This is a genomic window from Desulfovibrio sp. (genome assembly GCF_018379785.1).
Lineage (GTDB): Bacteria > Desulfobacterota > Desulfovibrionia > Desulfovibrionales > Desulfovibrionaceae > Desulfovibrio.
Map to the genome: position 1 here is coordinate 1 of NZ_JAGZUV010000018.1, position 47749 is coordinate 47749.

41 protein-coding genes, 2 tRNA genes and 1 riboswitch are annotated in these 47749 nt (G+C 61.9%); of the genes, 28 read left to right on the plus strand and 15 right to left on the minus strand.

Annotated features, from left to right (window positions below; genetic code table 11):
- A partial coding sequence (locus KH208_RS05425; protein WP_291434507.1) for a hypothetical protein occupies positions 1-325 on the plus strand: 325 nt, incomplete at its 5' end.
- Positions 326-336: 11 nt separating this feature from the next.
- Positions 337-2163, plus strand: a complete 1827-nt coding sequence (locus tag KH208_RS05430; RefSeq protein WP_291434509.1) for an ABC transporter ATP-binding protein — start codon at positions 337-339, stop codon at positions 2161-2163.
- Between the two features lie 85 nt (positions 2164-2248).
- On the opposite strand, the gene KH208_RS05435 is transcribed toward KH208_RS05430, so the two are convergent.
- The 4 genes from KH208_RS05435 to KH208_RS05450 all read right to left on the minus strand — a co-directional run bounded on the left by KH208_RS05435 (position 2249) and on the right by KH208_RS05450 (position 7931).
- Positions 2249-3631, minus strand: coding sequence for an aminopeptidase (locus KH208_RS05435; protein ID WP_291434511.1), 1383 nt, complete (start codon positions 3629-3631; stop codon positions 2249-2251).
- A gap of 129 nt (positions 3632-3760) precedes the next feature.
- A complete protein-coding gene (gene selA, locus KH208_RS05440; protein WP_291434513.1) occupies positions 3761-5191 on the minus strand; it encodes an L-seryl-tRNA(Sec) selenium transferase in 1431 nt (476 codons plus the stop codon).
- Positions 5188-6474 carry a cyanophycin synthetase gene (locus KH208_RS05445; protein ID WP_291434515.1) on the minus strand — a complete coding sequence of 429 codons (1287 nt, stop codon included), beginning with the start codon at positions 6472-6474 and terminating at the stop codon, positions 5188-5190. Before KH208_RS05445 ends, selA begins: the two co-directional genes overlap by 4 nt.
- Positions 6475-6506: 32 nt before the next feature.
- On the minus strand, positions 6507-7931 hold the full coding sequence (locus KH208_RS05450; protein WP_291434517.1) for an amino acid permease: 1425 nt from the start codon (positions 7929-7931) through the stop codon (positions 6507-6509).
- A 156-nt stretch (positions 7932-8087) separates the two neighbouring features.
- Between KH208_RS05450 and KH208_RS05455 the strand changes: the two genes are divergently transcribed.
- Together KH208_RS05455 and KH208_RS05465 are read left to right on the plus strand one after the other, a co-directional pair.
- Positions 8088-8164: transfer RNA gene (locus tag KH208_RS05455), tRNA-Arg, on the plus strand.
- Positions 8165-8761: 597 nt separating this feature from the next.
- Positions 8762-9778, plus strand: a complete 1017-nt coding sequence (locus tag KH208_RS05465) for an alpha-hydroxy-acid oxidizing protein (protein WP_291434519.1) — start codon at positions 8762-8764, stop codon at positions 9776-9778.
- 90 nt (positions 9779-9868) lie between these two features.
- Here the strand turns inward: KH208_RS05465 and KH208_RS05470 are convergent, their stop codons facing one another.
- Positions 9869-10981, minus strand: coding sequence for an alanine--glyoxylate aminotransferase family protein (locus KH208_RS05470; RefSeq protein WP_291434520.1), 1113 nt, complete (start codon positions 10979-10981; stop codon positions 9869-9871).
- A 518-nt stretch (positions 10982-11499) separates the two neighbouring features.
- On the minus strand, positions 11500-12930 hold the full coding sequence (locus tag KH208_RS05475) for a histidine-type phosphatase (RefSeq protein ID WP_291434522.1): 1431 nt from the start codon (positions 12928-12930) through the stop codon (positions 11500-11502).
- Between the two features lie 165 nt (positions 12931-13095).
- Between KH208_RS05475 and KH208_RS05480 the strand changes: the two genes are divergently transcribed.
- The 10 genes from KH208_RS05480 to KH208_RS05525 all read left to right on the plus strand — a co-directional run bounded on the left by KH208_RS05480 (position 13096) and on the right by KH208_RS05525 (position 25372).
- Positions 13096-15363: an EAL domain-containing protein gene (locus tag KH208_RS05480; RefSeq protein ID WP_291434524.1), complete on the plus strand. Its 2268-nt coding sequence runs from the start codon at positions 13096-13098 to the stop codon at positions 15361-15363.
- A 70-nt stretch (positions 15364-15433) separates the two neighbouring features.
- The gene (locus KH208_RS05485; RefSeq protein ID WP_291434526.1) at positions 15434-15982 is read left to right on the plus strand and encodes an N-acetyltransferase; all 549 of its coding nucleotides are present in this window, start codon (positions 15434-15436) and stop codon (positions 15980-15982) included.
- A gap of 111 nt (positions 15983-16093) precedes the next feature.
- Positions 16094-17116 (plus strand): ornithine carbamoyltransferase, encoded by a 1023-nt coding sequence (gene argF / locus KH208_RS05490; RefSeq protein WP_291434528.1) that lies wholly within the window; start codon positions 16094-16096, stop codon positions 17114-17116.
- A gap of 92 nt (positions 17117-17208) precedes the next feature.
- A complete protein-coding gene (locus tag KH208_RS05495) occupies positions 17209-19509 on the plus strand; it encodes an ATP-binding protein (RefSeq protein ID WP_291434530.1) in 2301 nt (766 codons plus the stop codon).
- A 328-nt stretch (positions 19510-19837) separates the two neighbouring features.
- Positions 19838-21790, plus strand: a complete 1953-nt coding sequence (locus KH208_RS05500) for a proton-conducting transporter membrane subunit (RefSeq protein WP_291434532.1) — start codon at positions 19838-19840, stop codon at positions 21788-21790.
- The gene (locus KH208_RS05505) at positions 21790-22641 is read left to right on the plus strand and encodes an NADH-quinone oxidoreductase subunit H (RefSeq protein WP_009302215.1); all 852 of its coding nucleotides are present in this window, start codon (positions 21790-21792) and stop codon (positions 22639-22641) included. The genes KH208_RS05500 and KH208_RS05505 overlap by 1 nt, the downstream gene beginning before the upstream one ends.
- A gap of 158 nt (positions 22642-22799) precedes the next feature.
- Positions 22800-23363, plus strand: a complete 564-nt coding sequence (locus tag KH208_RS05510; RefSeq protein WP_291434534.1) for an NADH-quinone oxidoreductase subunit B family protein — start codon at positions 22800-22802, stop codon at positions 23361-23363.
- Positions 23364-23384: 21 nt separating this feature from the next.
- Positions 23385-23873: an NADH-quinone oxidoreductase subunit C gene (locus KH208_RS05515; protein WP_291434536.1), complete on the plus strand. Its 489-nt coding sequence runs from the start codon at positions 23385-23387 to the stop codon at positions 23871-23873.
- On the plus strand, positions 23870-24952 hold the full coding sequence (locus tag KH208_RS05520; protein ID WP_291434538.1) for a nickel-dependent hydrogenase large subunit: 1083 nt from the start codon (positions 23870-23872) through the stop codon (positions 24950-24952). The genes KH208_RS05515 and KH208_RS05520 overlap by 4 nt, the downstream gene beginning before the upstream one ends.
- A 3-nt stretch (positions 24953-24955) precedes the next feature.
- Positions 24956-25372, plus strand: a complete 417-nt coding sequence (locus tag KH208_RS05525; protein WP_291434540.1) for a 4Fe-4S binding protein — start codon at positions 24956-24958, stop codon at positions 25370-25372.
- A gap of 337 nt (positions 25373-25709) precedes the next feature.
- Here the strand turns inward: KH208_RS05525 and KH208_RS05530 are convergent, their stop codons facing one another.
- Together KH208_RS05530 and KH208_RS05535 are read right to left on the minus strand one after the other, a co-directional pair.
- Positions 25710-26300 carry a lysozyme inhibitor LprI family protein gene (locus KH208_RS05530; protein WP_291434542.1) on the minus strand — a complete coding sequence of 197 codons (591 nt, stop codon included), beginning with the start codon at positions 26298-26300 and terminating at the stop codon, positions 25710-25712.
- Between the two features lie 209 nt (positions 26301-26509).
- Positions 26510-27202 carry a helix-turn-helix transcriptional regulator gene (locus KH208_RS05535; protein WP_291434544.1) on the minus strand — a complete coding sequence of 231 codons (693 nt, stop codon included), beginning with the start codon at positions 27200-27202 and terminating at the stop codon, positions 26510-26512.
- Positions 27203-27633: 431 nt separating this feature from the next.
- Between KH208_RS05535 and KH208_RS05540 the strand changes: the two genes are divergently transcribed.
- Positions 27634-27867 (plus strand): molecular chaperone DnaJ, encoded by a 234-nt coding sequence (locus KH208_RS05540; protein WP_291434546.1) that lies wholly within the window; start codon positions 27634-27636, stop codon positions 27865-27867.
- A gap of 86 nt (positions 27868-27953) precedes the next feature.
- Here the strand turns inward: KH208_RS05540 and KH208_RS05545 are convergent, their stop codons facing one another.
- The gene (locus KH208_RS05545) at positions 27954-28220 is read right to left on the minus strand and encodes an arginase family protein (protein WP_291434548.1); all 267 of its coding nucleotides are present in this window, start codon (positions 28218-28220) and stop codon (positions 27954-27956) included.
- 60 nt (positions 28221-28280) lie between these two features.
- A complete protein-coding gene (locus KH208_RS05550; protein ID WP_291434550.1) occupies positions 28281-29300 on the minus strand; it encodes an FUSC family protein in 1020 nt (339 codons plus the stop codon).
- Between the two features lie 184 nt (positions 29301-29484).
- Between KH208_RS05550 and KH208_RS05555 the strand changes: the two genes are divergently transcribed.
- The 6 genes from KH208_RS05555 (at position 29485) to KH208_RS05580 (ending at position 35369) form a co-directional block, all read left to right on the plus strand.
- Positions 29485-29967, plus strand: a complete 483-nt coding sequence (locus tag KH208_RS05555; protein ID WP_291434552.1) for a LexA family transcriptional regulator — start codon at positions 29485-29487, stop codon at positions 29965-29967.
- Positions 29948-31249 (plus strand): Y-family DNA polymerase, encoded by a 1302-nt coding sequence (locus tag KH208_RS05560; RefSeq protein WP_291434553.1) that lies wholly within the window; start codon positions 29948-29950, stop codon positions 31247-31249. The genes KH208_RS05555 and KH208_RS05560 overlap by 20 nt, the downstream gene beginning before the upstream one ends.
- 111 nt (positions 31250-31360) lie before the next feature.
- Positions 31361-32128, plus strand: a complete 768-nt coding sequence (locus KH208_RS05565; protein ID WP_291434555.1) for a GntR family transcriptional regulator — start codon at positions 31361-31363, stop codon at positions 32126-32128.
- 200 nt (positions 32129-32328) lie between these two features.
- Positions 32329-33585: an aconitase X catalytic domain-containing protein gene (locus KH208_RS05570; protein WP_291434558.1), complete on the plus strand. Its 1257-nt coding sequence runs from the start codon at positions 32329-32331 to the stop codon at positions 33583-33585.
- Positions 33582-33989 (plus strand): DUF126 domain-containing protein, encoded by a 408-nt coding sequence (locus KH208_RS05575; protein ID WP_291434560.1) that lies wholly within the window; start codon positions 33582-33584, stop codon positions 33987-33989. The genes KH208_RS05570 and KH208_RS05575 overlap by 4 nt, the downstream gene beginning before the upstream one ends.
- A 96-nt stretch (positions 33990-34085) precedes the next feature.
- Complete coding sequence (locus KH208_RS05580) at positions 34086-35369, plus strand: SLC13 family permease (RefSeq protein WP_291434562.1); 1284 nt, start codon at positions 34086-34088, stop codon at positions 35367-35369.
- A 118-nt stretch (positions 35370-35487) separates the two neighbouring features.
- Here KH208_RS05580 and KH208_RS05585 read toward each other — a convergent pair whose 3' ends face one another.
- Positions 35488-36429 carry a DUF1566 domain-containing protein gene (locus KH208_RS05585; RefSeq protein WP_291434564.1) on the minus strand — a complete coding sequence of 314 codons (942 nt, stop codon included), beginning with the start codon at positions 36427-36429 and terminating at the stop codon, positions 35488-35490.
- Positions 36430-37012: 583 nt separating this feature from the next.
- On the opposite strand from KH208_RS05585, the gene trpS reads away from it, so the two are divergent.
- Positions 37013-38107 carry a tryptophan--tRNA ligase gene (gene trpS, locus KH208_RS05590; protein WP_291434565.1) on the plus strand — a complete coding sequence of 365 codons (1095 nt, stop codon included), beginning with the start codon at positions 37013-37015 and terminating at the stop codon, positions 38105-38107.
- Positions 38108-38218: 111 nt separating this feature from the next.
- The gene (locus KH208_RS05595) at positions 38219-38518 is read left to right on the plus strand and encodes a hypothetical protein (RefSeq protein WP_291434567.1); all 300 of its coding nucleotides are present in this window, start codon (positions 38219-38221) and stop codon (positions 38516-38518) included.
- On the opposite strand, the gene KH208_RS05600 is transcribed toward KH208_RS05595, so the two are convergent.
- From KH208_RS05600 to KH208_RS05615, 4 genes are all read right to left on the minus strand, one after another.
- Positions 38484-38559 (minus strand) — tRNA-Asn (locus KH208_RS05600). The genes KH208_RS05595 and KH208_RS05600 overlap by 35 nt on opposite strands.
- 92 nt (positions 38560-38651) lie before the next feature.
- A complete protein-coding gene (locus KH208_RS05605; RefSeq protein ID WP_291434569.1) occupies positions 38652-39269 on the minus strand; it encodes an epoxyqueuosine reductase QueH in 618 nt (205 codons plus the stop codon).
- On the minus strand, positions 39242-41821 hold the full coding sequence (locus tag KH208_RS05610; protein WP_291434571.1) for an Rne/Rng family ribonuclease: 2580 nt from the start codon (positions 41819-41821) through the stop codon (positions 39242-39244). The genes KH208_RS05605 and KH208_RS05610 overlap by 28 nt, the downstream gene beginning before the upstream one ends.
- A 385-nt stretch (positions 41822-42206) precedes the next feature.
- Complete coding sequence (locus tag KH208_RS05615) at positions 42207-42896, minus strand: metallophosphoesterase (RefSeq protein WP_291434573.1); 690 nt, start codon at positions 42894-42896, stop codon at positions 42207-42209.
- Positions 42897-42968: 72 nt separating this feature from the next.
- On the opposite strand from KH208_RS05615, the gene KH208_RS05620 reads away from it, so the two are divergent.
- The 5 genes from KH208_RS05620 to KH208_RS05640 all read left to right on the plus strand — a co-directional run bounded on the left by KH208_RS05620 (position 42969) and on the right by KH208_RS05640 (position 47569).
- A complete protein-coding gene (locus tag KH208_RS05620; protein WP_291434575.1) occupies positions 42969-43598 on the plus strand; it encodes a 5-formyltetrahydrofolate cyclo-ligase in 630 nt (209 codons plus the stop codon).
- Positions 43589-44353, plus strand: a complete 765-nt coding sequence (locus tag KH208_RS05625; protein ID WP_291434577.1) for a polyphenol oxidase family protein — start codon at positions 43589-43591, stop codon at positions 44351-44353. The genes KH208_RS05620 and KH208_RS05625 overlap by 10 nt, the downstream gene beginning before the upstream one ends.
- A gap of 56 nt (positions 44354-44409) precedes the next feature.
- A riboswitch (cobalamin riboswitch) is annotated at positions 44410-44603 on the plus strand.
- A 143-nt stretch (positions 44604-44746) separates the two neighbouring features.
- The gene (locus KH208_RS05630) at positions 44747-45832 is read left to right on the plus strand and encodes an iron ABC transporter permease (RefSeq protein ID WP_291434579.1); all 1086 of its coding nucleotides are present in this window, start codon (positions 44747-44749) and stop codon (positions 45830-45832) included.
- 77 nt (positions 45833-45909) lie between these two features.
- Positions 45910-46770, plus strand: a complete 861-nt coding sequence (locus KH208_RS05635; RefSeq protein ID WP_291434586.1) for an ABC transporter ATP-binding protein — start codon at positions 45910-45912, stop codon at positions 46768-46770.
- A 1-nt stretch (position 46771) separates the two neighbouring features.
- Entirely contained in the window at positions 46772-47569 is a 798-nt protein-coding gene (locus tag KH208_RS05640; RefSeq protein WP_291434581.1) for an ABC transporter substrate-binding protein, read from the plus strand.
- Positions 47570-47749 lie beyond the last annotated feature (180 nt).

Consider the following 47749-nt stretch of genomic DNA (forward strand, 5'->3'; position numbering starts at 1 on the left):
GGCAAGGTATGTGACCCCTCGGCCTTTTTATGGTATTTTAACTGGTTCTACTTTGTTCAAGAAAGAAGTTTTCGATATTATCGGTGATTTTCGTGAGGATATTATCACCGGTGAGGTGATTGATTTGACATATCGTCTTGAGAAAGCCGGTATCAAAATTGCTAAAATAGACTTCGTTGCTTGTGACCGGCGGATACATAATAAAAATTATGGTATAACTAATTCCAATGACGAATATAAGGATTATGCGAAAATATTGCGCGAGCATATGCGTTATATGCATCCTCGGCATGTTCAAAAACAGCATTTGAAAGACTGCAGTTAGGCGGTCTGTGCATGTCTTTTCTTCAATCTTCCTTTGATGACTTCATACGAGTGCTCAAAACTCTCCCTATCAGTTTGCAACGCGCCACACGACGCGTGTTTGCCTGTGTGGTGCTGCAGGCCGTACTGGAAATCGGCTCCATTGCCGCCATCTCCTTTCTTGCTGTCAGCATCACGGCGCCGGAACGGATACTCTCTCATCCTATCGCCGCGCGCCTTTTGAGCCACTTCCCCCAATTACAAGGGCTTACTGCGGATCCGCGCCAGTTCGCCCTGCTTATTGCGGCGCTGGCGGCGGGTCTGATTGCAGCCAAAAATGCCATTTCAGCTTTCGTTAACTACAAAACTAACCAATTGGGCGAACGCATCTCCCTGTTTGCCGGTGAAACAGTTTTTCAGCATTTTTTATATAGCCCCTATATTCAGCACCTGGCAGGTGACAGCGGCGCCATGTTTCAGGCTTTGTCGTGGCGTGATCAACTGGGGCGCATGGTTATACATCTCATGTCGGTATACAGTTACGCCGCAATTGCGCTTGCAATGGCATTGGCTCTTGTTGTTGCCACGCCAGGTATCATTCTTTTGGTTATGGCCGTCATAATCGGTCTTGCCGTAGCTATATACAGACGTCTCAGAGGATCGATGGATCACGCCGGATTGGAGGCCGCCGAATGGGCACGGGAACAAAACAAGGTGACCATGAACGCCATGCACGGCGTACGCGAAATGCTCATATATCGTCAGCAAGACGTCTTTTTCAAAAATTTTGAAAAGTCCTGTAAAGAAGGCATACCATACAGAACTTTTTTGAGTATTGCTCCTTCCGCGCCGACATGGATACTGGAAACAGCCGGTTTTCTGTCTATTGTTGTGACGCTCTGGATTATGCTGACCTTTTTAGACAGTTCCATGGTGCATATCACAGCTGTGCTGACCATGATCATGCTGATAGCCTGGCGCGTGCTGCCATTGCTCAACCGCTCCCTTGGCGCTTTGGTGGTTGTACGCGGAACACGCCATGCCGCTCTCGACTGCCTGGACAAAGTGGAAGAAGCTCTGCAGCATCCTGTGTCCTCATTGCCGGACCCTTCTCCTACCTTCGTATTGCGACGCAGCATCTCGTTTGAGCATGTTTTTTTCCGTTATCCTACGGTTGAGGCTGATTGTCTGAGTAACATTTCGTTCTCCATTACATGCGGAAGTAAAGTCGGCATTATCGGCCAGTCCGGTGCGGGAAAAAGTTCCATTGCTTCCATTCTGAGTGGATTGATCGAGCCAACAGGGGGGGAAATGCTTGTGGACGGCAGGACTATGTCGCCTGCCGATCGGGCCGCTTACTGTGCACGTGTAGGCTATGTCCCGCAGAATCCCTACATTCTTCCGGGAACATTGGCGGAAAACGTGGCCTTCAGCCAATGGGGCAAGCCGTGGGATGAAGAGAAGGTTCTGCGAGCCTGCCGCATGGCCGAACTGGATATCGTGGAGCAGCGTGGCATCAACTTCACTTTGGGACAAGGAGGCGGCGGCCTGTCTGGAGGACAGGCGCAACGACTGTCCATTGCCCGCGCCTTGTACGCGGAACCGTCTGTGCTCATTCTTGATGAAGCTACAAGCGCACTGGATGGCGGCGTGGAATCCGCCATTATGAATACCATTTTTTCTCTTCCCCAGAGCATTACAACCATTACCATCGCGCATAGACTGACAACAGTGGAGCGGTGCGACACCTTGATCTGGATTGACGGGGGAAAGGTACAACGTATCGGATCACCGAAAAAAATTCTTGTGGACTATAAGCAATCTCTGGAGCAACGGGCCTTATTGCAGCATGAATTATAAATTGGGTGATGCGGTGTATTGAGTAAAAAACCGGCCACCCGCCGTATGACGGGTGGCCGGTTCAACAACTCGGGCCGAAAAAGGCTCAGGCTTCCAGAAAGGCTCTGTAGGCTTCCAAAGTGGCATGGAGATCCGCGCAACTGGCCAGCTCAAAGGGGCTGTGCATGGAGAGCACGGCCGGGCCCAGGTCGATGACCCGCATGCCGTAAGCCGCCAGGAAGAGGGCCACTGTGCCGCCGCCGCCCAGATCCACCTTGCCCAGTTCGGCGGTCTGCCAGGGAATGCCTTTGGCATTATACAGGCCGCGCAGTTCGCCGAAAAATTCGGCGTCAGCCTCGCTGGCCCCGTATTTGCCGCGCGAACCCGTGAACTTGGAGAAGCAGGGGCCGTAGCCCAGCTGGGCCGCGTTCTGCTTTTCGTGAACTTCCTGAAAATCCGGGTCCAGAGCGGCCTGCACGTCGGCGGAAAGGGCCCGGCTGTGCAGCAGCACGTGCGAGGCGGGCGTGCCCGGAGCCCAGGCCCGGGCCAGGTCTTCCACGCAGTACTGGAAAAAGCGCGAGGCCGCGCCCGTGGCGCCGTCCGAGCCGATTTCCTCTTTATCCCAGAAGATCACGGCCATGTTCCGCGTGCCGCTTTCGGCCGACAGCAGGGCTTCCAGGGCCGTGAACACGCAGATGCGGTCGTCCTGCCCGTAACCGCCCACCAGGGCCTTGTCAAAGCCCACAAAGCGCGCCGGTCCGGCGGGCACGGCCTGGAGTTCGGCGGTGATCAGGTCTTCTTCATTGATGCCGTATTTCTTGTGCAGAATCTCCAGCAGCTGTTCCTTGACCGGTTCCTTGGGCGCGTCCTTGTCCTTTCCTTTTTTCACTGCCTTGGGGCTGTGGGCCAGGATGATGTTCAGCTTTTCGGCCTCAAATGCCTCGCTGATGGTCTGGCTGCTCTGTTTCTGGGCCAGATGCGGCAGCAGGTCCGCGATGCAGAACACCGGCTCGCCCGGCTTTTCTCCGATGCTCACCGCAAGGCTTTCGCCGTTTTCGCGTATGACCACCCCGTGCAGGGCCAGGGGCCGCGCCAGCCACTGATATTTACGGATGCCGCCGTAATAGTGGGTCTTGGCCTGGGCCACGCCTGGCTGCTCAATGAGCGGGCGTTGCTTGAAGTCCAGACGCGGGGTGTCCGCGTGGGCCGCGATGAGCGCCAGCCCCTCTTCCAACGGTTCGGAGCCGCGCCGGGCCGCGAACAGGGCCTTGCCGCGCAGGGGACGCAGCACGCGCTCCTTGCTGAAATCCTCGCTGTAACCGGCCTGGCTGAGGCGCTCGCGCACATAGTCCACGGTTTCGCGCTCGGTTTTGCAGCGGGTCAGAAAGTCGATGTAACGGGCGGCCAGGGCTTCCATGCTTTTGCGCTGCTTGGCGTCGGCGTAAGTTTCCCAGGCGCTTTGCGGTTTGTAGGCCAGTGTTTTTTCCATGATTATATTCCTTGTTAGTTAGAGCAGATACGCTTGAGATTTCTACGTTGCGGCGGGCAAAGCCCACCTGCGGAAATCTCGCGGGCCTTGTTCCACAAGGCCGAGCATTTGAACAGTAACAGACTAATTTTAATGGCAAAATGCTCCATGATTGCTTTCCGCCGCATGCAGGGCCGTGTGCAGGGCGCGCAGCAGCAGAGGGTACTCGCTGTTTTCCAGGGTACGCGGGTCCAGACAGAAATGGTCGGCCTCCAGACGGCCCAGCAGGGGCGGGTCTGTAGCCAGCAGGGCGTTTTTCAGAGCCGTGGCGCTGATCCGCGCGGGTTTGAGGCAGACCAGGCTGGTAGGCAGGTCGTATTGGGGAAAGGCCCCGCCGCCCACACGGGAGACATCCGGGCGCACGCTCACGGCGCAGTCATCGCCCAGGGCTTTGCGCAGGCGGACGGCCAGGACGCGGGCGCGCCGGGCCAGTTCTTCGGGCCGCAGGCAGATGCGGCGCAGGGTGGGGATGCGCTCGCGGGCCTTGTCCGGGTCCAGGTAGAGGCGCAGGGTGGCTTCCAGGGCGGCCAGGCAGAGCTTGTCGCAACGCAGGGCGCGGGTCAGGGGATTGTTCTTGAGCCTGTCCACCAGCTCTTTGCGCCCGGCGATGATTCCGGCCTGGGGGCCGCCCAGCACCTTGTCTCCGGAAAAGGTCACCAGATCCGCGCCGCCCGCCAGCACCGAGGGCACGGTGGGCTCGTTGGGCAGGCCGTAGGGCGAAAAATCCATGAAGCTGCCGCTGCCCAGATCCTCAAACAGCGGCAGGCCGCGCTCGCGCGCCAGAGCCGCCAGCTCCGGCAGGGGCACGGAGGACTGGAAGCCCACGATGCGGTAATTGGAAGTGTGCACGCGCAGCAGGGCGCGGGTGTTTTCGTTGATGGCCGCCGCATAGTCGCGCAGATGGGTGCGGTTGGTGGCCCCCACTTCGCGCAGATGCGCGCCGCTTTTTTCCATGACCTCCGGAATGCGGAAGCTGCCGCCGATCTCCACCAGTTCGCCGCGCGAGACGATCACCTCGCCGTCCTTGCAGAAGCCGTCCAGCATCAGCAGCACGGCGGCGGCGTTGTTATTGACCACCAGCGCGGCCTCGGCCCCGCTCAGGCGGCAGATCAGATTCTCCACCAGTTCGTAGCGGCTACCGCGCCCGCCGGTGCGCAGGTTGAGCTCCAGATTGCAGTAGCCGTCGGCGGCCAGGGCCACGGCCTGCCGCGCCTCTTGAGCCAGCACGGAGCGGCCCAGATTGGTATGCACCACCACGCCAGTGGCGTTGAGCACGGGCCTGAGCCGGGGCCGCAGCCCGGCGCGGACGTGCGCCAGCAGGGCGGGCAGTTGGGCCTCCAGGTTCAGTTGGGCGGCCGCGCGGCAGCGCCCGGCGCGAATGTCCTCCCGCCGGGCGTCCCAGAACTGTGTGACCAGTTCGCGCAGCAGAGCGCGCGGAGCCGCTTCCAGATTTTGATCGGCAACAATCAGGGCATCCAGACAGAGATCCGTGGCCGGGATGGCGCGAAAAAGCTCGTTCATGGCAGGGCCTTTGGCGGTACGGCCGCCAGCAGATGGGGAAAGAGCGCAAAAAATTCGGCCAGCAGGTAGAGAGAGCCGGTCAGCAGCAGCGGGCGTTCAGGGGCCGCGCCTCCGAGACGGTGCGCTGCCGCCAGGGCGTCGGGCAGGGCGCGCGGGCCTTCAAAAACTGCGGCCGTGGCCGGGGGCAGGCCGTCGCAGGCCCGGGCCACCTCGCGCGGGTCGGCGGCGCGCGGATTGTCCAGAACCGGGATGAGCAGCGGGGCCGCGCCCAGCCAATGCTTGAGCATCAGGGCCGAGGTGCGCCAGTCTTTGTCCCCCAGGCAGGAAAAAACAGCTCCGGCGGGCCGGATGTCCGCCGCATCCAGAGCCAGCAGCAGGGCGCGCATGCCGTGGGGATTGTGCGCGCCGTCCAGCAGCATTGGCGGGTAGTCCTTTGTGCCGGGCACGGATTGGAAGCGGCCCGGCAGAAAGGCATGGGCCAGACCTTGCGCCTGCGCTAGGGCGTTGTCGGCGCTTTTATCCAGCAGCGGGGCCAGATTGCGCCAGGCCGTGAGGGCCAGCCCGGCGTTGACCAACTGGTGCGGCCCGGCCAGCCCAAGGCGGGGCGCGGAAGCGGCGGGCAGGGGCGTGGCCTGGAACAGCATGGCCTTGTGGGCGCGCGCGGCTTCTTCAAGGCAGCGCGCCGCCTCGGGAAATTGCGGGGCCGTGCAGACCGGGGCCGGGCCACGCACGGCGGCGGCCTTGTCCGTTGCGATAGCCGAGAGGGTGGGACCCAGCACGTCCCTGTGATCCAGGGCGATGGGCGCGTAGCAGAGCAGGTCGGCGGGCACGGCGGTGGTGGCGTCGTGCCGTCCCCCCAGGCCCGCTTCCAGCACGGCCACATCCATCTTTTCCTCCCGGAAGAGCAGCAGGGCCAGGACCGTGAGAAATTCAAAATAGGTCAGGTCCGGAGCCGCGGCCATGATCTCGTTGGCGTGCGGGGTCCAGCTTTCGTCCGGCCGGGGATGGCCGTCCACGCGGATGCGTTCCTCGGGCGAGACAAAGTGCGGCGAAGTGTACAGACCGGTTTTGCAGCCGTGGGCCATGCAGAGCGAGGCCAGAAAGGCCGCCGTGGAGCCCTTGCCGTTGGTGCCCAGAACCTGGACCACCGTGAAGGGGGGGCGGGTCAGATCCAGGGCCCTTAGGGCGCGGTGCATGCGGTTCAGGCTCAGATCCATGTGGAAGAGGCCCAGGCCGTCAAGATGGGCCAGTACTTCCCGAACATTTTGAAATGGCGTGCGCATGGCCGTCACACTACCTGAAAGCGGTCCGTCTGTCAGCGGGGCCGGTCCTCGGCGTCCCGCGCAGCGCCCCGGCGTTTTTCGCGCGCTTTTTTCAGTCGGAAGCCCGTATACAACATACCCAGCCAGAGAGGCAGCAGCAGGACCGCCGGGCGGGTGTCTTCCAGTTGGGTCATCAGCGCCAGCACCAGAGCCAGAAAGGCCAGACAGGCATAATTCAGCCAGGGACAGCCCGGCGCGCGGAACCCGCCGTCGCCACTGGAGGCGCGCGCGTCGCGGATGCGGCGGAAGCGGAGGTGGGTGAGGGCGATCATGCCCCAGGCCAGCAGGGCGGCGGCAGTGGCGATGGAGACCACATAGAGAAAGACCTTGCCGGGAAAAAGCCAGTTGAGCAGCACAATGACTGCCGTGCAGAGCGAGGAAAACAGCGTGCCCCGGTAGGGCGCGCCGTGGCGGTTGAGTCTGGCGAAAAAGGCCGGGGCGTTGCCCTGCAGGGCCAGACTGTAGAGCATGCGCGCATTGCTGTAAGCGCCGCTGTTGTACACCGACACGGCAGCGGACAGCACCACGAGATTGAGAATTCCGGCCGCCGCCGGAATGCCCAGGCCGGAAAAGATCAGCACAAAGGGGCTGCCGTCCATGCCCACCTTGTTCCAGGGGTAGATGATCATCATGACCGCCAGCGCGCCGATGTAGAACAGCAGAATGCGTCGCAGCACCAGGCGGATGGCTTTGGGCAGGCTTTTTTTCGGATTGTCGGCCTCCCCGGCGGTGACCGCGATGAGTTCCGTGCCGCCGAAGGAAAACATGACCAGCACCAGAGAGAGCAGCATGCCCCATACGCCGTGCGGAAAAAAGCCGCCGTGCCGCCAGAGATTGGCGAAGTCCGGCGCGTCCGCTCCACCGGGGCCCCGGCCCGCGTGCAGCACGATCAGCGCCACGCCCAGGCCGATCATGCCGAGAACCGCCGCCACCTTGATCAGGGCGAACCAGAATTCCAGCTCGCCGTAGAGTTTCACCTGAATCAGGTTGACGGCGGTAACCCCGGCCAGCACGAGAAAAGCCGTGAGCCACTGCGGAAAATCCGGCAGCCAGTAATTGACGTAGATGCCCACTACCGAGAGCTCGGTCATGCTCACGGCCACATAGAGAAACCAGTAATTCCAGCCGGAGAGGAAGCCGGGGAACTCGCCCCAATACTTGTAGGCGAAGTGGCTGAATGCGCCGCTCACGGGTTCGGCCACGGCCATTTCGCCCATCATGCGCATGATCAGCCAGATCACGGCTCCGCCCAGCAGATAGGCCAGCAGCACGGACGGCCCGGCCAGGGAGATGGAGGCGGCGGAACCGTAGAACAGGCCGGTGCCGATGGCTCCGCCCAGCGCGATCATCTGGATATGCCGGTTTTTCAGCCCGCGTTGCAGTTTCCGGCCGGACTCCCGCTTCTGATCCTGCTCCACGCCGCCCTCCTTGCCGACAGGCGCTGTTTTATGGCGTAACGTGCCGGACTGTACAGACAATCGGCGCGTGGAACAAGCCGTGCCCGCGTCTTGACGCGGCGGACCGCCATCCCTATAGTGAGCCCGAAAACAGCGGGATGGTCGTTGTTTTGTTCCGCGCTCATAGCTCAGATGGATAGAGCAGGAGCCTTCTAAGCTCTTGGTCGGGGGTTCGATTCCTCCTGGGCGCGCCAGAGAGTTCAGCGGAGCGCATCATACAATGATGCGCTCCGCTTTTTCTTATTGCCGACTGTTGAAATAGTTGTTATGCGTTATTAAATGGGATAACTGTAGTCTGCGGATGGCAACACTGCGTTTGTGGGGGAAATTATGCGGAATCTACGCCGCTTGGTCTGCGTATGGGCGGTCATGTGCGTGCTGTTGTCCGGCCTTGCCGTGGCTGCCGTTGCCGCCGGGCCGTATCACGGCAATGTACAGAGCCGGATTTATCACAACAGTTCCTGCCGTTACTACTTTTGTAAACGGTGCACGGCGGTGTTTGCGACGGTCCAGGCTGCGCAGGCGGCCGGATACCGGGCCTGCAGAGTTTGCGGCGGCTGACCGGGCGGATTTTCCGGCAAGCGCCCGGCATCTTGAGCGATGGGCTTTTTCTTCCCGGAGGCCCGTTGCGGCGGCGTTGACAACAGGAGCGCCTTCAAGCAACTTGCCTGAATGGCAAAGGAAATCCCATGCCGCGCGCAAGCGGGCATGCCGGATCAGAGCGACGGCCGGAGTCAGTCCCCCGGGCTCGGGCCGCTTCATCCGCACCGCAACCTTGGAGGAAAGTCCGCATGGATATGAAAACACTGCGCCGACAGGCGCGAGAGCGCATGAATGGGGCCTGCCGCGTCTGCCCCCAATGCGACGGCAAGGCCTGTGCCGGTGAACTGCCGGGCATGGGCGGCATCCGCACCGGCGCTTCGTTCCGCGCCAATGTAAGCGCCCTTGAAAAAGTCTGTCTGAAAATGCGGCTGATTCATGAGGTGCGCGCTCCGGAAACCGCCTGCGAGGTATTGGGGCTCTCCTTGAGCATGCCGGTGCTGATTGCTCCGCTGGCGGGCACGCCCTTCAATATGGGCAAGGGGCTGCCCGAGGAGCGCTTTGCCCAGGTGGTCACGGAAGGAGCCCGTTCCGCCGGGACCATTTCCTGTACCGGCGACGGCACGTCCGAAGTGTTCGACAGCGGGCTGAACGCCGTCCAGGCTGCCGAAGGCTGGGGTATCCCTGTCATCAAACCCTGGGCCGGAGAAGCCTTTTTCGAGCGCCTGGAGCGCGTCGCCCAGGCCGGTTGCCGCGTGGCGGGCATGGACATCGACACCGCCGCCATCACCGCTCTGGCCAAGAGCAAGCGCCCGGTATCGCCCAAAAGCCGCGCGGAACTGAGCGCCATTGTGGAAAAGGCCCATGCCCTGGGACTGAAATTTATGCTTAAGGGCGTGCTCAGCGTGGAAGACGCCCTGGCCGCCGAGGAATGCGGCTGCGACGCCATCGTGGTTTCCAATCACGGCGGCCGCGCCTTTGAGGCAGTGCCGGGCACGGCCGCCGTGCTGCCCGCCATCGCCCAAAGCGTGCGCGGGATGACGGTGCTCGTTGACGGCGGCGTGCGCGCCGGAGCGGATGTGCTCAAGATGCTGGCCCTGGGCGCCGGGGCCGTGCTGATCGGACGCCCCGCGATCATCGCGGCCATGGGCGGCGAGGAGGAGGGAGTCCGGATGTTGTTGACCCGGATGCAGCGTCAGCTTGTGGAAAGTATGCTGCTCACGGGCTGCGCCTCGGTTCGGGAGGCCGGGCCGCATCTGCTGGCCTGAGCCGGGAAAGCCACCGGCGAAGAAAAAAGGAAGGCGGCGGCATCATGAAGATGCCGCCGCCGTTTTATGTACAGCTGAAAAGCTGATGGTTTACTTGTTTATGCAGGCCTTGATGGCGTTGATCAGGCGGTCGATGGGTTCCTCGCGCGCACCCTCGCCCATGACGCCCACGCGGATGACCTTGCCGGCCAGGTCGCCGAGGCCGCCGGCCACTTCGATTTTGTGCTCCTTGCGCAGGCAGGCGCGCAGGGCGTTGGCGTCCACACCGGCGGGCGGCAGGAAGAGGTTGATCTGCGGAGCCCCGCCTTCCTTGACGTAGGGCGTGAAGCCGAGCTTGGCCAAGCCGTCGGTCAGGCGCCGGTGCATGGCCACGTGGCGCGCGAAGGAGGCGTCCAGACCTTCGGTCAGCAGGTTGTCCAGGGCCTGATGCATGGCATAGTACATGTTGATGGGCGCGGTGTGGTGATAGACGCGGGGCGAACCTTCCCAGTACTTGCGGATCAGGGAAACATCCATGTACCAGTTGGGCACCTTGGTCTTGCGTTTGGCAATGGCTTCCATGGCCGCGTCGGAGAAGGAGGCGGGAGCCAGTCCCGGAGGCACGGAGAGGCATTTCTGCGAACCGCTGTAGAAGGCGTCGATGCCCCATTCGTCCACGCGCATGTCCACGCCGCCCAGACCGGCCACGCTGTCTACCAGATAGAGGGTGTCGCTGTTCTTGACCAGTTCGCCGATGGCGGCGATGGGGTTGTTGATGCCGGTGGAGGTTTCGGCATGCACGGCGGCCAGAATCTTGTAATGTTTCTTGTCCAGCCGGGCCTTGACGGCGGCCGGATCAATGGGCCGGCCCCAGGGGCACTCCACCACGTCCACCCGCGCGCCCAGGCGCGTGGCCACTTCCACCATGCGCGAGCAGAACACGCCGTTGTTGACGATCAGCACGTCGTCGCCGCGCTCTACCAGGTTGACGAAGGTGGCTTCCATGCCGGCGGAGCCGGTGCCGGAAATGGGGAAGGTCACGGCATTTCTGGTTTTGCACACGGCGCGCAGCTGTTCCTGCATGGCGTCCATGACCTTGATGCAGTCGGGATCAAGATGACCCAGCGTGGGAATGCTCATGGCCTTGAGCACATTGGGGGCGACCGGGCTGGGGCCGGGGGCCATCAGCAGAACGTGATCCAATTCTCCGAAAACTGTGGTCATTTCAAGCTCCTGGTTTATGGGTGGCGTGCGCCGGATGTTCAAAATCCCTATCCAAATACTGTAACAATACTTATAGAAGCACAATAAAAATCCTATAACGCTGTATGGATCTGTAGGAAATCACGGAATGGCATCAAACCGTGTCTGCCGCGCGGGCAAGTGGCATGGCGTGCCCGTCCGGCGTATTCAGAAGCGCATTTTTAGTTCTGTCCGAATCTTGTTCCGATCCGGCGCAATAGTGTCCGGCAGACGCAACGCGGGGCATTGCTTTGTTGATGCTGACATTCATTGAATGCACAATCTGGAACTATCTGCCTGTAACAACCGGAATTTTTGTTTTACTGTGATTTTTTTCACATTTGTGTGGATAAAAAAAGCAGCGTGGACAACACTGCCATGTGCGAAGCACAATATGTCAAAAGCAAATACTTGTCCAGTCCGGGAAAGCGCAGGCCCGGTGCGGACCGCAGCCGTTTCATGTCCGGAAAGACGGCGCGAACGCCGTCTTTCCGGCAGAATCATTTCGCGGCGTCCCTGACCGGATGCAGCCGGGGAACCTGCTGTGGGGCCAGCGGCGCGCCCGCCGTTTTGTCGCGTACCAATTGCGTGAAGTCACTGAGTTCAAAGCGGGCTTCGCCCACCACGGGCGGAGCGCTGACCCGGGCGGCCACCGGCGCGTGACGGCGCGGATCGGCCGACGCTTCCGGTCCGTTCTGAACGGCGCTCCGGACGTCCGGAGACTGGGCAGGGCTGACCACGTCCCTTCGTAACTGCGGAGCGGTGGCAAGAGTCGGGTATTCCCCGTCAAAAGGCGCGTGCAGCGCCTCCAGCGGCTGGGCGTAAAACCGTACCCGCACTTCCCGCTTGTCTCCCCGGCCCCAGAGTTCCAGAAACAAAACGCCCGCCGGAGGGATGTCATTGGGGGGATAGCCTTCGGCCTGCCAGTTGACGCCCAGCAGACCGCCCACATTGGCGATATTTGTGTCGTGTCCCACGAACACCACCAGGGAGGCCGCGTTGAGGCGCTGGTCATAATGCATGCCCGTCAGGGCGGCAGCCATTTCCGTGAGCAGGGACGAGCCGCGCGCCCAAGCCACCAGGGGCGTGCGGTTGACCACGTCGAAAACACGGCTGTGCACGGGCAGCACCTGGCTCAGTGTCTTGCCGTCCACCTGCCCCCAACCGGCGTCGCTGCCGGGCCATTGCCCATACTCCAGCAGGAAGATTTCGGCCAGGCTGGAGGCGATGCCCAGGCCTCCGGCAAGGCCCACGCTACGGCCCTCCGGCGAGACGCTCACGGCGTTGGGGAGATCGGAAAGACGGCATTGCGGCGACAGGCCGAAACGGCTGCACAACTCGGGCGAAGGCGGCGCGCTCAGCTGGTCGATGAGGGCCAGCGGACCGGCGAAATCCTCCTGCAACTGCTCCAGGCCGCCGCCGGTCGTATTCAGAACATCCGTGGCCGTAGCCGCGGGATCAAAGGCGTACAGACCGGCCTTGACCGGATGGAAAAGGGGGTCGGGTCTGGCTTCGGCCACGGCATAGCCCTGCGCGCAGTCCGGGCCTAGGCCGTCAAGCAGCGCCCGAGCCGTAGCCCTGGTGCGCTGGTCCGTGTCGGCGCGCACAAAAACCGCGCCCGGCGGAGGGCAAAGCGCATCCGGCAGCAGGCCGTGATTGAGCAACACGCCGCGCAGATCCGCCCACATGGCCGTGACCAATCGCGCCCCGCGCGGCGTCAGGTGCCCGCGCTCCACCGGCCAGTGCGGCCAGAGGCGGGCGCTCCAGGCGGACAGGGTTTTCACGTCCTGGGTGGGCGAACGCACACCGTGCCTGGACAGAGCTACTATTTTGAGCAGCCGGGCGTCGCCGTCCGCGACGGCTCCGGCTGCCGGGGAACTGAAAAAAAAAGCGCAGGCCAAGGTGAAAAAAAAGAGATGCAGGGCGCGCATGCCGTTCCTCCTTACCGCGACTGCTGCACTCAACATAGCCGTAAAGCATACGGGCGGCAACGGCATTTTGGCCGCCTTTGGAAAATGCGACCCTGCGGACTTGAGATGTTCATGGAAAAAAGCTATACTAATTGTTTGGAAAACGTATTTTTCGGGTGAGAAACAGTGCTCAGCAGTTCCGAACAAATCAAACGCACCTACGCGATGGGTTTTCTGATCGGCGGAATTTTCCTCGTCTGCGGTCTGATTCTGCTGCGTCAGGTCAGTTTGCAGAATGAGCGGGAAAACGCGCTTTACCTGTATGACACCGTCAATCAGCTGCGCACCCTGTTTCAGCGCCAGATCGCGCTGGATTTTCAGACTTTGCAAGGCGTGGCCGTCAGTCTCGGCCATGTGCCGGAAAAAGAAGTCCTTTCCGTCCTGAAGGAAGTCAATGACAATAACGCCTTTTTGCGCATGGGTCTGGCCAAGCCCGACGGCAGTGTGGATCTCGTGGACATCAGCGGGGATCTGCACCGGAATGTGAATCTGGCCGGCGAGCCTTTTTTCCAAAAGGCCCTCGCGGGCCAGCCCGCGCTTTCCGAAGTGCGCCGGAATTCCCTCGGCCCCGGCGCGGTGGTCTACTGCGCGGTGCCCGTGCATGGTGAAAAAGGGATCAGCGGCGTGCTCGTGGCCGTCAATGCGGCGGATATTTTTCTGAATATTCTCGGCATTTCCCTGTTCGACAATCAGGGCGTATCGTCGCTTATCGACGGAAGCGGCGCGTACGTCCTGCGGGCCTCTTCCGGCGGGGCCGTGATCGGCGGCCGGGAAGGGGATATTTTCCGCCTCGGCTCCCTGGAAGACACCAAGCGGGAACAGGTGCTGGAAAATTTGCGGAACCACCGGCGCGGCGTCTTTTTCTACATTGCGGACGGCAAGAAATATTTCGCCGCGTACGAACCTCTGGACGTCAACAACTGGTTTTTGTTCTGCACCGTGCCCGCGGCGGCCCTGACGCTGGCTCCCAACGCGCTGCTGTTCAGCATCTGCGTGATCATCGGCCTGGCCCTGCTGCTTTCCTTCTTTCTGCTCTGGCGCGTCCGCGTCATCAGCAACAGATATCGCGGCGAACTTGAGCGCCTGGCCTTTGTGGACCCTCTGACCGGGGTGCGTAACGCCAACCGGCTCAAAATGGACGCTTCCTCCCTGGTGCGGCACAATCCGGATCAGATTTTCGCCATCTGGTACGCGGACATCAAGAATTTCAAGTTCTACAACGAGATGTTCGGCTATGAGATGGGCGACAGGGAACTGGTGCGCATCGCCGGGTTGCTGGCGGCCTGCGACGGCCCCCTGTCCCTCTGCTGCCGGGTCTCGGCGGACAAGTTCGCGGGCATCCGGCCTATGCGCGACCGGGAGGAGTTCTCCCGGGAGTTCCAGCGTCTCTGCAAACGCATTGAAAACGACGCGGCCCGGCTTTCGCGCGCCTTCCCCCTGGTGTTGCATGTGGGCGTCTACGGCACGGATACGGCCGGGAGCGGAGAGCTCTCTTTCATGGACATGCTCAACCGTGCCAATATCGCCCTGCGCGTGGCCAAGGAGGGGCGTTCCGACACTTGCGTGTTCTACTCCGAAGACATGCGCGGCCTGGCCCTGCGTCAGCTGGATATTGAGAGCCGGATGGAGAACGCCCTGCGCGGGAGCCAGTTCAAACTCTATTTTCAGCCCAAGGTGGATATCCAGAACGGCAACCGCGTCCACGGCGCGGAAGTGCTGGCGCGCTGGCTTGACGGCGACCGCCTGGTGCCGCCGTGCGACTTCATTCCGCTCTTCGAGCGCAACGGCTTCATCGTCCAGCTTGACCGCTATATGTTCTCCCAGGCCTGCGCTTGGCTGCAACAGCGCATCAGAAGCGGCAAGGAGCCGCTGAACATCGCGGTGAACGTTTCGCGCCTGAGCATCATGCAGGACGATTTCCTCCAGTATTACAGTAACATCAAAGAGCGCTACGCCATTCCAGACGGCCTGCTGGAGCTGGAGTGCACGGAGTCCCTGGCCCTGTTCGACGAACGCTTCCGGGAGTTGGTGCTGGAATTGCAGAAAAGCGGTTTCGGCTGCTCCCTGGATGATTTCGGCGCGGGTTTTTCCTCGCTCAATGTGCTTAAGGAACTGCCCATTGACGTGCTCAAGCTGGATATGCTGTTCCTGCGCAAAAGTCAGGATATCAAGCGCGAGCGCATCGTGGTTTCCAATGTCATCGCCATGGCGCAGCAACTGGGCATCCGTACCGTGGCCGAAGGAGTGGAGAGCGCCGAACAGGTGGAATTTCTGAAGGCTAAGGGCTGTAATCTGGTGCAGGGCTATGTCTTTGCCCGGCCCATGCCCGAAGCGGACTTCGACGCCCTGCTGGACAGCCTGGGCGACCTTGCCATGTCCTTGGCCCGGAACTGAGTATGCGGCGAACAACGCGGGGCGCGCCGTGCGTCGGGCGGTCCGCAAACAGCGGCAGGTAACAACAGCAATGCCTATAGCCATTCCACGCTTCGACGCCGGGGATACCGTCATTGTCCCCGACGTGCGCATCAGCGACGCGTCCGCGCTGGAAATCCGTTCCGCCCGGGTGGGAGACGTGCACGGCATGTCGGCCCTGATCAACCAGTATGCCTCCTCCAACGTCATGTTGGCGCGGGGGCCGCAGTATCTGTACCAGCACATTCAGGACTATATGGTGGCGACGGCCCCGGCGGCGGACGACGGGCGGGAAACCGTGGTGGCCTGCGGTTCCCTGCATGTGCTCTGGGAGGATCTGGCGGAAATCCGCTCCATTGCCGTGCACCAGGCCTGCCAGAACCAGGGCCTGGGCAGGCGGCTGGTGGACGCGCTGGTGGAGCGCTGCCGCCGTCTGGGCATCCCCAGGGTCTTTGTGTTCACCCTGGCCGAATCTTTCTTCAGCAATTGCGGCTTCCAGGAATTTCAACGGGAAAGCCTGCCTGCCGTGGTCTGGGTGGAGTGCAGCAAATGCCCGAAATTTTACCGATGTGACGAAATCGGCATGATCCGTACGCTTTGACGGGCACGGGCGCCCGGAGCGCCGGAGACGCTTTGTTTGCACGCCGCCGGGGGTTCTGCCCCCGTTTTCATTTTTCACCCTTTCCCATGCCCGTATGGGCCGGAGCAGAGCATGAACAGACTGGAGCAGAGGGATTTTCTGAAGGAAATCGACTTTACCCCGGAAGATCTGACCTATCTTCTGGATCTGGCGGCTGAACTCAAAGTGGCCAAAAAGGCCCGCCGCGAACCCAAATTCATGCGGGACAAAAACATCGTGATCCTTTTTGAAAAGGATTCCACGCGCACCCGCTGCTCCTTTGAGGTGGCCGCCCATGATCAGGGCGCGCACGTCACCTATCTGGGGCCGTCCGGCTCGCAGATGGGCAAAAAGGAATCCCTGGCCGACACGGCCCGCGTGCTGTCCCGTTTTTTTGACGGCATCGAATACCGGGGCTATGAGCAGAGCCGGGTGGAAGCTCTGGCCGAATATGCCTCTGTGCCGGTCTGGAACGGCCTGACCAATGAATGGCACCCCACCCAACTGCTGGCCGACATGCTGACCATGCGCGAATGCTGCTCCAAGCCCCTGAACCGGCAGAGCCTGGCGTATCTGGGCGACGCCCGTTACAATATGGGCAATTCCCTGATGATCGGTTCGGCCATGCTGGGCGTGGATTTCCGTTCCGTGGCCCCCGGGGATCTCTGGACCTCGGACGAGGTTTTTGAAATGGCGCGGCATATCGCCCGGAGCACCGGGGCCAGAATCACGCGTACCGAAAGCGTGGAAGAGGGCGTCAAGGACTGCGATTTTCTCTATACCGACGTCTGGGTCTCCATGGGGGAGCCCGACGAGGTCTGGAAAGAACGCATCGAACTGCTTGCCCCCTACCGCGTGGACATGGCCGTCATGGACAAGACGGGCAACCCGGACTGCAAGTTTCTGCACTGCCTGCCCGCTTTCCACAATCGGGAGACCACAGTGGGCGAGGACATCTACCGGCGCTTCGGCATCGAATGCATGGAAGTGGACGACGCCGTTTTTGAATCCGGCCGCAATATGGCCTTTGAAGAAGCGGAAAACCGGATGCACACCATCAAGGCCGTGATGGTGGCCACGCTGGCTGAAGAGCCGCTGTCCTTCGAGAAAAAGTAAGGCCGGGCGTGAGCCGGGCGCGGCGGCGAAGAGATCTTGCCACCTAAAACGAAGTGTTGCGTGGTTATGGTACTGGAGCAACGGGGTATGGGATGGATCTGAGCTGGATGCTGGAAGAGTATGACGGCATAGTCTATGTCAGCGATATGGACAGCCATGAGCTGCTCTACATGAATAAGGCCGGCCGTGAGCTCTTTCGTGTGGACGAGGCCGCGCTGTCCCACCGGCCGCGCTGTCATGAGGTGCTGCAAGGCCGGGATGCGCCCTGCCCGTTTTGCACCAACACGTACCTGAACGAATCCGGTTTTTATGAGTGGGAATTTTATAATCCGCTCCTCCAGCGGACCTTGCTGTTGAAAGACAGGAAAGTCCGCTGGAACGGCCGGAACGCCCGCATCGAGTTCGCCACGGACGTCTCCGGCTACAGGCGGGCCATTGCCGACCATGAGCGTCAGCGGGATTCGATTCTGCAAAGTCTGCCCGGCGGCATTGTCAGGGTGGACGCCAGGGACGGCCGCACCATTCTCTGGTACGGGGGCCGGTTTCTGGAAATGATCGGCTATACGGCTGAAGAATTCGCGCAGGAGCTGCACAACAAATGCCTGTATGTGCATCCGGACGATCTGACTAAGATCTCGGCGTTGATGGGCAGGCTGCAGGAAAGCGGCGGAACCGAGATTACGGAAATGCGCATCGTGACGCGCGGGGGCGGAGTGCGCACCCTGACCACGACCTTGAGCTATGGGGACGCGGCCTCCAGCCCGGACGGCATCCCCTCTTTTTACAGTGTGGGCATTGACATCACGGAAATCAAGGCCCGCCAGGAGCTCCAGCAGAAAGCCCTGGAAGACGCCTGCCGCGCCGCCAGAGCGGCCGACCGGGCCAAGACGGACTTTCTTTCCCGGATGTCCCATGACATCCGCACGCCCCTGAACGCCATTCTCGGCATGGCCGATATCGCCGGAACCCGGCTGAACGATCCGCGCGGCGCCGGAGAGTGCTTGAAAAAGATTCGGGCCTCCGGCAGGCACTTGCTCAATCTGATCAATGAAGTGCTGGACATGTCAAAGATCGAGAGCGGTCAGATGCGCCTTGCGGCGGAAGAAATGGAACTGGCCGAACTTGTGCGCAACGTGCTGGATGTCTGCGGCTCTCTGGTGAAGGAGAAAGGGCACACTCTCGCGGTGCGGGCGGATGTTGCGCACGAGCGGGTGCGGGGAGACTTCGGCCGCCTGCAGCAACTGTTCACCAATCTGCTGTCCAACGCCGTGAAATATACGCCCGCGGGCGGCAGCATTTCCTTCTGCATCAATGAACTCCCTTCGCTTCATACCGGCGTGGGCCAGTTTGAATGCGTCATCGCGGACAACGGCATCGGCATGTCCGAGGATTTCGTCAAACATCTTTTCGAACCCTTCAAAAGAGCGGACGATCCCCGCATCTGTAAAATACAGGGCACGGGCCTGGGCCTGGTCATCAGCCGAAGCATCGTGCGCCTGATGGGCGGCGGCATCAGGGTGGAAAGCAGGCCGGAAGAAGGCAGTCGCTTTATTGTCTCGTTGCCGTTGCGCCTGGCGGAAGAGAATGCCGGGACGGCCTGTGAACGGGCCGTGCTGGTGCTGGCCGCGGAGCGGGATGAAAATCTGCGCGCCTGCCGTCTGCTGGAGGATCTGGGCCTGCGGGCCGTGCCCGCGCACAGCGCTGTTGAAGCCCGCGAGCAAATCAGCGCCGCGCGGACACGTTCTGAGCATTTTGCCGCCGTGCTTCTGGAACAATGCCTGGCGGACGCGGAGGCGGCGGCCTCGCCCGGAGCTCTCCGCGCGCTTTGCGGGGAACAGCCGTTGCGCGTCATCCTTGTCCGGGAGCCCCTGTATGCGGACGGCGATTCCATGCGCGACGGCGTGGATGCCTTCCTCGACAGACCGTTGTTCCGCTCCACACTGCGCCGCGCTCTCCTGCCCGGTGACGCGGAGGGGGGCGAAAGTGCGCTGTCCGCGCCGAATGCGAACCTGGAAGGCAAGCGCATCCTGCTGGCGGAAGATAACGAGATCAACCGGGAAATCGTGGTCAGTCTGCTTGAAATGAAGGGGGCCGCGGTGGACAAGGCTGAGGACGGTCAGCGCGCGCTGGAGATGTTCTGCGCTTCGGCGCCGGACGACTATGACCTGATTCTGATGGATATTCAGATGCCCCGGCTCAACGGCTATGAGGCCGCCGCGGCCATCCGCGCCCGGGACCGGGCCGACGCGCGCCGGATTCCCATTCTCGCTCTGACGGCCGACGCTTTTCCGGAGGACGCGCTGCTGGCCCGGAGATACGGCATGAATGAGCATATTTCCAAGCCCGTGGCGGCGGAGCAGCTTTACCAGGCTGTGGGGCGCTGGCTTCTTTGAATTTGCCTGTCCTGTGAATGGCGGCCGTCCGGCAGCATCTGGTTTGACTGTGAGGATTGTGAAGAGGCGCGCCCGGCTCAAGCCGGGCGCGCCCTTTAGTTCCATCGACCCGTAACGTGTATGTGCGAGGAGAATGTGATTTTCATCTCAAATTCATCAGCTGCTCAATGAGCAAAAGACCGGAAGCTGCATTGACGCAACTCCTCTGCACTGATAGAAATAAAAAAATTATCCGCTTTATGGAATGCAAGGAGGATACGTTTCTTTCTTTTGTGTTACGATGCGTTATCGGTGAAGTTTTTCACAACTCACGTCCGGTGAGGTGGATATGCTCGATATTCTTGTTTTTTGCTGTGTCGTTTTGCCGTTTATCATCGGCATAGTGTTGTACTATGCCCGCAGCGGCGCAATCCGAAAACTGCTGGTGCCCGCGGCCGTGACCGTCATGGCGCTGGCGGCTGTGGGGCTGGGAGCCCATGGCGCGTTCCACCTGGAGGCGCGTGAACTCTTCGGCCTGCCCCTGGACAATGTGCTGACCCTGCTCGATTTCATCCTGCTGCTCTATATTCTGGCCCTGGGCTGGAAGTTGGGCAGCCGCCTGGTCATGGGCATGACAGCCCTGCAACTGGTGGGCCTGATCTACCTCAAGGCCGTGCTCATGGACCACGGCGCGCCGGTTACCGCCTTCGCTCCCGACGGGCTGTCCCTGATCATGGTGATCATCATCTCCGTGGTGGGCGGGCTGATAACCATTTACGGCCTGGGTTACATGGATATCCATGAAGAGCATCTGCATCTGCGCACCTCGCGGCAGCCGCGCTTTTTTGCCATCATTTTCTGTTTCCTGGGGGCCATGAACGGCCTGGTGCTCTGCAACAACCTCTCCTGGATGTTCTTTTTCTGGGAGATGACCACGCTCTGTTCCTTCTGGCTCATCGGCCACGACCGTACCAAGGAGGCCGAGGCCAATGCCTACCGGGCCCTGTGGATGAACGTGCTGGGCGGCCTGGCCTTTGTGTCGGCCATGCTTTTCATCCAGAAGAGCCTGGGCACGCTTTCCACGGAACTGGTGCTGCAGAAGATGGTGGCTCTGGACGTGAAAAGCACGGCCATGCTGCTGCCCTTTGCCTTTCTTTGCCTGGCGGCCTTCACCAAATCGGCCCAGGTGCCCTTTGAGAGCTGGTTGTGCGGGGCCATGGTCGCGCCCACGCCGGTGTCGGCTCTGCTGCACTCGGCCACCATGGTCAAGGCGGGCACTTACCTGCTGCTGCGCATGGCTCCGGCCTTCGCCGGCACCACCATGTCCACCATCGTGGCCCTGTTCGGGGCATTCACCTTTGTGGGCACCTGCATGTTGGCGGTCAGCCAGAGCAACGCCAAGAAAATCCTGGCCTATTCCACCATATCCAATCTGGGCCTGATCATCGCCTGCGTGGGCATCAACACCCCGGCCTCCATGGTCGCGGCCACCATGATCATTATTTACCATTCGGTGTCCAAGGGCCTGTTGTTCATGAGCGTGGGCGCCATCGAGCAGCGCATCGGCTCGCGCGATATCGAGGACATGCGCGGCCTCTACAGCGTCATGCCGCGTACGGCCATCATCACGGCCATCGGCATTTTCACCATGATGCTGCCGCCCTTCGGCATGCTCATCGGCAAGTGGATGGCCATTGAGGCCATCGCCAGGGCCACCCAGGCCATGACCCCGATCATTTTCTTCATCGCTCTGGGCTCGGCCTTCACCGTGCTGTTCTGGGCGCGCTGGGCCGGCATCCTGGTTTCCTCGGCCAACCTGCACGAGCACCCGGCCAAGGGCAATCCGCGCGCTTCGGTCTTTTTCGCCCTCTGCGCGCTCTGCGGCCTGGCGCTGCTCTTTTCCTTCATCTCGCCCCTGGTGCTGAAGACCTTCGTGGCTCCCTCGGTCACCGGCCTGTATGCCCGCCTCAACCTCCAGGGCTTCATCCCCGGCGCGGGCATTACCGGCGCGGAAGGCATGGCCTGGCTCTATCTGCTCTTCATTCTGCTGGCAGGGGGGGCATGGCTGGCCTGGCGGGCGGCGAGGAAGGTGCCGGAAGGCGCGCACAGCCTGCCGTACTTCTCCGGCCTGGCGGAGGAGCGCAACGGCGAAGTGGGCTTCAAGGGCCCCATGAATGTCTTTGAACCGGCCCGCGCCGCCAATTACTATCTGGCCCAGTACGTGGGCGAGGGCAAGATTACCCGAGCCATCGACATTATTTCCACGGCCTTTCTGATCGTCTTGGTAGGAGGTCTGCTGTGATGCTCACCATCTTCGGCGCCATCGGCGGATTGATACTGGCCCCCTTTGCGGGCGGCCTGCTCAGCGGGGTGGACCGCCGCATCACGGCGCGCCTGCAGTCGCGCCAGGGACCGCCGCTGCTCCAGCCCTTTTACGACGTGCTCAAACTTTTCGGCAAACAGGCCAGGGTGACCAATGCCTGGCTGGTGTTCAGCGCCTACATCTATCTGCTTTCCTCGGCGCTGGCCCTGTTCATCTTCTTTATGGGCGGGGATCTGCTGCTGCTCTTTTTCGTGCTCACCGTGGGCGCGGTTTTTCAGGTGGTGGGCGCCATCTGCGTGCCCTCGCCCTACAGCCAGGTGGGCGCGCAGCGCGAACTGCTGCTGATGCTGGCCTACGAACCCATTCTGATTATGGTCTTCGTGGGCTTTGCCATGTGCACGGGGTCCTTCATGCTTTCGGATGTCTTCAAGCTGGATTCGCCTCTGCTGCTGAAAATGCCCCTGCTGTTCCTGGCGCTGGGCTATGCCCTGACCATCAAGCTGCGCAAATCACCCTTTGACCTTTCCGCCGGTCACCACGGCCATCAGGAACTGGTGCGCGGCGTGCAGACCGAATACTCCGGCCCTTTCCTGGCCTTGATCGAAATCGGCCACTGGCTGGACCTGGTGCTGATTCTCGGGCTCTGCGCCGTGTTCTGGCACACCAGCGTCATCGGCATGGCCATCCTGGTGGCCGCCTCGCTGTTTACGGAAATCCTCATCGACAACATTACCGCCCGTCTGACCTGGCAGTGGATGGTGCAGAAGCAATCGCTGCTGGTGGGCATGGGGCTCGCGCTGGTGAACCTTTTGTGGCTCTACGTGGCCTAGGGACTGTTTCTAACTTGTCCTTCCGCCCTCTGCCTGCGTCAGGCTCGCCCCGTGCGAAGGTCGAATATGTTTGAATATGCTCCCTCCGCCCAGGACTCGCCTTCCTTGGCAGAGAACGAAAATCCTCATTTAGAAACCGCCCCTAAGGAGGCCGGACTATGGGATTCCTCGATGCAATGATCAAACGGAGCCGGCTCAAGTCGCCGTGGATCATCCATTTTGACTGCGGCTCCTGCAACGGCTGCGATATCGAAGTGCTGGCCTGTCTGACGCCCATGTACGACGTGGAGCGTTTCGGCGTGGTCAATACCGGCAACCCCAAGCACGCCGACGTATTGCTGGTCACCGGCACGGTCAATCACCGCAACCGGCATGTGCTCAAGCAGATCTACGACCAGATGCCCGAACCCAAGGCCGTGGTTTCCATCGGCGCGTGCAATCTTTCCGGCGGCGTCTTCAAGGACAGTTACAACATCCTCAACGGGGCGTACAACGTGATTCCCGTGGATGTTTTTGTGCCCGGCTGTCCGCCCAAGCCCGAGGCCATCATCGACGGAGTGGTCACGGCCCTGGACGTGCTCAAGGCCAAGATGGGCCTGGGCCCCGCGCCCGAGCCCATGCTGATGCCCGGCGACGCCGACGACGGAACGCCTGCCGGAGCCGTGGGAGACAACAGCGGACAAGAGCCGGACACTGCGGCGCACATGAACAACGCGGGTTGAGCCCGGTAAAGGACAAAAGCCATGTTTTTCGAAGCCACGCCCGTCACGCCTGAAACGCTGCTCACCGAGGTGCGGCGTCTGGCGGACGCCAAATACCGTTTTGTGACCATGTCGCAGACCGTGCTCGACGAGCATACCCTGCGTCTTTACTATCACTTTGACGAAAATCTGACCATGACGGATCTGCGCTGCAACTCCGACCTCTGCCACTGGTCGCCCCGCGACGCCAAGGGGATGCACCATCTGCGTATGGATGTGGACAAGGAACAGCTCATCCCCAGCATCTCCTCGGTCTATTTCTGCGCGGTGCTCATTGAAAACGAGACCCAGGATCAGTTCGGGGTGCGCTTTGAGGGCCTGCCCCTGGACTACCAGGGCGGCATGTATCTGGAGGGCGAAGTCACGCGCGGGCCTTACTTCACCATGACCGCGGTGAAGCGCCCGGCCGGGGCCAAAACGCCCGCGCCCGCGCCTGAGGGCGGCGAAGCCGCCAAAGGAGAGCAAGCATGAGCAACCGCACCACCGTCATTCCCTTCGGGCCGCAGCATCCGGTACTGCCGGAGCCGCTGCACATCAAATTCGTGGTGGAGGACGAAACCGTGGTGCAGGCCGTGCCGCAACTCGGCTTTGTGCACCGTGGCCTGGAAAGCCTGGTCCGCAACAAGGACTTCAATCAGATGGTCTTTGTGGTGGAGCGCATCTGCGGCATCTGCTCCTGCATCCACGCCAACTGTTACTGCAATGCCATTGAGGACATGCTGGGCGTCACGGCCCCACCGCGTGCCCAGTTCCTGCGGGTGGTCTGGTCCGAACTGCACCGCATCCATTCCCATCTGCTCTGGCTGGGTCTGTTTGCGGACGCCTTCGGCTTTGAAAGCGTATTCCAGCAGTTCTGGCGCATTCGCGAGCACGTCATGGACATCTGCGAAGCCACGGCGGGCAATCGTGTGATCCTGTCGGTCAATGTGGTGGGCGGCGTGCGTCGCGACCTCAGTCCGGACCAGATCCGCTGGATGCTGGAGCAGCTCGACGCGTTGGAGCGGGGCATGCGTGAGCTGACCAGCACCATGCTTGACGATTACACCGTGCAGGAACGCACGCGCGGCATCGGCCTGCTGAGCAAGGACGACGCCCGCCTGCTGGGCGCGGCCGGGCCCACCCTGCGCGGCAGCGGCTGGGAAATCGACGAGCGCATGCACGGCTACGCGGCCTACAACGACCTCAACTTCATCCCCGTGGTGGAGCAGGACGGCGACTGCTATGCCCGTTCCAAGGTGCGCTTTTATGAAGTGCTGCACTCCATCGACCTGATCCGCGAAGCCCTGAACCGCCTGCCCGACAGCGAGCTGACCGTCAAACTGCCCGGCAACCCGGACGGCGAATCCATCTTCCGGGTGGAGCAGCCGCGCGGCGAGCTCTTCTACTACGTGCGGGCCAACGGCACCAAGATGCTGGAGCGCATGCGCGTGCGCACGCCCACTTTTGCCAATATTCCGGCCCTGCTGCACATGCTGCCCGGCTGCAAACTGCCCGACGTGCCGGTGATCGTGCTGAGCATTGACCCGTGCATTTCCTGCACAGAGAGGTAGCCCATGTATATGCTCAAAAACGTATTGCGCAATTTGTCCGGCAAGCCCGCCACGCGGCTGTATCCGCTGGAGGAGCGCGAACCCTTCCCGGCCTACCGGGGCGTCATCCACAATGACGTGCAAGCCTGCATTTTCTGCTCCACCTGCACCCGGGTCTGCCCCACAGGCGCGATTACCGTGGATGCCAAGGCGGGACGCTGGGAATATGACCCCTTCCTCTGCGTGTACTGCTCGGCCTGTGTGGAAAAATGCCCCACCAAATGCTTGAAGCAGGAGTCCATCCACCGCAAGCCCTCGGTACGCAAGTTCCAGGTGCTGCGCACCGGCACGCCGCGCGTCAAAAAGGCCAAGGCCGATGCGGCCAAAGCCAGGACGGACGCCGCCGCAGCGGCGGTCAAGACGGAGGGAGAGGCCGACTAGAGGCTGTTTCTAAATTGGTTCTTTTGACTTCCGGCTGCGTCAAACTCGTTTTTTGCTCTGGTCGAGTACCTGAAGAGTACACTCCCGCCGCAAAAAACTTGCCTTCCTTGCCGGAAAGCCAAAATTCCTCAATTTAGCAACAGCTCCTGGCGAAGATTCTTTTTTGTTACCGGAAGAAAATAAAAAGGCGGACCTGCAAACGGATCCGCCTTTTTATTTTCTTCCGGTAACTTGGTGTGCAAGAGAATCTTTTTGGGAAAGAGGGGTTCAAATGGGGCGTGTCCTCTTGACCTTTGAAGGCGTCGCCCGCAACAGGCTGACAGTGAATTGCTCCAAGTTACTGTGGGGTGGCGCTGTTCAGCATATCGTCCAGCCAACGAGACATGCGCGCGGTCTGCTCCAGATACCAGAGCGAGGAAATCACCGTGGCAAGCGTACCGCCGTCCGGATCGTACATGGCGGCGGAGCCGTTTTTGCGCAGATTTTCCCAGGCTTCAAGCGCGTCATTGAGGGCCTTGGCCCGTTCTTCGGAGAGGGCGGGAGCAATGCGGGCGCGCTGTTCGGCCATGTGCTTCTCCAGGCGTTCCACCTCGGCGTTCATGCAGTCCTGCATGGGCACGGTGATGCCCGCCGCCGCATCCATGCAGACACGGAATTCCCGGCTGAGCAGGCGATCAACTTCGGCGGCGTTTTCCGCGTCCCCCGCAACATCCTGGCCCGTATCCGGGGTGGCGTCATCGGAAGGTTCCACGGCGTCCGGCGCGGCGGGAATAACCGCGCGGGGAGTTTCGGCGGGCGTTGTCGCCGGAGGCGATTGCGCGGAAGCGGCGGCAGCCGCCGACGCTGACCCGGCAAGCGCCGGGAGCAATGCAGCTACAGCCAGCAGCAGGAGAGCCTGAAGAGCGGATGCCGCACAATGTTTCAGCATGGACAACTCCTTTGCGCGCGGCCATGGCCGCAATTTTTGCCGACATTCAGCCTAGCCGAGACAAGGAGCGGGCGCAAGCGGTGCCGGATTCCGATAACGACGAGGTTCGACCTGACTCCGCGCCGGGCATGATTCCCGGCTTCGGTCGTAACGGTCGGCTGAGGTCGGCGGAAATCAGTCAGCCCCTGGCACGGGACGGCGCCCTTGGGTCAGCGGTATTCTCGGCCGGACCAGAGCACGCGGCCGATGACCCGGAATTGATCTGCGCAGTCGCCGCGCAGATCCAGGCTCAGGGGCGGATAGGCCGGATTGACGCTGTGCAGGATGATCTTGCCGGGCAGTTTGTCGATGCGCTTGATGTAGATGGCGTCTTCAAAACCCACGGCATAGAGACGGCCCGGGCTGATTTCCGTCTGGCCCCGATCCAGCAGAACCAGGTCGTTATCGAAGATCTCCGGCACCATGCTGTCGCCGGACACCCGCATCAGGACCATGCGCCGGGGGTTGCCCTTGCGGCGCAGAAAGTCGCCGCGGAAGGCATAGCCGCCCTCGCTGCTGTTGCTGCTGACTTCCAGACTGCCGGTGCCGGCGGACAAACGGGCCTCGGCCAGCGGCACGGTGATCAACTCGGTTTCGCAATCTTCCTGCATACTGGGCAGTTCGCCTTCCGCGGCTTCGGGCAGGCGCATGGGACCGCTGCCGAAAAAAAGCCAGTGGGCGTTGACGCCCGTTTGCGCGGCGCAGGTCTGAATCCAGGCCGGAGGCACTTCACCGCGTTTGCGCGCGCCGCTGACGGATTGGGGCGTGATGCCCAGGGCGCGGGCCAGCTCAGCCTCGCTGGCGGCGTCAAGAGCCCGCATCAGCCGGGCCAGAGTCTGGGAAAAGGAGATTGTGTCGGACATGGCAAGCCTCGTCATGGTGCGGCAGAGCCGGACTGCGCAAAAAGTTGCGCCTGTTCTCTTTATATTGATGTCAGTAAATTTTAGATGAAGACTATCAATTTAAATTGTTGCCGGCAAGCCCTTTACTTCATTAAAAATTGATTCAACGGCTGTTGGCCGCGCGCCGGATCAGGGGAGTGGCTCATTTGAAAATCAGGCACACAAAACCCGTAGGATTTTGCGGCGGCGTAGCCGCGGCGCGTCAGCGAAAGTTGAGAGCATAACCCTGCTCGAAATTTTTACAAGCAGACAGGGGAGAACATACGGGGGCGGGGCCATTGACCATGCGGCGTCCATCAGGTTATCCAGGCTCACGTGGTGGAGATGGCGGTCGGCACGGACCGTATCCGCGCGTCTTTTTACAACCTTTTTCCCATGATGAGGAGCGCGCCATGCAGCTCTGTGAAAAATGCGACGGCACCGGCAGAATTTCCTGCGGAGCTTGTTGGAACGGTCAGCGTAAGCCCGTGTGTCCCGAATGCACCGGCAAGGGCGTGATCCGGACGGAGTATGGCGATCTGCCCTGTCCCCGCTGCCGGGGCAACGGCAAGGTCACGCCCGTGAGTTGCCCGCACTGCGGCAACAGCACGCCCTGTCCGGTCTGCAAGGGCAGCGGCACAGTATAGCTCTTCCCCTTGCATTTCAAACAAAAGACCCCGGAACGCCTTGCGCGCTTCGGGGTCTTTTGCGTCAAGCCTCGGCGGATACGTTCTCAGGCTGCCGGTTGCTTGGCTGCCTTTTTACCCGCCAGGGCCGCCAGAAAGGCGTGGATCATGGAGGCACCGGCCAGAGCCGTGATGCCGGACGGGTCCTTGTCCGGCAACACTTCCACCAGATCCATGCCCACAGTCTGGGCTTCCCGGCAGACGGCCCGCAGCAGGCTCAGCCCTTCATGGGTGGTGAAGCCTTCCACTTCCGGCGTACCGGTGCCCGGCCGCCAACGAGCTCTGGAGGCGGGCGGCCGCAATTCACGGACCATAACGCCGAAAGGCCCCCTGAACTTCGCGTTCAGGGGGCCTTTCGGTCATATGCCGTGAAATTATGCCGCCTGCCCCGCCGGGGGCTCTCCCCGGTGGCGCAGTCTGCGGATCAGCCGAAGCGTGAGGTTGGAGAGCAGCACGCAGGCGCAGGCAATGACCGTGTCAATGAGCCGCCAGCGCAGCAGGGACATATCCCCGCCCATCTGGAACATGGAAATGTCGATGAGCAGCAGCACCGCGCAGGTGATGACAAAGCTGAACAGCACGTAATGGCCCTTGGCATAGGGCATGGCAAAGGCCGCCACCCCGATGGCCACGGCGATATGCAGGGGGGCGGTCACATTGTAGAGGATCACGGCGGAAACCAGCACGCCCGCCAGGGTACCCAGGGTTCGCGCCCAGATCCGGAACAGCTCCGTGGCGCCGTCGCTGTGCATGACGAAGAGTACGGTCAGGCCCACCCAGGCCGGGTCGCTGAAGGAGAAATACCGCGCCGCTAGGGTGGAGAACAGCACCGTCACGGGCACGGCCACGCCGAACAGGCGGCCGTTGGTGGCCCCGTGCAGAAAGGCCTTGAACTCTTCCAGCGGGGTGGTGGCGTCGTCCGCCTCAAAGAGCATGCTCGCCAGGCTGAGACAGATGCCCAGCGCAATGCCGCCGAGAAAAGCCAGGGCCATGGGCAGGGTGGCGGAAAAACCGAAAGAGGTCAGCAATACGGAAGACGCCACGTATTTGACCATCAGGCCCAGATAGGCCTGATCCGGTCTGGGCAGGGCCGCCAGCCAGCTGAGCAGGAAAAGCAGAACCAGCACAAGGTCGTGCCGGCCTTGCAGGGCAATGCCCAGGGCGGCGGCCAGCACTACCAGCAGGCCCCCCGCGCTGATGCCCACCACGCGGGCCAGGGCTCCGTGCCGGGGCGCGATGAGCAGGGCGAACATGGCGCCGAACGAGGCGGCGGAGACCAGGGAAAAAGCCTGAAATGCCACTCCCAGGACCACGGGCGTGGTCAGGGCCACGGCGAAGAGCAGGCCGTTGCACACTGTGGCGGCATTTTCCTTGAACCGGGACGTAAACCTCATATATCCTCCGGTTGCGGGCGGTTTGCCGTCCGCAACGTCTCGTCTGTTTGAAGCGATGCTCTGAAATGCTATGGCATCAAAGCGGATTCGCGCTGATTCAGACCTACAATGCCGGGGATGCGCCCGTCAATGCGGCGCGGTCCGATGCTGAGGGGCGCGGCGTCCCGGCCGGGCACTTGCCGGCATGGGCTTCTGCCGCTATCAAGAGGGTATGAATACGCCGTCCTTTTCTCCCGCTCTTGAACTGCTGGGCGCGTCGGCCCCGGTGCGCCCAGGCGGGCGCGAGGGCCTGCCGCTGTATCTTTCGCCCGTGGAGGCGGGTTTTCCCTCACCGGCGGAGGACGATCTGGACCGCAAGCTCGACCTGCACGAATATCTGGTGCGCAATGAGGCGGCCACCTTTTTTTTGCGCGCGCACGGTGATTCCATGCTGGGCGCGGGCATCCACGACGGGGATCTGCTCATTGTGGACCGCTCGGTGGAGGCCGGGCACAGGCGGGTGGTCATTGCCGCCCTGGACGGCGAACTGACCGTCAAACGACTGCTGCGGCGCGCCGGGCGGGTGCTGCTGGCCCCGGAAAATCCGTGCTTTTCGCCCATCGACATCACGGAGCGCGAATATGTGCATATCTGGGGCGTGGTGACCCATGTCATCCATAAATTGTAAAAAGCCGCTCTGGGCCCTGGTGGACTGCAACAACTTCTACGCCTCCTGCGAGAAGCTGTTCCGGCCGGATCTGGCCGACCGGCCGGTGGTGGTGCTTTCCAACAACGACGGCTGCATCGTCTCCCGTTCCGCCGAGGCCAAGGCCCTGGGCATTCCCATGGGCGCGCCGGAGTTCAAGGTCCGCCCGCTGCTCAAGGAACTGGGCGTGGCGGTTTTTTCCTCCAACTACGCCCTGTACGGGGATATTTCCACGCGTATTCTCGCCATTCTGGAGCAGCACTGCCCGGCGGTGGAGCCGTATTCCATTGACGAGGCCTTTCTTCGTCTGGATGCGCCCCTGCGGGCCAATCTGCCCCAATTCAGCCGCGCCCTGCGGGCGACCATTTTGCGCTGGACCGGCATCAGCGTGTCCATCGGCCTGGCGGAAACGCGCACTCTGGCCAAGGTGGCCAACCATGTGGCCAAAAGCAGAACCGTCTATGACGGCGTTTTTTCCCTGGCCAGGCCGGAGGAGGACATTGACGCCGTGCTGGCCGGGACGCCCGTGGATGAGATTTGGGGCGTGGGGCGCGGGCAGGCCAGGCGGCTTCGGGTCGAGGGCGTGCGCACGGCCCTGGACCTGAAACGGGCCGGGGACCTCTGGCTGCGCAAGCGGCTCACCGTGGCGGGCTGGCGCACGGCCCTGGAACTGCGCGGTCTGCCCTGCATCGGGGAGGGCAATGCGCCCGCGCCCCGCAAGGCCCTGATGTCCTCACGCTCCTTTGCGAACAAAGTCCGTGGGCGTGCCATGCTGGCCCAGGCTTTGTCCTGCTTTGCCGCGCGCGCCGGGGCGCGCCTGCGTCGGGAGGGCCTTGTGGCCGGAGGCATGGCCGTGCATATCCGTACTTCCCGCCATGAAAACGCGCGGTTTTACGATCAGACGGTTCAACTGCGCTTTCCCGCTCCCACGGCGGACAGCCTGAGCCTGATCAACGCCGCCATGCACGGTCTGGAGCGTATCTACCGCCCCGGCTTCGGCTACGCCAAGGCCGGGGTCATGCTCTTTGACCTGGAGGCCGAAGACCGCCTTCAGGGCAGCCTGCTGGTGCCGGAAAACGCGGAGCGCCGACAACGGCGGGACCGCCTGATGGCGTCTCTGGACGCCATCAACCGGCGTTTCGGCAGGGATGCCGTGGCCTTCGGCGCCCAGGGCCTGGGCGAGGCCCCCTGGCATATGCGCCGGGAGCATTGTTCCCCCCGCCTGACCACGGACTGGAAGGAGTTGCCCCTGGCGCGCTGCTGAAACGGCATCAGGTAAACGGCAAAATATTTTTTGCCGGGCTTGACAGGGCTGCACGGCGCGGGTATCAGGGAATAAATGTTCCTTATTGTATGCAGGTGATAGGTGATAGATATGCCATGCGGTAAGCTTCCCGCCACGGAAAGTCTGGAACGCGAAAGCGCCCGCTCCCTGTATGAGCAGGCCGCGGACCGGTTGCGCGCCCATTTCGTGGGTATGCGTCCGGGGGAGCGCGTTCCCACCGAGGCCGAGCTGACCCGTTTTTTCCAGGTGGGACGTTCCACTATCCGCAAGGCCTTGCAGCGCCTGGTGGAAGAGGGGCTGCTGGTACGTAGCCCCGGCAAGGGGACGTTTATCGCGCGTGCCGTGCCGTGCATCATTCACTCCATTGACCGCGTTTCCGCCTTTATGGACACCTTCCGCCGCAACGGAGAGGATGTGCGGACGCAGATGATCGACTTCGGCTGGCTGGGCAGGGAGGTGCCCCTGCCGGAAAAGTTGCGCGACTGGCCCCGGCCCGTCCTGCGTTTCGACCGCCTCTACGTCTCGCGGGGCATTCCGCATGCCGTGGCGCGGGTCTGCCTGCCGTACACCATCGGCAACCACATCAGTTCGGCGGACGTGGAGTCCACGCCGGTGTACAGGATGCTGCGGGAAAAATTCGCGCAGGAACCGATGGGCTCGGAATTTCTGGTCAGTTGCGAGCAGCCGCCCAAAAATATCAGCGACCTGCTGGAAGTTTCCCCCAGCACGTCCCTGTTGGTGCTGGAACGCATTACCAGGGACGCGGCGGGCAATCCCCTGGAATTCACCACCCATTTCCTGCGCCCGGACATTTATCGCCTCAGCGTGCATCTGGGCGGGGAGGTGGCCGGCGTCTGAAACGTCTCTTCCCTTGCCGCGCAGGGCTTTTAGTCTGGGCGGCGCATTCGGCAAAATTTTTTTAGAGTAAAATGTATGCTATTGTATGCTTATAAAAGAAAATAAATAAAAGCCGCCGCGTCCCCGGAAGGGCGCGTGCGTTCCAGGCCAATACCGGTGCGGCCATCCGGCCGCGCCGTCAACTCCTGAAGGAGGCAGACATGGATAGCGGGACAATGCATTTGACGGATGAGGAAAAAGGCATGCTGCGCGGCGAGCGGGGGGAGGCCGCCAAGGAGGCGCTGGCCTATCAGATTGCGGTGGGAAATTTTTTCAAGGCCGAAAAATTCGTGCCTGTCGCCAATGCGCACGTCATGGCGGACATCGAGCTGATCGGCGACGGCGGGCTGGAGTTTTTACGGCGGCTGAAGGCCCTGGGCGGAAGCTGCGCGGTGGACACCACGACCAACGCGCGCTGCATGGACATGCAATGTGCCGCCGTACTGGGACAGGACAGCGGCGAAATGGCCAAGGAGGAGGAAATCATGCGCCTGCTGGAAGAGCTGCGCATGATTCGCATTGATTCCTGCATCAACTATCAGACCTACTATCAGCCGACCCTGGGCGAACACCTGGCCTGGGGCGATACGGGCACGGTCATTGCCGCCAATTCCATTTTCGGCGCGCGCACCAATTTCGAATCCGGCAATGCAAGTCTTTCGGCGGCCATCACCGGGCGCACGCCCGCCTATGGCTTCCACCTGGACGCCTGCCGACGCGGCACTATCGAGGTGCGCCTGGAAGCCGAAATGCGGGATGTGGCGGACTGGGGGGCGCTGGGCAAGCTGGTGGGCCACCCCAATCAGGACTACTTCGCCGTGCCGGTTTTCGAAGGCGTGCGGCGGCGTCCCTCGCCGGACGATCTCAAGCATCTGGGCTGCGCCTTGGCGAGCTACGGTTCCATGGCCATGTACCATATGGTCGGCGTCACGCCCGAGGCCCGCAGCCGTGAGGAAGCCTTCGGCGGCCGGGAGCCGCGAAAGAGCATGACCGTTACCCCAGAGGATCTGGACAGGGTGTACCAAAACTATGCCTATCTGGACGGCGCGGAAAATGTGGTCGTTTTCTCCGGTCCGCAACTTTCCATCTTTGAAATGCGCCGTCTGGCGGAGCTTTTCCAGGGACGCCGGGTGGCCAAAGGCATGCACGTATTTGTGACCACCAACAACAGCGTCATGTCCAACGCCCGGCGGCTGGGCTATGCGCGGATTCTGGAAGAGGCGGGCGTACGGCTGATGGAAGGCGTCTGTTTTTATCTGCTCCAGAATCTCTCCGCCATCAGGAAGATGAACGGCTGGATCAATCTGATTTCCAATTCCGGCAAGATCGTCAACACCATTACGGCCCACCGTTTCAATACCGTGCTGCGCCATACCGCGCAGTGCGTGGATATTGCCTGCACAGGAGAACTGCAATGAACGAAATCATCATCGTCACGCGCGCCATGGGCCAGACCGTCAGCGGGCAGGTTGTCGTGTTCAGGGAGGGTTTCAGCCCGCGTTATGATCTGGACCGCACCAGCGGCGTTATTTCCCGGCGGGGACACAGCGCGGAAGGGCAATCCATCAAGGATAAAATCCTGGTCATCCCCACGGCCAAGGGCGGCGTGGCCGGGGGCTGGGCATTCCGCGACCTGGTCTGCAAGGGCTTCGCGCCCCGGGCATTCGTTTTCGGCAAGCTTAATCCCGTCATGGTCCAGGGAGCGGTGTTCGCGGGCATCCCCATTACTGAAGGCTGGCAGCCGGACGCCCTGACGATGCTGCGTACGGGCGATACGGTACGCGTTGATCCGGAGCATCTGCGCATCGAAAAACTGTCCTGACCGCGGCCGCCGGAGAAGCGGCTTCCGGAACGGCGGGAAGCCGGGATTGCACCGGTTTTCCGCCGGAATCCGAACCCCGACCAAGGAGAACCCGGCATGACAACACTGCAGATACTCGCCCTGATTTGGCTGGCGCTGGTGTTCGCCGTCAGCCTGTGGCAGCATATCAACCTCGGTTTGATCATGATCCCCGCCGCCTTTGTGCTGGCTGAGATCGCCGGTGTGCCGGTCAAGAGCCTGTACGCGGGCTTTCCCACCAAGCTGGTGCTTCTGGTGCTCGGCGTGGCCTTTTTATGGAACCATGTGCAGGAAAGCGGACTGGCGGACATCTTTGTTACGGCCATGGTACGGGCGGCGCGCGGCAGGGCCTTTCTGCTGCCCTGGGTCATGGCTTTTCTCACGGCGGTGATCTGCGCCGTGGGCGCGCTGCCGGCCGCCGCGCTGGCCATCACCATACCGGTAGCCATGGAAATAGCCCGGCGCGAAAACATCCGGGCCGCCCTGATGGGCACAGTGGTCATTCAGGGCGCTTGCGTGGGAGGCTTTTCGCCCTTCAATCCCTGGGGCAATCTGGTAGCCGTGCAGGCGGTCCAAAACGGCATTGCCTTTGACAGCGTTTTTTTCTTTCTGTGCCAGGGCGCATTGGCCCTGGCCGTGGGCCTGGCAGGTTTTTTCTGCTTCGGCGGCCTGAAGCTGTTGCGACAGAAAGGACAAAACGGGCAAGTCGAGCCAGCCGTGAAGGCCGGGGCGGATGTGCTTCCGACTTCTGCCCGCGCTGTGGACAAGGCCCTGACGCGCTCCGGGCTGACAGCCTATCAATGGTGTTCTTTGGCGGCCGTGCTCTGTTTCATCACGCTGGTGCTGCGGCGTTTTGACGTGGGCCTGACGGCCTTTGCCGCGGGTATGACGCTGCAGATCCTTTTCCGTACCAACGGCAAGCAGGCCATTGCCAAACTGCCGTGGGGCATTGCCCTGATGATCGGCGGCGTGCTGTTGTACGTGGGTCTGCTGGAGAAAATGGGCGTGTTGCACGCCATCGGATCGGCGCTGTCAGGCATGGAAAATCCCTCTCTGGTCCGTTACGGCATCAGTCTGCTGGGGACCATCATCGCCAATTTTGAATCCTCGTCCGTGGCCGTGCTGGGCCTGGTGATACCGGTGGCCATCAAGTCCATGGGCAGCGCTGTCCAGGCCATAGCGGCGAATATGCAACTGGCTTTGCTTTCCGGCAGCATCGCGGTCATGGCGGCCAGCCCCTTTCATATCGGCGGAGCGTTGATCCTGGCCGAAACCGAAACAGCGGACCGTACTTTTAAGGACTTGCTGCTTTGGGTGGTCTGTCTGGCACTGGTTTTGCCTTTCCTGGCATTCCTGCTCTGAGGCGTGAGGAATAACGGCGGAGGGTACGGGGGCCATCGCGCCCGGCCTTATTTCCGCCGACCAATGAAAAAGACCCGTTCAGGAGGCGGGTTTTTTCATTGGTCGGCGGTTGAAGTTCTCAGCACTTGCCGCGCACCGGCCAGAGATGAAAACCGGTGTCAGGCTTGAAACCCACGCCCACCATGCCGTCGCGGCTGTAAAGCGCCCAGGCGTAACGGGCTTCATAGACGCTGGTGGTGGACGACCAGTACACGTCGCGCACGTTTGTAAAAGGATGCCCTGCGGGCAGGGCCGGGGAGTCGGCCTGAAGGTCCACCAGACTTTCCAGTTCCCTGATATTAGGCATGCGCCAGTCCGTGGCCCTGTCCTGAGCCGCGCGGTTGAGTCCGTCCACGGCGGCCAGGGCTTCTTCCCAAGGCAGGGGGCGGCCCAGAGGATCGGCATTCCGGCTCCAGATCAAACCTGTAAGTTGATCCCGCACCGAGTCGCCATCCAGTGCAAAACGCTTCCCGGGCGAAAAGAGAGGCGCGGCATCTTCTGTTTTCGGCAGGCAGACCGGCCAGACCAGGGCGGCTTCGTCCTTGCGGACGCGGGTCACCCGGCCGCCGCCCAGATGAATGTGCCAGGCCTGTTCCGGCAGGCGGTGGCAGGTATCGGCGGTCCAGTAGTAGCCGGAAAAGACGTTGGCAAAGGGGTGCCCTTGGGGCAGGGCCGGATTGATATATTGATGGCTGAGCAGGGAAAAGAGCAGCCGACGGGGCGGCAACCGCCAGTCGGCGCAGCCGTGGACCTTACGGGCGGCCATATCCGCCACCAGCGCGTGGGCTTCCTCCCAGTTGAGCGGAAAGTCGGCGGGATTGGCGTTGCGGGTCCAGAGCGCGCCGCTCAGGCTGTCCCGCACCAGATCGCCCTGAGTCTGAAAACGGCCTGCGACGGGCCGGAGATGTTTGGGCCGCGCGGCGTCTTGTTCGGAACCTGAGCCCGAGCCCGTACAGTCTATGCGTTTTCCGGCAGTGTCATAGCAATGGATTTGATCGGTTTCCAACAGTAGGGGATACATGATTTTCCTTGGTACAAAAGCGTTGCTCTGATGTTAACGCAAAGCGGAGCGATAAAAAAGGGCTATATCATGACCCGGTATGTTTTTAGAGCGGTTCATGCATGAACCGCTCTAAAAAACTGCCCGGCATGTGTTCCGCCGTGTTCGCTTCCGTCGGCTATTCTCCCGCAAGTATTTTCCCAGGTTCAGTCCCTGTTATATCCGGTTGAAGGAGGCGCGGTATTCGTAGAGGGCAGTCGCCGTACGGATATCACATAGTTTGTTTCCGGGATGTCATAGCGTTCTGAATTGCTGAAATATTCCCGCAAGCAAGGGATATGAATCACAGTCGATTAGTATGGTAGTATGGACGGCATCCACGAATTGGGATAGAATATAAAGGATATGGTCAGCGAAAAATTCGAGCCTCGTGTCTGAGTTGAAAAATTGGACCCACAGCCCCTTGGGGGGGGCGGCGACGTAGCCGCCGTGCGTCAGCGAAAATTGAGAGCATGGCCATGCTCGAGATTCTTGCAGTCAGACATTCGTTGGTTCGAGGTATGCTGTGCGTCAACCCGATACCAGGAAACGAGAGGATATACAGATGGGCAAGATCATATTGACAGGCGACCGCCCCACAGGACGACTTCACATAGGGCATTATGTGGGTTCTTTAAAACGCAGGGTGGAGCTCCAGAATTCGGGAGAGTTTGACGAAATTTACATCATGATTGCGGATGCCCAGGCCCTGACGGACAATGCGGACAATCCGGAAAAGGTACGCCAGAACATCATTGAAGTGGCGCTGGACTATCTGGCTTGCGGGCTTGATCCGAAAAAATCCGTTTTGTTCATTCAGTCGCAGGTGCCCGAACTCTGCGAGATGGCCTTTTACTACATGGACCTGGTAACAGTCTCCAGGCTTCAACGTAATCCGACAGTGAAGTCTGAAATCCAGCTGCGCAATTTTGAAACGAGCCTTCCGGTCGGTTTCTTTACCTATCCCATCAGCCAGGCGGCGGATATTACCGCTTTCAAGGCGACAACCGTGCCCGTGGGCGAAGATCAGGCGCCCATGATTGAGCAGACCAAGGAGATCGTGCACAAATTCAATGCGGTGTACGGAGAAACGCTTGTGGAGCCGGCCATTCTTCTTCCGGACAACGAGGCCTGTCTTCGCCTTCCGGGCACCGACGGCAAGGCCAAGATGAGCAAATCTCTCGGAAACTGTATCTATCTGTCTGATTCCGAAGAGGAAGTGAAGAAGAAGATTATGTCCATGTTCACTGATCCCAATCACCTGAGAATGGAGGATCCGGGACAGGTCGAAGGCAATCCGGTCTTCATTTACCTGGATGCCTGTTGCGGGGATGAGCATTTCGAGAAATATCTGCCCGAGTATAAAAATCTGGGTGAACTAAAGGCCCATTATGCCCGTGGCGGCCTGGGCGATGTGAAGGTAAAGCGTTTCCTGAACAGTGTGCTCCAGGAGATCCTTGGTCCCATCCGTGAACGCCGTAAGGAGATTTCCAAAGATATCCCCGCGGTATACCGGATACTGGAAGAGGGAAGCCGCAAAGCCCGAAAGAAGGCGGCGAAAACCCTGTCCGCCATGAAGCGGGCCATGAAGATTAACTATTTTGAGGACAAGGAACTGATCGCTGATCAGGCGGAGCGCTTCAGAAGCCGGATGGACTAATGTCTCATTTGAAAAGTTAGACACACAAAACCCGCTTTGCGGCGCAGCCGCCGCGAGTCAGCGAAAAACCACGTTTTTCGCTGGCGCTCCTGCAAAAATTGAGAGCATACCATGCTCGAAATTTTTGCAATCAGATACCGGGCTTTTTATCAGCGTGTGGCAGATACGGGAGGAGCGTCAGGGGGAATGCGGGCGCTTTCGCCGTCCCCGGCACTCCTCCCGGCGTTATTTGCCGGCGGTTGCGGCCATGGCCGGGTCCGGCCCGTCCGTTTCAATCTTGATGCTGTCGCCTGCTTTGCTTTTCCAGAGCGGATCAACTTTGAAATGCTCTGGAAAAATGAAAAACCCCTTGATTCCTCAAGGGGTTATCATTTTTTGGCTCCCCGAGACGGACTTGAACCGCCAACCTAGTGATTAACAGTCACCCGCTCTGCCAATTGAGCTATCGGGGATCGCTGAAGGCAAAAAACTTTTTACGGAAAAGCACCCGCGAGGTCAAGCGAAAATATAGGTTTCTGCAAAAATCTATATAATTCTGTAAAAATCAGTTTTTGGCCGTCTCTTGTTTACAGCGTTCAAGTTTTTTACGGTAGCGGTCCGCCTCGCTGTATACGCAGCCGCAGTAGGGCTGACGGTACAAGCCCCAGTCCTTGGAGCGGTCGATGCCTGCCTGCCAGTCCGTGCGGAAGTCACGGTAGACGAAGCCGGGGCCGCTTGGCGCGGTCAGGCGGCGGCCCGCCGCCGCAATGACCTCGTGCGGCTGGTAACGGGAGTAGAGCAGGCTGGTGCTGACCCAGGCGAAACCCAGAGAGGCGGCCTTGGCGAACGCCGCTTCCACGCGGCTTTCGCAGCAATAGGCGCAACGCGCGGGGGCTTCGTCCCGTCCGGCCACGGCGCGCAACCATGCCGTGATGTTCCAGGTCTCGTCCGCGTACAAGATATTCACGCCCAGACGCGCCGCGCACTCTCCGGCGGCTTCACGGCGGCGCAGATATTCGGCCAGGGGCTGGACATTGGGATTCATGAACCACGCCGTAACCGCAAAGCCCTCGTCCAGCAGGCGGGTGATGGGCATGATGGCGCACGGCCCGCAGCAGACGTGCAGCAGCAGACTCTTGTCTTCGGGCTTCGGTGCTAGGTACGAATCGCTATTTCCAGGCATTTCCCGAAGTCCTGCTCCATTTCGCGCAGACTGTCGCGCTTGTGGTTGAGCAGATACAGGCCCAGTTCCCGCGTGGTTTCAAAGGTGCATTTTTCGCCGTTAGTGGCACGCAGCATGCGGCGCAGCTCGCGCAGCCCCTGCAGTGCCTGCCATTCCAGATTGCGGCGCTGACCCGTGCCGCCGCAGGCCGGGCAGGGCTCCATGGTGATAGCCAGGGCTGAGGAACCCATGCGCTGGCGCACCAGCTCCAACAGGCCGAAGGAACTCATGCGGGCCACGTCGTGACGGGCGCGGTCGTTTTTCATGGCTTGGCGCAGGGTTTTCTCCACGTCCAGCACATGCTTTTTGTCGCGCATTTCAATAAAGTCGATGACCACCTGGCCGCCCACGTCGCGCAGCTTGAGCTGGCGGGCGATGGTTTCGGCGGCCTCCATATTGGTTTTGAAGGCCATGGCCTCAAAATTGCCCTTGCCGGAAATTTTGCCCGAGTTGATGTCGACGGCCATGAGCGCCTCAGTCTGGTCAAAGACCAACCGGCCGCCCGAGGGCAGAAGCACTTCGCGGGAATAGATCTGGTCCAGTTGGCGGCGCAGATTGAAACGCTCCCACATGGACTGGCGGATGTCGCCGTGCAGGCGCACCAGATCTTTCTTGCGCGGGAAAAGCAGGCTGACGGTATCACGGATGCCCTGGGCCACTTCCTCGTTGTCCACCCAGATTTCGCAGACGTCGTCGGTGAGGTAGTCGCGCACCGCGCGTTCGGAGAGGCCGGGCTCCTGATGGATCAGGGCCGGGGCCGATATTTCCGTGGCTTTTTTGCGGATGTCGCGCCAGAGGCGTTTCAGATATTGCAGATCATTCTTCAGGGTGGTCTTGGTGGTGCCGGCGCTCACCGTGCGCACGATGACGCCCAGGCCCTGGCCGGGGTCGATGCCGTTCATCATCTCGCGCAGGCGGGCGCGTTCCTCGTCATTTTCCACCTTGCGCGAAACGCCGATCTGCTCCTGCCCGGGCGTGAGCACCAGAAAACGCCCGGCCAGCGAGAGCCAGGTGGTCAGAAACGCGCCCTTGTTGCCTGTGGGCTCCTTGACCACCTGCACCAGCACTTCCTGACCGGCCTTGAGCACCTTCTGGATGGGCGGGAACTTCTTGCCTTTGGCCGGTTCGTGATGGGCCAGCCAGTATTCGGGGTGGATCTCGTCAATCTGCAAAAAGCCGTTCTTGCCCGCGCCGTAGCTCACAAAAGCGGCTTGGAGATTGGTGTCGATGTTGTGGATGACGCCCTTGTAAATATTGCCTTTGATTTTGCGCTGGTGGAGCATGTCCAGGTAGTATTCCAGCAGGCAGCCTTCCTCGGCCAGAGCCACTTCCACCTGTTCGCCGGGCAACACGCTGATGAACATTCGCTTTTTGCCCGTGGCCGCTCCGGCTTTGGCCTTGGTCGCCGTGGCGCGCGCTGTGGATTTTTTGCCGTCCTCGTCCTCGGCGTTCTGGACGCTTTTGCCCCTCTTGCCGCGCCCCTTGGAAGCGGGCATGCCGCCTTCGCCAACGGGGGCTTCGGCAGCGGCGTCAACTTCATCAGAAGCTTCGTCGTCGGCGTTCCCCGTGCGTTCCGCAGCCGGGTCGTCCATACTTTCGTCCGCTGCGGCGTCATCCGCGCTCATCTCGTCCGTGGCGGGCTGGCGGTTTTTGCGGTTGCGACCGCGACCGCCGCGCCGTCCGCGCCGACTTTTACGCCGGGGCCCTTCAGCGTTGCCGTCGTCTTCGTTTCCGGCGGCGGCTTCTTCGGCGTCCGTCGTGGAGGATGCAACCTGTTCCGTCGTTTTCTCCGGGAGACTCTCCGGCCGGGAGATTTCTTTGGGAGTCCTGGCCGTCATGGCGTCAGTCAGGGGGGCGGTCTGTCGGCTTTCAGCCTGGGGTGATGGCGTGTCGGCTTCGGCAGGGGCAGCGGAGGCGTCAATGGACGTTGGGGATGTCAGGGATGTCGGGGCTTTTTTCGCCCGACTGCCGCGCGTCGTGTTATTGCGGCCGCGCTTGGGAGCGGCCTTGGCAGGCTTATCGGGGGTTTCCGCAGGGCTCTCCTCGATTGCCGGGGCTTGCGTTGCGGCTGCCGCCTGAGTCGTCTCCGCGCCGGTTTCGGCAATGCCGGTTTTGGCCGTGGCGCTGCGGCGGCCTTTGCCCGCACGCTGGGCCGGGGCACGTTTGGCCTTGGTCGGGCTGTCTTCGCCGCCTTCCGGGGCTTGGGCCGGGCTTTTGGCAGCCGTGCGTCTGCCGCCCCGCGCCTTGGGCGCGGCCACGGCGTCGGCCTTTTCCGCGGCCTTGCTGCCAGCCGTCGGCGTGTCGGTCTCCTTCTTGACCTGAGCGCGGGCTGTTTTGGCGGCCGGTTTTTTAGTACTGCGGGAAGGCGTACGGCGCTTGGGGGCGGGGGCTTCGCCGGAAGCGGCGGAGTCTGCGGGTGCGGGAGAAACAGGGGAAACAACAGCGGAACGGTCCTGGCTTGCGCCATCCGTAGCCGAAGACGAGGCCACGGGAAAATCCTGGTCAGTAGTCATGAAAATCCTTCTGGCGGCAATCTGAAGAACAGCGCCGCGAAAAAATTTGTGAGCCCGGCCTGTCAAACTCCGCATGGAGCGCTACGGCAGCAGCGCCGTTGCAGGCGCGCAATTGCCGAGGACATACCGGACCTTATTCAATAGAGCCGTTTCAAAGTGAAATTGCTCTGGCAGCTGCGGAGGCAGCCGCCCGTCGCTGGCATAAGCGGAAGTTATTTGCGCTGTGATGTGCCGGAGCGGGCGCTTTCAAAATTTTGAGATTGTAACACCTCAGAATTAATCTTCTCTAGAATACGTCTTTTGTGAAAATATGCAAGAAGGGCCTCCGGCCCTCGCCTTCAGCCGCTTTCAGCGCAGGGGGGAGAAAGGAGACGGGTGCGAAGTCTCAGCAGTTTTCCAGCACGCGCAGTTCCGCGGACAGCTGCCCCGAGTTGGAGCGCAGCAGCACGTAGCCGCCCTGGGCCAGCGCGCCGGGATTGACCACCACGGTGCGGCCCACGCGGTCCACGGCTCTGGCTTCATGAATATGGCCGCAGAGGCAGATGTCGGGTTGGGTTTCCTCCAGAAATTCACGCACCGCCGTGGAACCCACATGAACGTCGCCGGGGATCACGTCGCAGGCCGTATCCTTGGGCGGATTGTGGGAAACCAGCACCGTGTGCGGATAGCGCCGGGCACGCTGCCAGCAGGCATCCAGCCAGGCCGCGAACGTGGATTCGGGGAATTCGCTGGGCGTGCCGAAGGGCGTGAACGTGGAGGCCCCCACGCCGAAAATGGCGGTGTCCGGCGTCAGTTCGCGGGTGACGGTATGCAGGTTCCAGCCCTGTTCGCTCAGCCAGGCATCCACTTCAGGCCGGTCCATGTTGCCGATCTGGGCCCAGACCGGCAGATCGTGGGCGCGCAGAACCTCCATGACCAGTTCGGCCTGCTTGACGCCGCCGGTGATGGTCAAGTCGCCGGTGACGATGATCCCGTCGGCCTGGGCCAGTTCCGGAATCCGATGGAAACAGGCGGGGTCGTCGTGGATGTCGCCCACGGCTATCCAGAGGTAATCCCGCGTATCGGCGCTTGGCATGGCGTCCTATCCTTTGTTATAAGAGTGGTGTCGCAATCTTGCCATAACTCGCCACGGATGGAAAGAGCCGCCATGCTTCCCACATCTCCCGAATCCCCCATGTCCGAGGAACCCGTCGCGGCGCGCAAGGCCGCCCTGCGGGAGCATATCCGCAAGCTGCGCAGCCGCCAGCCGCCGGGGCTGGCGCGGGCGCGCAGCCTGGAGGCCCAGCGGCGTCTGATTGAGGCCGACTGCTGGCGCAACGCGCACTCCGTGGCTCTGTATGTGGCCCTCAAGGGCGAATTGTCCACCGACAAGCTGCTGGACGCCGCCTGGAAGAGCGGGCGCACGGTCTGGCTGCCGCGCGTGCGGCCCGGCGAAGCGGGGATCATGGACTTTGTAGCCTGCACGGGGCCGGAACAATTGCGGCCCGGCCCCTTCGGCCTGCGCGAGCCCGAGGACGGGCTGCCGGGCTTCGGGCCGGAAGAGGCGGGCAAGGCCTTTAAGCCGGATCTGCTGGTGCTGCCTGGTCTGGCATTTGACCTGCACGGCGGCCGCCTGGGCTTCGGCGGCGGGTATTATGACCGTTTTCTGGACAGTGAACCGGCCTGCCCGCGCGTGGGCCTGTGCTTCGCCTTCCAGGTTGCCAAAAACCTGCCCCTGGAACAGTGGGATCAACGCGTGCAGTATCTCTGCACGGAAGAGCAGTTTCTGTGTCTGTAAGCTACATTCCTTTTCAGTTTCCCGGTGTTGAGAATGTCCGCTGCGCCTTTCAGGTCCGGGCCGCCATCCCCGGCGGCACGTACCGCAGCGGCTATGACGGCGGCAATATTTCCTTCAGCACGGAGGACGATCCGGACCATGTGACGGGCAACCGCCGCGATCTGCTGGCGGCCTTGCAGCCGCACGGTCTCACGGCCTGGGCGGAGCTCAATCAGGTGCATGGCGATGCGCTGCTCTTTGAGCCGGAAGCCGTGGCCTGCGAGACCCGGCCCACGACGGACGGCGACGGCATGGCCGCATCCCGGCCCGGTCTGGGCCTGCTGATCAAGACCGCCGACTGTCAGCCCATTCTGATGGCGCACAAGAGCGGTCGCCATGTGGCGGCCCTGCACGCGGGCTGGCGGGGCAACCGTTGCGATTTTCCGGGCACGGGCGTGGCCCGCTTCTGCGCGCGCTATGGTCTCAAGCCTTGCGACCTGCTGGCCGTGCGCGGCCCCAGCCTGGGACCTGCGCGGGCGGAGTTCGTCAACTTCGAACGGGAATGGAGCGACGGCTTCCGGCCCTGGTTCGACCCGGCAACGCGGACCATGGATCTCTGGGGGCTGACCCGCCGTCAGTTGCAACGGGCCGGTCTGCCGGAGCGCCAAATCTACGGCCTGGATCTCTGCACTGCTTCCAACAACGGGCAGTTTTTCTCCTACCGGCGGGAAAAAAGATCCGGCCGTCAGGCCAGCCTGATCTGGATCACGGCCTGAGGCTGACCCGTCGCGCGTCTTCCCGTGCCGCATTGACAGGGCCGCGCGCCGCGCCTAATGTGCCCTCTGGCAACGGTAGCCGGATCGGCGGAACAACGCGGAACGGCTTGAAAAGGGAATCCCGTGTAAAACGGGAGCGGACCCGCCGCCGTGAGATCCGCAAACCGCGCCCCATTTTGTGCCACTGGAAACGGGAAGGCCGGGGCAAGGGGATCAAGCCGGAAGACCTGCCGTGCCCATTTTTGCGCTCCTGGAGCAGATTAACTTTGAAAAAGTGAACTACTCCGGCGTGAGATATTCTCCGGCAACGGGTTTTTGCCGGTCAGGCAGAGGAAATACGGGCCTCTTCCAGGTATGGAAGAGGCTTTTTTTGTCCGCATAGCCCCATATGATATGCACCTAGACGCCCTTTCCCGGCCGCCTCGGACGCGGTCCCTTTGCCTTGCCCTGGCCGGGCTGGCGGCGCTCTGGCTATGTTCTCTGCCGCTGGCCTGCCTGCCGGGGCCGTTCCCGCTGGGCGTGGATGAGGTTTTTCGCGCGCTGGCCGCGAGCCTGGGCCTGGCCGCCGCGCCGGTGGACGCCTCCCAACTCCTGGTAGTGGGGCAGATACGTCTGGCGCGGGTCTGTCTGGCGGCACTTTGCGGCGGCGCCCTGGCCGTGGCCGGCGTGGCCCTGCAAGGCGTGCTGCGCAATCCCCTGGCCGACCCTTTCACTCTGGGCATTTCCGCCGGTGCGGCCTGCGGTGCCAGCATGGCTATCGCCCTGGGCGGCGTCGGCGGCGGGTTCGGCCTGTGGCTGGGACGGGTCCTGGGCCATGCGGCGGGGGCGACCCAGGCCGGTTTGGTGGCTCCCGCCGCTCTGGCCGGAGCCCTGCTGGCCCTGTGCGGCGCGCTCTGGCTGGGACGGGGCAAGGGGGATTTCAGCCGTGAAAGCGTGATTCTGGCGGGTATTGCCGTAGCCGCCTTTCTGGGGGCCCTGGTGGCCCTGGTCAAGGCTCTCAATGAGGAATCCGTGACCAGCATCGTGTTCTGGATTCTGGGCTCGCTCCAAGGCCGGGGCTGGGACAGCCTGCCCCTGCTGCTGGCTACCTTTATTCCCGGCCTGCTGGCCGTGGGTCTGGGCTGGCGGGCTCTGGACGTGCTTTCTCTGGGCGATGAGCAGGCCGCGCAACTGGGTCTTAATGTGGGCCGGGCGCGTTTCTGGCTGTTGGCCGGGGCCAGCTGTATGACCGCCGGTTGCGTGGCCGTGGCCGGAGTGATCGGCTTTGTGGGTCTGGTAGTGCCGCACGTGCTGCGCCTTTTGCTGGGGCCGGGGCACGGCCCTTTGCTGGCCGGGGCCTTTTTCGGCGGCGGCGTGCTGCTGGTCTGGGCTGACGTCCTGGCCCGCAGCGTGCTGGGCGGCGGCCAGGAATTGCCCGTGGGCGTGGTCACGGCCCTGCTGGGCGGGCCGTTTTTCGCTCTTCTGGTGCGGCGGCGCTGATGTACGGCGCACGATCAATGGACAGACCAATGGGGAGTCCAATAGACAGATGGGTGGGCAGACCACTGGAAGGGCCGATGCTGGATGTGCGCGATCTCACGGCGGGCTATGCCGGACGGCCCGTGCTGCGCGGCGTGAGCCTGGCGGCGCGCGGCGGCGAAAGCGTGGCCCTGCTGGGACCCAACGGCGGCGGCAAAACCACCTTGCTGCGTTGCATTTCCGGCGTGCTGCGGCCCCAGGGCGGCGGCATACGTTTGGCGGACAGGCCGCTGGAAGGCCTGCGCCCGCGCGAGCGCGCCCGGCTGGCGGCCGTGGTGCCGCAACGCGCGGAATGCCCGTCCGGCCTGAGTGTGCGCCAGATGGTCCTGCTGGGGCGCTATCCTTACCTCTCCTGGCTGGGCGGCTACGGACGGCGGGATTACGCCGCCGCCGGACAGGCTCTGGCCGCCACCGGGGCCGCCGCGTTGGCCGCGCGCCGCGTGGGGGAGCTTTCCGGCGGGGAACTCCAGCGGGTGCTGCTGGCGCGGGCTCTGGCCCAGGAGAGCCCGCTGCTCCTGCTGGACGAGCTGGCCGCCGGCCTGGATCTGGCCCGCATGGTGGAACTTTTTGATCTGCTGGAGCGCCGCCGGGCCGCCGGAGCCTGCGTGCTCATGGCCATGCACGACTGCAATCTGGCCGCCTTGTATGCAACCAGGCTCATGGGCCTGAAAAACGGCCGGGTGCTCTTTGACGGCCCTGTGTCCGAGGTCTTTACCGAGGAGAAACTCAGTGTCCTGTATGATATTCCCATCCGGGTTTTTCCGCATCCGCGCTGGGGCCTGCCCCAGGCGTTGCTGGGGCGCGCTTCCGGGCCGTGGAGCAACGGCGCCGAGAATTCTGCTGCTGGTTCTGCTGCTGGCGGGCCTGAATCCGGTCCCGGCTCGGGCGGCCCCCATTGAGGTGGTTGACGACACGGGCGTTACGCTGACTCTGGATAAACCGGCCACGCGGATCATCGCCCTGTACGGCGCCTACAATGAGCTGCTGCTGGCCCTGGACGCGCGCGGCCTGCTGGTGGCGCGCACCGTGGCCGACGCCCACCTGCCGGAGCTGGCAGGTCTGCCCGCCATCGGCACCCATATGCGGCCCAATGCGGAACTGATCGTGGCTCAGAAGCCGGATCTGGTGCTTCAGCTCGCCGGACGGCGCGAGGCGCTGTTGCAGACCGAAGCCCTGCGCAAACTGGGCATCAATGTGCTGACGTTTGAGATGGACTCTTTTGACAAGATGTTCGATGTGCTGGAAAAGCTGGGACGTCTCACGGGACGAGGGCAAAAGGCCGCCGGGCTGATCCGGGACTGGCGCGCGCGCCTGGCAACGCTGCGGGCGCGGCATGCCGGGGAAAAGCCGGTGCGCGTTTTCTATGAAGTGCGCTATCCCAATCTGCTGGCCGCCGGGCAAGGCAGCATCGTCAATGAAATCATTGCCGTGGCCGGGGGAGAAAACGTGGTCGCGGACGACAAAAAACTGGTGCGCTTTAACGAGGAGGCCTTGATCCTGGCGGATCCGGACGCCTACCTGATCCAGAAGGGCCCCATGAATCCCGGTCCGCAACCTCTGTCCGGGCGCGCCCATTACCGGGATTTGCGCGCCGTGCGCACGGGACGGGTGCTTGTGGTGGATGAGGACCGTTTCGCCCGGCCCGGCCCCCGCGCCGTGGAGGCGGCGGAGGAGTTGGAACGCTGGCTCCATCCTTAGGCTCAGCCCTCATTAAAAGCGCCTGCTGCAAAGCCGCTTTTTTCCGTGCAGCTGCGTTGCAAAAAAGAAATTGACCTCGCGGTATGTTCAATACAGCTTCGCCCGATTTCTTCTTTGCGCCTTGCTGCCCGAAAAAATTCAGCTTTTCGCGGACGGCGTTTTAATAAGGGCTGAGCCTAG

Bases quoted from the DNA above. Each gene is read 5' to 3' on its own strand.
- KH208_RS05605 (WP_291434569.1), bottom strand. From the start codon at position 39,269: ATGCCTGGAAATAGCGATTCGTACCTAGCACCGAAGCCCGAAGACAAG.
- KH208_RS05585 (WP_291434564.1), bottom strand. From the start codon at position 36,429: ATGTATCCCCTACTGTTGGAAACCGATCAAATCCATTGCTATGACACT.
- KH208_RS05580 (WP_291434562.1), top strand. From the start codon at position 34,086: ATGACAACACTGCAGATACTCGCCCTGATTTGGCTGGCGCTGGTGTTC.
- KH208_RS05555 (WP_291434552.1), top strand. From the start codon at position 29,485: ATGGGCTTCTGCCGCTATCAAGAGGGTATGAATACGCCGTCCTTTTCT.
- KH208_RS05510 (WP_291434534.1), top strand. From the start codon at position 22,800: ATGGGATTCCTCGATGCAATGATCAAACGGAGCCGGCTCAAGTCGCCG.
- KH208_RS05570 (WP_291434558.1), top strand. From the start codon at position 32,329: ATGGATAGCGGGACAATGCATTTGACGGATGAGGAAAAAGGCATGCTG.
- KH208_RS05565 (WP_291434555.1), top strand. From the start codon at position 31,361: ATGCCATGCGGTAAGCTTCCCGCCACGGAAAGTCTGGAACGCGAAAGC.
- KH208_RS05560 (WP_291434553.1), top strand. From the start codon at position 29,948: ATGTCATCCATAAATTGTAAAAAGCCGCTCTGGGCCCTGGTGGACTGC.
- KH208_RS05495 (WP_291434530.1), top strand. From the start codon at position 17,209: ATGGATCTGAGCTGGATGCTGGAAGAGTATGACGGCATAGTCTATGTC.
- KH208_RS05550 (WP_291434550.1), bottom strand. From the start codon at position 29,300: ATGAGGTTTACGTCCCGGTTCAAGGAAAATGCCGCCACAGTGTGCAAC.
- KH208_RS05475 (WP_291434522.1), bottom strand. From the start codon at position 12,930: ATGCGCGCCCTGCATCTCTTTTTTTTCACCTTGGCCTGCGCTTTTTTT.
- KH208_RS05470 (WP_291434520.1), bottom strand. From the start codon at position 10,981: ATGACCACAGTTTTCGGAGAATTGGATCACGTTCTGCTGATGGCCCCC.
- trpS (WP_291434565.1), top strand. From the start codon at position 37,013: ATGGGCAAGATCATATTGACAGGCGACCGCCCCACAGGACGACTTCAC.
- KH208_RS05635 (WP_291434586.1), top strand. From the start codon at position 45,910: ATGCTGGATGTGCGCGATCTCACGGCGGGCTATGCCGGACGGCCCGTG.
- KH208_RS05610 (WP_291434571.1), bottom strand. From the start codon at position 41,821: ATGACTACTGACCAGGATTTTCCCGTGGCCTCGTCTTCGGCTACGGAT.
- KH208_RS05630 (WP_291434579.1), top strand. From the start codon at position 44,747: ATGCACCTAGACGCCCTTTCCCGGCCGCCTCGGACGCGGTCCCTTTGC.
- KH208_RS05500 (WP_291434532.1), top strand. From the start codon at position 19,838: ATGCTCGATATTCTTGTTTTTTGCTGTGTCGTTTTGCCGTTTATCATC.
- KH208_RS05465 (WP_291434519.1), top strand. From the start codon at position 8,762: ATGGATATGAAAACACTGCGCCGACAGGCGCGAGAGCGCATGAATGGG.
- KH208_RS05445 (WP_291434515.1), bottom strand. From the start codon at position 6,474: ATGCGCACGCCATTTCAAAATGTTCGGGAAGTACTGGCCCATCTTGAC.
- KH208_RS05530 (WP_291434542.1), bottom strand. From the start codon at position 26,300: ATGCTGAAACATTGTGCGGCATCCGCTCTTCAGGCTCTCCTGCTGCTG.
- KH208_RS05515 (WP_291434536.1), top strand. From the start codon at position 23,385: ATGTTTTTCGAAGCCACGCCCGTCACGCCTGAAACGCTGCTCACCGAG.
- KH208_RS05505 (WP_009302215.1), top strand. From the start codon at position 21,790: ATGCTCACCATCTTCGGCGCCATCGGCGGATTGATACTGGCCCCCTTT.
- KH208_RS05595 (WP_291434567.1), top strand. From the start codon at position 38,219: ATGCTCGAAATTTTTGCAATCAGATACCGGGCTTTTTATCAGCGTGTG.
- selA (WP_291434513.1), bottom strand. From the start codon at position 5,191: ATGAACGAGCTTTTTCGCGCCATCCCGGCCACGGATCTCTGTCTGGAT.
- KH208_RS05620 (WP_291434575.1), top strand. From the start codon at position 42,969: ATGCTTCCCACATCTCCCGAATCCCCCATGTCCGAGGAACCCGTCGCG.
- KH208_RS05575 (WP_291434560.1), top strand. From the start codon at position 33,582: ATGAACGAAATCATCATCGTCACGCGCGCCATGGGCCAGACCGTCAGC.
- KH208_RS05435 (WP_291434511.1), bottom strand. From the start codon at position 3,631: ATGGAAAAAACACTGGCCTACAAACCGCAAAGCGCCTGGGAAACTTAC.
- KH208_RS05520 (WP_291434538.1), top strand. From the start codon at position 23,870: ATGAGCAACCGCACCACCGTCATTCCCTTCGGGCCGCAGCATCCGGTA.
- KH208_RS05545 (WP_291434548.1), bottom strand. From the start codon at position 28,220: ATGGTCCGTGAATTGCGGCCGCCCGCCTCCAGAGCTCGTTGGCGGCCG.
- KH208_RS05430 (WP_291434509.1), top strand. From the start codon at position 337: ATGTCTTTTCTTCAATCTTCCTTTGATGACTTCATACGAGTGCTCAAA.
- KH208_RS05615 (WP_291434573.1), bottom strand. From the start codon at position 42,896: ATGCCAAGCGCCGATACGCGGGATTACCTCTGGATAGCCGTGGGCGAC.
- KH208_RS05485 (WP_291434526.1), top strand. From the start codon at position 15,434: ATGCCTATAGCCATTCCACGCTTCGACGCCGGGGATACCGTCATTGTC.
- KH208_RS05540 (WP_291434546.1), top strand. From the start codon at position 27,634: ATGCAGCTCTGTGAAAAATGCGACGGCACCGGCAGAATTTCCTGCGGA.
- KH208_RS05535 (WP_291434544.1), bottom strand. From the start codon at position 27,202: ATGTCCGACACAATCTCCTTTTCCCAGACTCTGGCCCGGCTGATGCGG.
- argF (WP_291434528.1), top strand. From the start codon at position 16,094: ATGAACAGACTGGAGCAGAGGGATTTTCTGAAGGAAATCGACTTTACC.
- KH208_RS05525 (WP_291434540.1), top strand. From the start codon at position 24,956: ATGTATATGCTCAAAAACGTATTGCGCAATTTGTCCGGCAAGCCCGCC.